This is a genomic window from Kitasatospora sp. MBT63 (assembly GCF_000710465.2).
Taxonomy (GTDB): domain Bacteria; phylum Actinomycetota; class Actinomycetes; order Streptomycetales; family Streptomycetaceae; genus Kitasatospora.
In genome coordinates this window covers 78,600-135,849 of the sequence record NZ_JAIZ01000806.1, presented here as the reverse complement: position 1 = coordinate 135,849, position 57,250 = coordinate 78,600, and the positions used below count along the sequence as shown (strand labels likewise).

General features: G+C 71.1%; 54 protein-coding genes and 2 pseudogenes (1 of these 56 running past the window's edge). 24 read left to right on the top strand and 32 right to left on the bottom strand.

The annotated features are described in order from the left end of the window. Positions 1-128: the end of a hypothetical protein gene (locus AA75_RS42350; protein WP_033825830.1), read on the top strand. The gene continues 136 nt to the left of window position 1, outside the view; 128 of the gene's 264 nt are visible here — the last part of the coding sequence; the start codon falls outside the window, past its left edge; its stop codon occupies positions 126-128. 198 nt (positions 129-326) lie between these two features. Here AA75_RS42350 and AA75_RS42345 read toward each other — a convergent pair whose 3' ends face one another. The 8 genes from AA75_RS42345 to AA75_RS42310 all read right to left on the bottom strand — a co-directional run bounded on the left by AA75_RS42345 (position 327) and on the right by AA75_RS42310 (position 7,445). Then, positions 327-2,060, bottom strand: coding sequence for a relaxase/mobilization nuclease domain-containing protein (locus AA75_RS42345; protein WP_233289444.1), 1,734 nt, complete (start codon positions 2,058-2,060; stop codon positions 327-329). Further along, positions 2,041-2,388: a plasmid mobilization relaxosome protein MobC gene (gene mobC / locus AA75_RS50560; protein WP_149030347.1), complete on the bottom strand. Its 348-nt coding sequence runs from the start codon at positions 2,386-2,388 to the stop codon at positions 2,041-2,043. Before mobC ends, AA75_RS42345 begins: the two co-directional genes overlap by 20 nt. A 339-nt stretch (positions 2,389-2,727) precedes the next feature. Beyond that, the gene (locus tag AA75_RS42335; RefSeq protein WP_033825829.1) at positions 2,728-2,952 is read right to left on the bottom strand and encodes a hypothetical protein; all 225 of its coding nucleotides are present in this window, start codon (positions 2,950-2,952) and stop codon (positions 2,728-2,730) included. Continuing rightward, positions 2,949-4,208, bottom strand: coding sequence for a DUF2637 domain-containing protein (locus AA75_RS53870; protein WP_233289443.1), 1,260 nt, complete (start codon positions 4,206-4,208; stop codon positions 2,949-2,951). Before AA75_RS53870 ends, AA75_RS42335 begins: the two co-directional genes overlap by 4 nt. Beyond that, on the bottom strand, positions 4,205-4,735 hold the full coding sequence (locus tag AA75_RS42325) for a WhiB family transcriptional regulator (protein ID WP_051740789.1): 531 nt from the start codon (positions 4,733-4,735) through the stop codon (positions 4,205-4,207). Before AA75_RS42325 ends, AA75_RS53870 begins: the two co-directional genes overlap by 4 nt. Before the next feature lie 93 nt (positions 4,736-4,828). Further along, complete coding sequence (locus AA75_RS42320) at positions 4,829-5,497, bottom strand: DciA family protein (RefSeq protein WP_051740787.1); 669 nt, start codon at positions 5,495-5,497, stop codon at positions 4,829-4,831. Beyond that, positions 5,494-6,864 carry a helix-turn-helix domain-containing protein gene (locus AA75_RS42315; protein WP_051740785.1) on the bottom strand — a complete coding sequence of 457 codons (1,371 nt, stop codon included), beginning with the start codon at positions 6,862-6,864 and terminating at the stop codon, positions 5,494-5,496. The genes AA75_RS42320 and AA75_RS42315 overlap by 4 nt, the downstream gene beginning before the upstream one ends. A 239-nt stretch (positions 6,865-7,103) precedes the next feature. Continuing rightward, complete coding sequence (locus AA75_RS42310) at positions 7,104-7,445, bottom strand: hypothetical protein (RefSeq protein WP_033825827.1); 342 nt, start codon at positions 7,443-7,445, stop codon at positions 7,104-7,106. 368 nt (positions 7,446-7,813) lie between these two features. Here AA75_RS42310 and AA75_RS42305 point away from each other — a divergent pair, with 368 nt between their 5' ends. The 4 genes from AA75_RS42305 to AA75_RS42290 all read left to right on the top strand — a co-directional run bounded on the left by AA75_RS42305 (position 7,814) and on the right by AA75_RS42290 (position 11,638). Next, positions 7,814-8,236 (top strand): helix-turn-helix domain-containing protein, encoded by a 423-nt coding sequence (locus tag AA75_RS42305; protein WP_033825826.1) that lies wholly within the window; start codon positions 7,814-7,816, stop codon positions 8,234-8,236. 441 nt (positions 8,237-8,677) lie between these two features. After that, a complete protein-coding gene (locus AA75_RS42300; protein ID WP_082527248.1) occupies positions 8,678-9,166 on the top strand; it encodes a hypothetical protein in 489 nt (162 codons plus the stop codon). 25 nt (positions 9,167-9,191) lie between these two features. After that, a complete protein-coding gene (locus tag AA75_RS42295) occupies positions 9,192-10,445 on the top strand; it encodes an MAB_1171c family putative transporter (RefSeq protein ID WP_149038693.1) in 1,254 nt (417 codons plus the stop codon). Between the two features lie 8 nt (positions 10,446-10,453). Then, positions 10,454-11,638, top strand: a complete 1,185-nt coding sequence (locus AA75_RS42290; protein ID WP_033825824.1) for a cytochrome P450 — start codon at positions 10,454-10,456, stop codon at positions 11,636-11,638. Positions 11,639-11,768: 130 nt separating this feature from the next. On the opposite strand, the gene AA75_RS42285 is transcribed toward AA75_RS42290, so the two are convergent. Continuing rightward, positions 11,769-12,683 (bottom strand): hypothetical protein, encoded by a 915-nt coding sequence (locus AA75_RS42285; protein WP_233289442.1) that lies wholly within the window; start codon positions 12,681-12,683, stop codon positions 11,769-11,771. Positions 12,684-13,049: 366 nt separating this feature from the next. Between AA75_RS42285 and AA75_RS42280 the strand changes: the two genes are divergently transcribed. Continuing rightward, on the top strand, positions 13,050-14,222 hold the full coding sequence (locus tag AA75_RS42280; protein WP_033825822.1) for a glycosyltransferase: 1,173 nt from the start codon (positions 13,050-13,052) through the stop codon (positions 14,220-14,222). A 62-nt stretch (positions 14,223-14,284) separates the two neighbouring features. Here AA75_RS42280 and AA75_RS50555 read toward each other — a convergent pair whose 3' ends face one another. Next, complete coding sequence (locus AA75_RS50555; RefSeq protein ID WP_033825821.1) at positions 14,285-14,509, bottom strand: hypothetical protein; 225 nt, start codon at positions 14,507-14,509, stop codon at positions 14,285-14,287. Positions 14,510-14,523: 14 nt separating this feature from the next. Here AA75_RS50555 and AA75_RS46785 point away from each other — a divergent pair, with 14 nt between their 5' ends. Then, the gene (locus tag AA75_RS46785) at positions 14,524-14,922 is read left to right on the top strand and encodes a glycosyltransferase (RefSeq protein WP_082527246.1); all 399 of its coding nucleotides are present in this window, start codon (positions 14,524-14,526) and stop codon (positions 14,920-14,922) included. A gap of 16 nt (positions 14,923-14,938) precedes the next feature. Here the strand turns inward: AA75_RS46785 and AA75_RS42265 are convergent, their stop codons facing one another. From AA75_RS42265 to AA75_RS42245, 5 genes and pseudogenes are all read right to left on the bottom strand, one after another. After that, positions 14,939-15,304: an HIT domain-containing protein gene (locus AA75_RS42265; RefSeq protein ID WP_233289441.1), complete on the bottom strand. Its 366-nt coding sequence runs from the start codon at positions 15,302-15,304 to the stop codon at positions 14,939-14,941. A 234-nt stretch (positions 15,305-15,538) separates the two neighbouring features. Then, positions 15,539-16,258 carry a bifunctional 2-polyprenyl-6-hydroxyphenol methylase/3-demethylubiquinol 3-O-methyltransferase UbiG gene (locus AA75_RS42260; RefSeq protein ID WP_051740781.1) on the bottom strand — a complete coding sequence of 240 codons (720 nt, stop codon included), beginning with the start codon at positions 16,256-16,258 and terminating at the stop codon, positions 15,539-15,541. Positions 16,259-16,310: 52 nt separating this feature from the next. Continuing rightward, positions 16,311-17,133: pseudogene (locus AA75_RS51315) on the bottom strand (hypothetical protein). Between the two features lie 3 nt (positions 17,134-17,136). Beyond that, positions 17,137-17,985, bottom strand: coding sequence for a hypothetical protein (locus AA75_RS42250; RefSeq protein ID WP_033825818.1), 849 nt, complete (start codon positions 17,983-17,985; stop codon positions 17,137-17,139). 76 nt (positions 17,986-18,061) lie between these two features. Then, positions 18,062-18,760 carry an HAD family hydrolase gene (locus AA75_RS42245; protein ID WP_033825817.1) on the bottom strand — a complete coding sequence of 233 codons (699 nt, stop codon included), beginning with the start codon at positions 18,758-18,760 and terminating at the stop codon, positions 18,062-18,064. 95 nt (positions 18,761-18,855) lie between these two features. On the opposite strand from AA75_RS42245, the gene AA75_RS42240 reads away from it, so the two are divergent. After that, on the top strand, positions 18,856-19,632 hold the full coding sequence (locus AA75_RS42240; protein WP_033825816.1) for a transcriptional regulator: 777 nt from the start codon (positions 18,856-18,858) through the stop codon (positions 19,630-19,632). Further along, positions 19,616-20,089 carry an NUDIX hydrolase gene (locus tag AA75_RS42235; protein WP_033825815.1) on the top strand — a complete coding sequence of 158 codons (474 nt, stop codon included), beginning with the start codon at positions 19,616-19,618 and terminating at the stop codon, positions 20,087-20,089. The genes AA75_RS42240 and AA75_RS42235 overlap by 17 nt, the downstream gene beginning before the upstream one ends. On the opposite strand, the gene AA75_RS42230 is transcribed toward AA75_RS42235, so the two are convergent. The 11 genes and pseudogenes from AA75_RS42230 to AA75_RS42185 form a co-directional block, all read right to left on the bottom strand. Continuing rightward, positions 20,077-20,658, bottom strand: coding sequence for an HD domain-containing protein (locus tag AA75_RS42230; protein WP_033825814.1), 582 nt, complete (start codon positions 20,656-20,658; stop codon positions 20,077-20,079). The genes AA75_RS42235 and AA75_RS42230 overlap by 13 nt on opposite strands. After that, on the bottom strand, positions 20,651-21,238 hold the full coding sequence (locus AA75_RS46780) for an HAD-IIIA family hydrolase (RefSeq protein WP_082527244.1): 588 nt from the start codon (positions 21,236-21,238) through the stop codon (positions 20,651-20,653). Before AA75_RS46780 ends, AA75_RS42230 begins: the two co-directional genes overlap by 8 nt. A gap of 12 nt (positions 21,239-21,250) precedes the next feature. Then, entirely contained in the window at positions 21,251-22,198 is a 948-nt protein-coding gene (locus AA75_RS42220) for an NAD(P)-dependent oxidoreductase (RefSeq protein ID WP_033825813.1), read from the bottom strand. A 14-nt stretch (positions 22,199-22,212) separates the two neighbouring features. After that, complete coding sequence (gene rfaE2 / locus AA75_RS42215) at positions 22,213-23,649, bottom strand: D-glycero-beta-D-manno-heptose 1-phosphate adenylyltransferase (RefSeq protein WP_368666639.1); 1,437 nt, start codon at positions 23,647-23,649, stop codon at positions 22,213-22,215. After that, a pseudogene (locus AA75_RS51310) lies at positions 23,623-24,096 on the bottom strand (SIS domain-containing protein); the annotation flags it as partial. The pseudogene AA75_RS51310 and the gene rfaE2, both read right to left, overlap by 27 nt. 166 nt (positions 24,097-24,262) lie before the next feature. Then, positions 24,263-25,639 (bottom strand): GDSL-type esterase/lipase family protein, encoded by a 1,377-nt coding sequence (locus AA75_RS42210; protein ID WP_033825812.1) that lies wholly within the window; start codon positions 25,637-25,639, stop codon positions 24,263-24,265. 84 nt (positions 25,640-25,723) lie between these two features. Beyond that, entirely contained in the window at positions 25,724-27,439 is a 1,716-nt protein-coding gene (locus tag AA75_RS42205) for a carbamoyltransferase C-terminal domain-containing protein (protein ID WP_233289447.1), read from the bottom strand. A 58-nt stretch (positions 27,440-27,497) separates the two neighbouring features. Further along, complete coding sequence (locus tag AA75_RS42200; RefSeq protein ID WP_033825811.1) at positions 27,498-28,673, bottom strand: glycosyltransferase family 9 protein; 1,176 nt, start codon at positions 28,671-28,673, stop codon at positions 27,498-27,500. Then, entirely contained in the window at positions 28,670-29,953 is a 1,284-nt protein-coding gene (locus AA75_RS42195; protein ID WP_051740775.1) for a hypothetical protein, read from the bottom strand. Before AA75_RS42195 ends, AA75_RS42200 begins: the two co-directional genes overlap by 4 nt. Then, complete coding sequence (locus AA75_RS42190) at positions 29,950-31,134, bottom strand: cytochrome P450 (RefSeq protein ID WP_158515665.1); 1,185 nt, start codon at positions 31,132-31,134, stop codon at positions 29,950-29,952. The genes AA75_RS42195 and AA75_RS42190 overlap by 4 nt, the downstream gene beginning before the upstream one ends. Positions 31,135-31,252: 118 nt before the next feature. Continuing rightward, entirely contained in the window at positions 31,253-32,368 is a 1,116-nt protein-coding gene (locus AA75_RS42185) for a hypothetical protein (RefSeq protein ID WP_033825809.1), read from the bottom strand. A 220-nt stretch (positions 32,369-32,588) separates the two neighbouring features. Between AA75_RS42185 and AA75_RS42180 the strand changes: the two genes are divergently transcribed. Further along, positions 32,589-33,446: a hypothetical protein gene (locus tag AA75_RS42180; RefSeq protein WP_033825808.1), complete on the top strand. Its 858-nt coding sequence runs from the start codon at positions 32,589-32,591 to the stop codon at positions 33,444-33,446. Here AA75_RS42180 and AA75_RS42175 read toward each other — a convergent pair. From AA75_RS42175 to AA75_RS51305, 3 genes are all read right to left on the bottom strand, one after another. Next, on the bottom strand, positions 33,434-34,291 hold the full coding sequence (locus AA75_RS42175; RefSeq protein WP_033825807.1) for an aldo/keto reductase: 858 nt from the start codon (positions 34,289-34,291) through the stop codon (positions 33,434-33,436). The two genes, AA75_RS42180 and AA75_RS42175, sit on opposite strands and share 13 nt — an antisense overlap. Next, positions 34,225-35,436, bottom strand: a complete 1,212-nt coding sequence (locus AA75_RS42170; RefSeq protein ID WP_033825806.1) for a cupin domain-containing protein — start codon at positions 35,434-35,436, stop codon at positions 34,225-34,227. Before AA75_RS42170 ends, AA75_RS42175 begins: the two co-directional genes overlap by 67 nt. A 95-nt stretch (positions 35,437-35,531) precedes the next feature. Then, positions 35,532-35,696, bottom strand: coding sequence for a hypothetical protein (locus AA75_RS51305; protein ID WP_199520558.1), 165 nt, complete (start codon positions 35,694-35,696; stop codon positions 35,532-35,534). A gap of 505 nt (positions 35,697-36,201) precedes the next feature. Here AA75_RS51305 and AA75_RS42165 point away from each other — a divergent pair. Continuing rightward, on the top strand, positions 36,202-37,239 hold the full coding sequence (locus AA75_RS42165) for an NAD-dependent epimerase/dehydratase family protein (RefSeq protein WP_033825805.1): 1,038 nt from the start codon (positions 36,202-36,204) through the stop codon (positions 37,237-37,239). A 55-nt stretch (positions 37,240-37,294) separates the two neighbouring features. On the opposite strand, the gene AA75_RS42160 is transcribed toward AA75_RS42165, so the two are convergent. Beyond that, positions 37,295-38,629 carry a hypothetical protein gene (locus AA75_RS42160; RefSeq protein WP_033825804.1) on the bottom strand — a complete coding sequence of 445 codons (1,335 nt, stop codon included), beginning with the start codon at positions 38,627-38,629 and terminating at the stop codon, positions 37,295-37,297. A 511-nt stretch (positions 38,630-39,140) separates the two neighbouring features. Between AA75_RS42160 and AA75_RS42155 the strand changes: the two genes are divergently transcribed. The 9 genes from AA75_RS42155 (at position 39,141) to AA75_RS42115 (ending at position 50,143) form a co-directional block, all read left to right on the top strand. Further along, positions 39,141-40,082: a hypothetical protein gene (locus tag AA75_RS42155; RefSeq protein WP_051740774.1), complete on the top strand. Its 942-nt coding sequence runs from the start codon at positions 39,141-39,143 to the stop codon at positions 40,080-40,082. A 69-nt stretch (positions 40,083-40,151) separates the two neighbouring features. Further along, on the top strand, positions 40,152-41,645 hold the full coding sequence (locus tag AA75_RS42150) for an amino acid permease (RefSeq protein ID WP_051814357.1): 1,494 nt from the start codon (positions 40,152-40,154) through the stop codon (positions 41,643-41,645). Continuing rightward, the gene (locus tag AA75_RS42145; protein ID WP_051740770.1) at positions 41,642-43,054 is read left to right on the top strand and encodes a glutamine synthetase family protein; all 1,413 of its coding nucleotides are present in this window, start codon (positions 41,642-41,644) and stop codon (positions 43,052-43,054) included. Before AA75_RS42150 ends, AA75_RS42145 begins: the two co-directional genes overlap by 4 nt. 87 nt (positions 43,055-43,141) lie before the next feature. Continuing rightward, entirely contained in the window at positions 43,142-44,671 is a 1,530-nt protein-coding gene (locus tag AA75_RS42140) for a Mur ligase domain-containing protein (protein ID WP_033825802.1), read from the top strand. A gap of 32 nt (positions 44,672-44,703) precedes the next feature. Then, positions 44,704-45,222 (top strand): LuxR C-terminal-related transcriptional regulator, encoded by a 519-nt coding sequence (locus tag AA75_RS42135; RefSeq protein ID WP_033825801.1) that lies wholly within the window; start codon positions 44,704-44,706, stop codon positions 45,220-45,222. Further along, positions 45,219-45,461, top strand: coding sequence for a hypothetical protein (locus AA75_RS42130; protein WP_033825800.1), 243 nt, complete (start codon positions 45,219-45,221; stop codon positions 45,459-45,461). The genes AA75_RS42135 and AA75_RS42130 overlap by 4 nt, the downstream gene beginning before the upstream one ends. A gap of 70 nt (positions 45,462-45,531) precedes the next feature. After that, positions 45,532-46,080: a hypothetical protein gene (locus tag AA75_RS42125; RefSeq protein ID WP_033825799.1), complete on the top strand. Its 549-nt coding sequence runs from the start codon at positions 45,532-45,534 to the stop codon at positions 46,078-46,080. Positions 46,081-46,112: 32 nt separating this feature from the next. Continuing rightward, positions 46,113-48,002 carry a glycoside hydrolase family 15 protein gene (locus AA75_RS42120; protein ID WP_063794552.1) on the top strand — a complete coding sequence of 630 codons (1,890 nt, stop codon included), beginning with the start codon at positions 46,113-46,115 and terminating at the stop codon, positions 48,000-48,002. Between the two features lie 14 nt (positions 48,003-48,016). Beyond that, positions 48,017-50,143 (top strand): tetratricopeptide repeat protein, encoded by a 2,127-nt coding sequence (locus tag AA75_RS42115; RefSeq protein WP_158515664.1) that lies wholly within the window; start codon positions 48,017-48,019, stop codon positions 50,141-50,143. Between the two features lie 204 nt (positions 50,144-50,347). On the opposite strand, the gene AA75_RS42110 is transcribed toward AA75_RS42115, so the two are convergent. Both AA75_RS42110 and AA75_RS42105 read right to left on the bottom strand, forming a co-directional pair. Next, on the bottom strand, positions 50,348-51,493 hold the full coding sequence (locus tag AA75_RS42110) for a helix-turn-helix domain-containing protein (protein WP_149030344.1): 1,146 nt from the start codon (positions 51,491-51,493) through the stop codon (positions 50,348-50,350). A 3-nt stretch (positions 51,494-51,496) separates the two neighbouring features. Further along, positions 51,497-51,919 (bottom strand): NUDIX domain-containing protein, encoded by a 423-nt coding sequence (locus tag AA75_RS42105; protein WP_033825797.1) that lies wholly within the window; start codon positions 51,917-51,919, stop codon positions 51,497-51,499. A 177-nt stretch (positions 51,920-52,096) separates the two neighbouring features. Here AA75_RS42105 and AA75_RS42100 point away from each other — a divergent pair, with 177 nt between their 5' ends. The 4 genes from AA75_RS42100 to AA75_RS42090 all read left to right on the top strand — a co-directional run. After that, positions 52,097-52,915 carry a TauD/TfdA family dioxygenase gene (locus AA75_RS42100; protein ID WP_051740768.1) on the top strand — a complete coding sequence of 273 codons (819 nt, stop codon included), beginning with the start codon at positions 52,097-52,099 and terminating at the stop codon, positions 52,913-52,915. A 148-nt stretch (positions 52,916-53,063) separates the two neighbouring features. Next, positions 53,064-53,228: an FxLD family lanthipeptide gene (locus AA75_RS46775; RefSeq protein WP_082527239.1), complete on the top strand. Its 165-nt coding sequence runs from the start codon at positions 53,064-53,066 to the stop codon at positions 53,226-53,228. Positions 53,229-53,361: 133 nt separating this feature from the next. Further along, a complete protein-coding gene (locus AA75_RS42095) occupies positions 53,362-56,322 on the top strand; it encodes a lantibiotic dehydratase (RefSeq protein ID WP_233289440.1) in 2,961 nt (986 codons plus the stop codon). Next, positions 56,319-57,250 (top strand): lanthionine synthetase C family protein (locus AA75_RS42090; protein WP_033825796.1); only part of this gene is annotated, 932 nt, incomplete at its 3' end. The genes AA75_RS42095 and AA75_RS42090, both read left to right, overlap by 4 nt.

The following is a 57,250-nucleotide window of genomic DNA, read 5'->3' as shown; positions in this document are numbered from 1 at the left end:
GCGGCCGGAACGCCGAGGCCATGGAGCACTCTCACTACAGCCCTTCCCGGCCGGGAGAGCCGTGGTACCCGGCGGAGCTGGAGGAGAAGCGCTGCCGCGAGTGTGAGAGGGCGCTGCGGAGTCTGTGATCAGGCGATGCCGGCGGCTTGGGCGAGCACCTTCGCGTGCAACAGGTCTCCCAGGTCGGTCAGCCCACTCGGTGACGACTACGGCGCTCTGGCACATCGGGGAACACCGGAGACGCCACCCGCGAGTGGCGTCCTCGGTGCTGCTTTCTCAGAGCGCGACCACGGGAGCGGGCCGATGCCAGCCGTATCTCCGCTCGGTCAGCGTGATGGCCGGCGGCGTGGTGAAGGCGTCGGGGTGACCGCCCCTTGGTTCCTTGTGCGGTGCCCGAACCTCGAGGGCTCAACTGAGGGCAGGGCCGACAGCTCAGCGATCCGACGCACCCGCCATACCATGACCGCGGCGACAGAGTCGGCGGTGTCGAGTTCGCGACGGTTCCTGGCCTTCCCCAGGAGCGCGGCCGGGTCGTGGCCAGCTGCCTCCGCCTCCGCGAGGGTGGCCGCGAGCGCGTCCCAGTCGCTCCCGCCGTGCTCGCCGGCCACGGCTTCGGGCAACTGCGCCCGGATCACCGCGTACTGGCGCTCGCGGACCGACTGCGGAAGGGAGCGACCTCGCGCGGCCATGGCCGCCATCGGGCGGGCTGCCACCGTGGCGTACGCCGCCCGCAGCTGCTCGGCAGCGGCGCTGGCGGCGGCGGCCTGCTGGGCGTGCGAGCGCGCGGAGTGCCACCGGGCTGAGGCGATGGCCAGCAGGATCAGCGCCGACAGCAGCATCGCGGTCACACCGCCGTCCTCGGACCTGTTCCCGGCGTAGCCGCTGCTGAGCATCTCGCGGGCAGCTGCTCGCACCGCCCGGTTGTCGGCCCGCTCGGCGCGCACATGGGAGCGTGATGCCCGCTCGAACGCCCGCGCTGCAGATAGAAGTTGGGCCCTGGTGTCGGCCGGAGCGCGGACAGCCAGCACGTCAATGATCTCGATCGCGCCGACCAGCTGCCCTGCTGCGTCCTCTTCGCTCCCTTCCTCTATGGTCCGGGTGGCGTCGTCGACCGCGGCTGCGGCGTCCCGGCGGGCGCGGGCGGCCTTGGAGCCGGGCACACGGGCCGTGCCGGTGGCCGGGTCGCCCGGCTCGGCGGTGCTCGCCCCGGCGGCCCGGACGCCGCCGCTCAGCCGCTTGCGGATGCGCGGGAGGGAGAGGTCGGGGGCCAGCTTCGAGCCGGGGAAGTAGACCGGGTCGCCCTTGCCGTTGCGGTCGTCCGGGTCAGCGACCGAGTACCCAAGGGTGTCTCCGGAGGGTCCGATGCGCCGCTGCACCAGCAGGCCAGCGGCGGCGAGGCGGTCGAAGAACTCGGCTTCGCTCGCGCAGCCCGCGACGGCGCGGCGCACCTGGTCCCGCAGCTGGAGGCGGACGGGTTCCGGTCGTCCGAGCCGCTCGGCTTTGTGGGTTTCCGCGCTGGTCGGGCGCTTGGCGGCGGTCTTGTCACCGGGATTGAGCTGCTTGAGGCCGAGGTCCTTCTCGATCTGCCGGCACTCGTCCTGGGCGCGCTGGGCGTCACCGTTGAGGCGGGCTTGGCGCCCGTCGCCGCGTACGACGGTGGCCATGATGTGGATGTGGCGCGGGTCGTGGCGGACCGCGATCCAGCGGCATCCGTCCGGGTCGCCGGGCTCGGCGATGCCGGCGGCGGCGACGACGCGGCGGGCAACCTCGGCCCACTCCTCGTCGGTGAGCAGCCGGTCGTCGGGGTCGGCGCTGACGGGGCAGTGCCAGACGTGCTTCTTCGGTCGCCTCGGTCCGAGCTGGTTGACCCGCAGGTCCAGGACCTGCTCCAGCTGCTTCAGGTTCGCTGCGGGGTCGCGGCCGGGGTCGGGCGCGAAGCCGTCCCAGCTCGCCACCAGGTGTGGGTCGAAGTGTTCGTCGTGCTTGCCGGGGCCGTAGAGGTAGGCCAACAGGCCGTACGTCTTGCTGCCGCGGCTGATATCAGGGACCAATTGGTCCACCGGCGACCAGCTGGGCGGCGGCGTCGTCTACCGCAGCGACCGCGGCGCGGACGGCTCCGAGGGTCGGGGCCAGCTCTGTCGGCTGGACGTAGCCGGCGGCGTTGAGGCCGAAGACCATCTGGTTGAGGTTGTTGCCGACGCGGGCGAGCTGCGCGCGGGAGGCGGCAAGCTCGTCGACGGCGCGGTCGAGGCGGTCTTGGGGGTCGCGGTCAGCGGGTGTTCCGCGGGCGGCGCTGATGGCGCTGGTCGCGAGGAAGCGACCGACGGTGACGGCGCGGGCAGCGGCGGCGGTGTCGATCTCGGTTTTCTCTTCAATGTTCAGACGCACGGTCAGCTTGCACGTGCGGCTCTGGGGGTCGCGGTGGCGACGGCGCGGGCGGCGCGCGGGCGGCGCGTCGGTGGTCGGCTCAGCGGTCGGCTCGGTGGCATCGTTCAGCAGTTCGATCGTCTCCTCCTCCTTCTCCTTCCCGGCACCCCCTGGTGCCGGGAGACCGAGGACGAGTCGAGCGGGGGCGCTCGACTCGTCCTCGGTCTCCCTCGCCCCTCCTGGGGGCGAGGGCAAGTGCGAAAACCGGGCGTAAGCCCGGCTTTCGCGATAGCTTGCTGCGCCGTAGGGGCCAAGCGGTCAGGCACCGAACTGCGCTACTGGGCAAGCACTTTGGCCAGATCAGGCGGCGATGTCCTCCAGGTCGAGCTTGGCATCGAGAAGCACTCCGAGCCCGTAGTCCATGACCTCGACGGGGCCCTCCAGGACGACCTTGGGCCCGTGGGTGGTCCGGCGGACGAGCCAGCTTCCGTCGCTGGCGGCGGTGGCGGTGCGGACGAGACGCTGCTCCAGGAGGAGGCTCATCAGGGCATCGGGCGTGGTCTTCGGCGTGGTGGTGCGGGTCATGGGCGTTTCCTCGGAAGCGAGTTGGGCGTGGGGTGGGGTCGCTGTGCGACGGAGTGCGATGGGCGTGTGGTGCCGGTTGGGGGAGTCGGCGGAGGCTTGGCGTCGGTGTCCTCGATCATCTGCAGCAACTTGCCCATCCGCTCGTTGCTGATGGAGTAGCCCTGCTCGCGGAGCCCGGCGGCCACGACCTCCCGGTTGGTGCGGCCGGCCCGCGCGGCGGCCTGCCTGGCGACAGGGACCAGCACCTCGAGCTTCACCCGCGCCCGTCCGGTTGCCGGTAGCGGACCGGACGAGCCCGACACGGGCACCGGACCAGACAGCAGCACCGGACCGGACGGACCCGACCCCAGCACCGGACCGGCGACCGGACCGGACGAGCCGGGCACGGGTACCGGACCGGGTGCCGGACCGGGTGCCGGACCGGACGGACCGGACGGACCGGACGGACCGGACGGACCGGACGCGGGTACCGGACCGGACGGACCCGACCCCAGCACCGGACCGGCGACCGGACCGGACGGACCCGACCCCAGCACCGGACCGGCGACCGGACCGGACGAACCCGACCCCAGCACCGGACCGGCGACCGGACCGGACGGACCGGACGCGGGTACCGGACCGGACGGACTGCTGATCAGCCGAAGGTGCGGTTGTTCGGCGATGGCCGGAGCGTGATCGAGTTCCTGAACTTCGGGGCGGGTACGGCGGAAGCGGTTTCGCCACCAGGACCGGACCGTGGTCGGCTCGTCAGGGTCACTCTGGTCGGTTCGAGCTGCCCCGTTCTTCTCGGTCTCCGCGTCAGCCGTCTCGTTGGCCTGCGCGGCGGAGGAGGTATGCCGCGACATGACGATGTACAGGTGGGTGGCGCCGCCGAGGACCAGCGGGGCGATGGTGCTGAGCGCGCCGACCGCGGTGTTGTTCAGGTGGAATCCCTGGCCGGTCGTCGTCTCGTTCAGACGGACGGCGTGGGTCCAGTTGGCCCAGACGCTGGTGGCTGTGGCTCCGCCGAACACCGACCAGGTGTAGGCGCGGGCCCGCAGCGGCGCTTCCTTCAGCACAACCAGCGCCCGCACGCCGTACGCGATGAACCCGTCGATCGCGACCGGGAAGAGGTAGCTCAGTTCGGGTCGGACGTGCATGGCGACGGCCATCTGCTGCAGTGCGTCGTAGCTCAGGGTTCCGCCGACCGCGCCCATCACGCCGATCGCGGCCTTGTCCCATCGGGACATCCGACTCGGCTCGCTGGTCTCACTCACGCCGCCACCGCCGTAGCCTCCGGGCTGAACGCGCCGGCGATGCGCTGCTCGCGCCGGAGCAGGAAAGGCTGTGCGTCGAACTGGGCGCGGGCCTCGCGTACTCGGGTCAAGGCGCGCTTGCGGCCGATGCCGAGCACTGGGGCCCAGATCCGCAGGTCGAGGTCGAGGATGGCGGCGACCACGCAGACGCTGTGCTTCTCCTGCCGGGAGAGGTGGACCGGGCGGCCGTTGAGAGCTGCGACGACGCGGTCCTCCTCCCAGCGGCCGACGGTGCTGAGGCGGTGCAGCACGATCCGCTCGCTCTCGACGAGGCCGCCGCGGATCCCGTAGCGGTCGTTGGTCTCCAGTGCTTCGGTGAGGCACTCGTCGCTGACGGGGCAGTTGCCGCACAGGGCCTTGGCGGCCCGGGTCTCCTCGGCCTGGTCGGGCAGGGGGTAAAAGCGGTCAGGGGTGTTGGTGCCGGCGCAGGCGGCGCGCTGCACCCAGGTGTGGTCGCGGCGGGTGGCGATCGAGGTGATGGTGGACACGGGGTTGGGTCTCCGGGTGGGTCCGCGGGCGGGGCGCGGAGGTTCGGGGGCGGGTCGGCGCGACCGGGGGCGGTCGCGCCGGCCTGTCGGTGGCTAGCGCGGGCGGGTGCCGGAGAGACGGGGCGCCATCTCTCTGGCCAGCGTTCTGATCCGCCGGTCGACCGCCGGGCTCGTCCTGGAGTCCGCGGGTGCGCTCGGGCGGCTGGCCTGGAGCTGGGCCAGGGCCCGCAGGTAGCCGGGCGAGGCGTCCTCCCGGGTCTTGATCTTGGGTTCCGGCGCGGGGGCTGCGTTGCGGGCGGTCGGTCGGGTTTCCGCTGCGGCGTGGGCCCGGTGGGTGCCCAGCACTCGGATGCTGCGCAGGATCGTTTCTCCGTTGGCCTGGTTGAGCGTTGCGACGAGCGCAGGGGCGAGGGTGCGGACGTGCGTCGCGTACGCCGGGGACTCGGCGCGGACGTCAAGGCGGCCCGTCTGGTGGTCGAAGCTCACTGCGGTGACGTGGTCGGCGAGTTCGCCGACGGCGGCCGGCCACAGGTCGAGCAGCCCGCCGCCGGCCAGCGGCTCCTGCCAGGCGTGCTGGACCATGAGGTCGGACAGGGCCGCGCCGAGGCCCACCGGGTCGACCCGGCCGCGCCGGGGCCCGGCCGTCGACCCGGCGGTCCGGGTCTTCACCATGCCGTCGGGGCGCTTGGCGGCGTCGGCGCGGGCTCGCCGGAGGGCGAGCCGGGCGAGGTCGATCCCGGTAGCGGGCTGGTGGTCGTTCATCGTGCTGCTCCTGTTCGGAGGTGGCTGGAGGTGGCGCGGAGGCGGAGGACACGCGAGACGAGGTCGGGCCCGTAGATCTGCTCCGCCTGCTCCCGGCCGGCGATGGCCAGGGCGGAGGTGACCAGGGCGGGTCTGCCGCTGAGGTACTGGCGCCACGCCGTGGTGCGGGCTTCGCGGTGTTCCTCGCTGGTGGGCTGCTCGTCGAGGACGGCCAGCGACGGGCGGCCGGTCTCCCGTGCTCTCGCCCAGGCGTTCCGGAAGAGGCTCTGGACCGCGGAGCTGCGCGGCGCCTGCCAGGTGCCGGCCCACTCGGCGTGCCGATCCCGAGCCGCCTGCGGCGAGTCGCGCCACCAGGCGACGATCGCCTCGCGCTTGGCCTCGGTGTCGTACAGCAGCTCGGCTCCGGCCAGGCGGGCGGTGAGGAATCCGACCGGGCGGTGGATCCGGGTAGCCGGGGTCCGCTGAGCGAGTACGGCGATGACCTGGTGGGCGGTCCACCCGGCGTCGGCGAGGTGGCGCACGGCCCAGGCGACCCGCGGCACCGGGCTGCCGCTGAGCCAGGAGACCTGGCGGACGAGTTCGAGTCCGAGCTGGTGGCGGCGACCAACCTGGTTCAGCCGCCGACGGCCCTTCCGTTCCCCCTGGTGCTGCTGGTCGTTCCCGTTCGCGATGTCGTTCTCAGAGGGATTGTTGGTAGGTGCTGCAGGAGAAGACGTGACAGCACCGACCCCCATTGGGGTGCAACGAGGGGAGGTTGACGAGGAGCGGTTGCCGGCCTTTCCGGGGCTGCGCCGCTTGGTTCGGCGAACCGTTCGGCGGGCCTTCTTGCCCAGCTGCGCGAGGGCGTGGCGGCCTTCGTCCGAGGCGACGCCGACGACCTTGCGGATGAAGGTCTCGGACTCGGCGGTCCGCAGGCCGATGGCCTCGTCGAACCGCTGCGGGATGGTGCGGACGAACTCGCTGGCCCGGCCACCCACCTGACGCACGCGGCTGCCCTTGGTGGTGTAGCTGAGCAGGCCGGACTCCCGGAGGATCGACAGGTGGTACTGCACGGTGCGCTCGGAGACCTTCAGCATCCGCACGAGGTAGCCGACGCCGGGTCTGCACGGGGTGAGCTGAGCGAGGAGCTGGGCGATCCGGAGCGTGGTGGGGCCGAACCGCGGGCCGTGGGCGCGGGCCGGGGCGTGCGCCTGGGTGTCGGACGCCCAGTGGACGGCCTGCAGCCAGGTGTAAGTGTCCGGCGCGATGCGGCCGGTGGTGGTCGATATCCACTGGGAAGAATCGGGAACGAGCAGGCCGGAGGCGCTCGTCGTCCTCTCCGTGCTGTGCGCCTCGGCGGCGCGGTCGGGCAGGGGGATGCTGGGCACGGAAGTCCTCGCTGGGCATGGCGGCCAGCGCCCGGGACGGCCGGGGCGCGGCGGCGAGTGCGGGCGGCTGTGCGCGGTGGAGGCTCTCCTGCGGCGTCACCGGCAGGGGCTGTCTCGCTCGGGAGGGGCAGCCGGGGGCTCTCACGGCGCGGGCCGGAGCAGGGTTGATCAGCCGACGTCGCGGCGGCGGTGGGCCTGCGGGTCGGAGACGGTCGGGCTGTGTCGGGGGGACTTCCCGGTCAGGCGGCCACGGCGGCCGTGTCGGTGACGGCCACTGCCGTCAGGCGGCCGGTGACGAGGTCGAGCTCGTGGGCGTGGTCGGGATCCAGGCCGGGGAAGCACTGGACGATCCACCGGGCTGCGGCCTGCCGGTAGGCGAGGGGCTGCGGAACCGCTTGGCCCTCGGCGTCGAACGCGCTGGCGGTGCGGGGGAAGCCGCCGGTACCGGCGTCCAGCCGCACGACGGCGGCGCGCGGCTCGAGGAGGCCGGCGAGGATCTCAACGAAGGCGGCCGGGGCGGTGGCGATCTCGGTGGCGGCCGGTCGCGACGGCGACCCGGCTGTACCCGCAAGGATGGGCATGGGAGACTCCTGGGCGGTGGAGCAGACCGGCCGCGTGGTGGAACAGGCTGGCCGAGCTGCTTCGGACGTGATCCGCGCCCTCGGCGGGTGGCATCAAGGAGCTGCAATCTCCGGACGCCCGCCGAGGACGGCCCGCGGACTCGGTCCCGGCAGCAATCTGCTGCCGGTTCCCCCTGCCGCCCACCTCGTCCAGGGCGAAGCGAAACACCCCCTGACCAGGCAATCGACAGTTAACTGTCCACCGGGTGCGATCAACGTACACCAAAATACCGGCCAGGGGGACAGCTAACTGTCGATCGAGATGTGCACTTGAGCACCATCGGGCACTAAAGTGTCCGCGTGGGACGATCTGACACGAGGGAGCGCCGATGAACGAGGCCGCGAGAGAGGGTGCGACGCGGATCGCCGGCATCTTCAACTACCTGCTGGAGCACCGCCACCCCCGGGAGCGGGGGCCCTACTCGATCCCCGAGGTCGCCAAGGGCACGGGCGTCAGCGAGAGCACCCTCAAGCAGATGAAGTCCGGCTCCAACGACAACCCCAAGATCAACACCCTGGTCATGGTCGCGAGGTTCTTCGACGTGCCGCCGGACATCTGGGTGACCGACAAGCCCCTCGACGAGGTGCTGGTCGACCGCGACCTCCACAACGCCATGCGGGATGCCGGCATCGAGTCGATCGCCCTGCGCAGCAAGGACCTGACCCCGGAGAACCGCAAGCTCGTCGCCGACATGATCACCGTCGCGCGCAAGTCCCAGGGGCTGGACCCCGAGGAGCCCGGCACGCCCTGAGCGTCCGGGCCCGCCGGGTCCTTTATTTTTCAACCTCATCTATGCGCATAGACTCGCCCGGCGAGTCTGTGCGCATTTCGGCTTTCGGGGCACGCCGTCCCGGGGCGCGGACGAAATGGGGGTGGATACGAGACTGAGACGCAGATCACGAGGCCATTTTGACGTGGGCATGTTGACTCACTTTCGGTGATGAACTAACGCCCCGTCACCCAATCCCGCCCCATGGTCTCGCGCATCCCAGGTGGTTGCATCATGCACACCGGCACTTTCTGTCACGACCTGAAACAAAGTCGCAGAGGCCCTCCCGGCCCCCCTCTGTCGCGTGGAGATCATTAACGAGAACGATCTTCATGGATATGCATACGATCGCCTCTGTCACGACCACGGTGCAGGCCGTCGCCATGAGCACGGACTCACCCAAGATCATTCCAGGAGGGGATTGTGCATGCGGCCTGCGAGGACCGCCTCGGCGACCTTCTCCCGCTCCTGCCTCATCGCTTCAGCGAGGAGGAGCTGGTCCAGGCGGTCTCCACGCTGATCGGCCGCCCGATCTACGTCGAAGCGCGTGACATGAAGGGGAATTTCGCCTGCGGCCTCCGTGAGAGGTATTCGGACCGCGAGGTCATCTCCTTCGAGATAAACACGTCACCGCTTCACCGAAGCCAGATCGTCTGCCACGAGCTGGCCCATATCCTCTGCGGGCACAAGGGCTCGATCCGTTATTCCGATATCCCCTCGGATGACGAATTGGCCGACATGATCGACTGGTCGGTTCTCGGCATTTCTGCCCGCACGTCCTACGAGGAGCAGGACGAGCAGGAGGCCGAGCTGATGGCCAGCCTCATCGTCCAGCGGATGTACCGCGCCACCGTGATGCCCGCGAAGCGTCCCACCGCCGCAGACGAGCGGTGGAACGCGATGTTCACCTGACCTGACCCCGAAAGAGCCGCCAGCCATGATCCGCCTCATTACGCTCGGGCTCCCCGCCCTCCTTGTGGCAGCCGCCCTGTTCTGGATTCGCCCGCGCCGAGACGGCCAGGCACGGCCGGCTCATTCCGGCAGCACGATCACGATGCTGCTGGCCTGGGCCGTCGCCATCGTGGGCTTCCACCCCGGCGTGCAGGACGCTGCGGACGACGTCACCCGCGACCTCGCGAAGCTGGTCAGCAACGTATTGATGCTCGTCGCGAGCGTCAGCGTCGTCTCGTGGCTCATGTTCCTCAACCACGAGCAGGCCGAGGCCCGCAGAAGGCTCCGGCCCCGACTTGCCTTCCTCGGTGCGGCGGTCACCGTGATGACTGTCGCCTTCTTCGCGGTCCCCGCAGACCGCCGTTGGAGCAGCGAGTTCACGAACACCCACTGGGGCCAGGCCCCCATCCTTCTCCACGTCTACACCCTCGCCTACGTGCTGGTGACGGGGCACGCCACCTACGACTGCCTCGCCCAGACCTGGCGTCGCAGCAGCCAGTCGCCCTGGCGGGTCCACCGTGCAGGGCTTCGCGGAGCGGCGATCGGCTGCTTCTTCGTCCTGCTCTACCTGGCCTACAAGGTCGTCAACGCCGGCGCGTCCATCGCCGGGGTCGAGCTGTTCCCCGGCGGCCCTCGCTGCACGACGCTCGTCACGCCGTTCCGCTGCAGTTTCAGCTTCACCGCGCCGCTGCTGGGCGTGCTGCTGATCACCGCCGGCCTCACGGTCCCGGCCCTGCTGTGGCCGGCCGCCAAACTGCTGCGCCGTCGGTGGGAGCGAAAGACCGCCCAGGACCTCCTGCCGCTGTGGACGGACGTGACCGCGGTTCGCCCGCAGGTCGTCCTGCGTGCCGTCGTCATCGAGACCGACCCGGACGTCGTTCTGCACCGCAGGGTGGTGGAGGTCTGCGACGGCATCCTCGACCTGGACAACCATCGCTCCCGCGCCATCCAGCGCATGGCCACGGAGGCCGTCGAACGCCGAGGGCAGGCCGGCACCGCGACCGGCGCCGCCATCGTCGAAGCGGCCGTCGTCGCCGCAGCGATCGAGGCGGCCCGCACCGGTGCCCGGGACCAGGACGACCCCGCTCCCCAGGCCACCGGCGAGTCCGCCCGCGCGGGAGACCTCCGCGCCGAGGCCCTCTGGCTACGCTCGGTCTCCCAGCAGTACGCGACCAACGACATCGTCCGCACCGCTGTAGCCGTCCAGCGGCAAGCAGCACCCACTGCGACTGCGGCATAGGAATCGACATGGCCTCCTCGCCCTTCACCGACCCGGCGTTCTACGCCGACCGCTATCCCACCTACACCGCTCTGCGGACGAAGTCCCCGGTCCTGCAGGCGTCGCTGGACGGCGGCGCCTCCACCATGGCCGTCGTCACCGGCTACGACGAGGCCCGGCAGGCGTTCACCGCTCCGCTGTCCAAGGACGCCGGCGCCTACTTCGCGGACAAGCCCTCCGGCCGCTCACTCCACCCGGCCGTCGCCCGCACCATGCTCACCGTCGACCCACCCGAGCACACCCGGCTGCGGCGGCTGGTGACCAAGGCGTTCACCCCAGCCCAGATCGACGGACTCCGCCCCTACATCCGCGCCTTGGCCGAGCAGCTGATCGGGATGTGGGAGCCCGGCACCGAGGTCGACCTCGTCGAGGACCTGGCCGGCCCGCTGCCGGTCACCGTCATCTGCCAGCTCCTCGGTGTGCCGACGGTCGACCGGTCGTTGATCCGCTCCTGGTCGACCGACCTCTTCGCCACCGGCGACCACTCCCGTATCGACGCGGCCTCCCACGCCCTGGCCGGCTACATGGCCGAGCTGATCACCACCAAGCGCGCCCACCCGGACCGCTCGCTGCTCTCCGTCCTGATCGCGGTCCACGACCAGGACGAGGACCGGCTGAGCGAGGACGAGCTGCTCTCGCTCGCCGTGCTGCTCCTGGTCGCCGGCCACGAGACCACCACCGCGGCGATCGGCAACGCCATGCTGGCGCTGCTCCATCACCCCGCCGATCTGGATCACCTGCGCACGAGCCCGCACTGCATCGCCGGTGCCGTCGACGAGCTGCTCCGGTACGACTCCCCGGTCAGCATCGCAACGTGGCGCTGGGCTCCCGACGAGGTGGACCTCGCCGGAACCACGGTGCCCGCCGGCAGCCCGGTCTTCGTCTGCCCGGGCGCGGCCAACCGCGACCCGGCGAAGTTCCCCGACCCCGACCGACTCGACCTCGACCGCCCGAACGCCGCCAGCCACCTCGCCTTCGGCTACGGAATCCACCGCTGCCTCGGCGCACCGCTGGCCAGTGCGGAGGTCGAGATCGTCCTCACGATCCTTCTGCAGCAGTTTCCCGGCCTCCAGCTGGCGGTCCCGACCGACCAGCTCGTCTGGCGGCAGTCCCGGCTGGTCCGCGGCCTCGTCGCCCTGCCGGTGACACTCTAGGCTCGCGCCGTGCGGGGGCGGGAGGATCTCCTCGCCCCCGCACACGTGTCGCACCGGCCCCACACGGGGCCACAAGTATTCACCCAGGTCAGCAAGGGTCACCGGTCTGCTCCGCGCCTGACAACAGGGCCTACGCGGCCTCCCCCGCCCCGGTGGCCATCGCAGCCCGGACCTTGGCCCGCCCCCTGGCCGTCACCCTTGCCCGCGCCTCATCCGGACCGCTCTGGCGGCGAGTTCCCGAGCACGTCGGGCACAGACCCGGCTCCGGCAGCGGATCGCGGCACTCCTCGCACTCAGCAAAGCGTCTGGGTCGCGACGGCGTCGCGCTCAGGCGCTGCGGTGGCGGCATCTTGCGCTCGAGGCGGCTCTGCAGCACCTTGGCCGGCGAGTAGACCACGCTGGGCAGACCGGCCAGCAGCGCCTCGCGCAGCCCCTCCTCGGAGCCGCCTCGGTCCAGCCACGCCCGCACCAGCGGAGCGAGCACCGCCGCCTCGGCCTCGCCGAGCGGCAGTCTGCGCTCGGGTCGGACCGCCCGCAGGAGGACCACAGCCGCCGCCCGGGTGTCCTCGTCGGCCTCCTCCCCGCCGTCGGCGGTCGTTCGGGAGTCGAGTTCGTCCTCCCTCCCTCCCTGCTCCTCCTCGGCCCGCGATCCGCGCGGCTCCTCCGCCTGCGGCTCCTCGGCGACAGGGAGGGAGGGTTCTTTGACCAGGTACTTTCCAAGAAGGGCGTCAGGATCACCGCACTCCGGCTCACCGGACGCCGGTATGTCGGCACCCGGCAGCATCGACCGCTGCGGCACGTCGAAAAGATGGGCCTCGGACCGGAGTCGGCCGTTCGGCAGCCGTACCACATCCACCCGGTAGTACCCCCACGCCCGAAGCTCGTCGAGCGCGTCCTCAACCGACTTCCGGCCCTGCGGGCTGGAGTCCGCCATCTGCCGGCAGGTCTCCCGCCACTCCTCCGGCCGCGAGATCAGGTCGACGAACAGACCCTTCGCGGTGTACGAGATCGCGCGGTTCTGCGCCAGAGCGTTCGGGATGATCACGAAGCGGGACGGGTGCGGGCTGCGGTGGACGCGCAGGGGGACCTCCTCGTTCCTCGGTCGGGACTGTCCCGACCGGAGGGACGACGGACCATAGCCGCGAACCGTCCGCAAGTGAAGCCAACGCCGAGCGACCTTGATCACACAGAACGACAGTGCGCGCAGCCCGCTCCTCCTGCATCTGCTGCCAGCGGTATAGAGGCGGGCGTACGCAGCGTGCTCCGGGTGATGGCGGTGAGGTCGGTGCGGTTCTCGGGCCCGACAGGGTGGTACGCCTTGGAACCGAGCCACAACGGACAGTGTCCGTTCCACCGTAGGCTGAGGGGTCTCAGTCAACATGTGCGACGCGATGGTCGATGGGAGACGGGCATGGGGCTCAACGAGCAGGGCGGACCGCTGCGGTTGGTTGTGACTGGCGGCGGCACGGGCGGGCACACCTACCCGGCGCTGACCGCAGTGCAAACGTTGCAGGGCCGGCTCGCGGCACAGGGTCGAACGGTGGAGGTGCTGTGGATCGGCACCGCTGAGGGGCTGGAGGCCCGAGTCGCTCCGGCGGAGGGCATCCGGTTCGCACCGGTCGCCACCGGCAAGGTCCGGCGCTCCTCGAACCCGTTGAAGATGATCTCCCCGGCGAACGTGCGGGACATGGGCCGGGTGCCGCTGGGCGCGGCGCAGGCCCGGTCGCTGATCACGGAGTTCGGACCGGACGTGGTGTTGGCGACGGGTGGGTACGTGGCGGTGCCGGTCGGGCTGGCGGCGCGCTCGTGCGGGGTGCCGCTGGTGGTGCACGAGCAGACGGTGCGACTCGGGCTTGCGAACAAGGTGCTGGCCCGGGCGGCGACCCGGGTCGCGGTGTCCTCGGAGTCGACGCTGCCGCTGCTGCCGGAGTCCGCGCGCCGCACCGCAGTGATGACCGGGAACCCGGTGCGCCCGGCGGTACTCACCGGGCAGGCCGACAAGGCGGTGACCGCCCTGGGCCTGGACGGCTTCGACCGGTCGCTGCCGACGGTGTACGTCACCGGCGGCGCGCAGGGCTCGGTGCAGATCAACACCCTGGTGTCGGCGGTCCTGCCGTGGCTGCTGGAGCACGCGAATGTCGTCCACCAGTGCGGCCCGGCCAACGAGGCGGCACTGCGCGGCCCGGTTGAGGCGCTGCCGTCGCACCTGGCCGCTCGATACCTGCTGACCGGCTACATGGGGGCGGAGCTGCCGGACGTGCTGGCGCTGGCGGACGTCGTAGTCAGCCGTAGCGGCGCCGGGACGCTCGCGGAGCTGACCGCGCTCGGCAAGGCCGCAGTGTTCATCCCGCTGCCCACCTCGGCGGGCAACGAGCAGGCCCACAATGCCGTCCACCTTCAGGACGCCGGCGCGGCCGTCGCGTTGATCGGCGACGTCACGGCGGAGGGCCTGCGGGAGGCGCTGGACCCGCTGCTCGCCGACCCGGCGCGGCGCGGGGCGATGGCGGCGCGTTCCCGCGAGCACGGCCGCCCGGACGCGGCCCAGCGCCTGGTCGACGTGGTGCTCGACGCCGCCAGCCCCTGAACCGGACCGGCCCCGGTGGCCGACCCCGTTCGAGGTCGGCCACCGGGGCCGGTCGGTGCGGGTCAGCGAAGGTGGAGTACGGCTCCCGCTTCGATGAGCAGGGCGCAGGCGGCGAATTCAGCGGCGGGGCGGCCCATCGGGTCGGGGACGTCGCGGTCGTCGTGGTCGAGGTACATCCGGCTGCCGAGGTCGCAGTCGCCACCACCGCACACCTGGCCGACCGCCTCGGCCTGCCAGCCAGCCCTATCGACCACCCGCGCGCGCTGCGCGGCCTGCTCGCCGACCACGTCATGGAGGGGTCATGACCATGCAGTCGCTGCCCGCATCCGAGTGCCTCGACGCCGACATGGTCGACGCCCTCTGGCTCGCCGACCTCGTCATCGGGCGCGCCGGCGCCACCACACTCGCGGAGCCGGAGGCACTCTCCAAGCCAGCCGTCCTCGTCCCGCTGCCAGCCTCCGTAAGCGGCGGCGACCAGCTCGACAACGCGAAGGCGTACGCACGACGTGCCACCTGCGTTGTCGTCGCGGACGAGGAGATGGCGACGGGAAGCCCCTCCTTCGCGCCTGCGAGCAACTGCTGCCCGCGTTGTGAGGCACCCGACGTCACCCCGACCCCGAAGCCGTCCGCCACACCGCGCGGAACATCGCCACCAGGACGATTGCCCTCTCCCGCCCGCGGCGGCCGTCACGCCCGCTGAGCCACCCGCGGGCGGCCTAGGCCAGGCCCTCCGGAAGGTTGCCGCGGAACAGCACGTGCCAGTGCATGTGCTTCGACTCCTGGTACGCGCCCTCGTTCGTCACGACGCACGCCGCGCCGTACTCCTCGCGCACCCGCGCCACGACCTTCCGGACCACCCGGAGAACGTCGGCGAGATCTTCCTCGGTGCCGTCGCCGAGGTCCGCCAGCGACGGGATGTGCTTCCTCGGGACGACCACGATGTGCACCGGGTAGGACGGCCTGGTGTGCTCGAACGCCAGCACCGTGTCGGTCTCCTCCACCACCTTCACCGGCGTACGGCCGTTCAATGCCTCGTTGCAGTAAAAGTCCGAAACCGTCACCGGGGCCTCTGAAGTCGTCACGGTGCACCTGTCCTTGGTTCTGCGGCGAACCCGGGCAGGAAGTGCTCGCGGCACCGCAGTCATTGAAGTTGACCAACCAGCGACCCAGAGTACAGCCGTGTGCTGACGATCACTCACATCGGTTAATTAGCAGGACAATCATAAGACTCTGGCCGTGGGTTGAGAACGCTGCTGCTGACCTCGCGGCTGCGCTCCTCCGCGGTGCTGGTGACGCGCCAGCAGAGAAGCGCTTACTCAAGCGTTGGCCAGCCATAGACCCTTGTACTGGATCTTGGGGTGACGGTGGTCTCTTGTGGTGGTACCGGCCGGGGTGTAGCCGCAGGACCGCAGCAGGTCCGCCGTTGTGACTTGGTCTCGTTCCTCGTTGTAGACGCCGATGATCAATCGGCCGCCCGGGGCGACGACATAGTCCAGCAGATGGGTCACGTACGCTCCACGCAGGTCCGGTGGCACGTAGTCCACGCCGGTGCGGACGGCATCGAAGCGGTGTGGAGGCTTCCAGCCCATCGCGTTGGCGGTCCAGATTCGACGCGCCCACTTCGGGCAGCGGGTTCGGGCGAGGTCGGCAAGGGCAGTGGAGATCTCTACCCCGTAGGGCTCGATGATGATCCCGGCTTCGGCCGCCCAGTCGGTCAGGCTCTCCATCAGGTGGCCGTTGGCACATCCGATGTCGAGGAACGTCCCACCGTGGGGCGGGAGCAGGTCGACGAGCAGGCTGCGGGCTTCTCGCCAGCGGGTCTCGTCGCCGCTGTGGCCGGACTGGGCCCGCGGGTTGTCGCCGTTGAGGTAGGCCGGTTCGATGACGCCCAAGACGGCGGCGTGCCACTCGGTGGCCGTGATCTCGCCCGCCTGGTACGCGTCGTCGATGGGTGCCAGATCGCTCCAGCCTCGCTCCTTCGCGCTCGCGATGTCCTCGGCGTCGTGGCCGACCGGACGGAGCGTGGTGGGGTCCATGCGTACTCTTTCCCTATTTGCTGACGTTGGCGCCTTGCAGGCAGGGTGACGTTCAGTCCCCTTGAAGAGCGAAGATCAGCCGCGCAGCCTCCCGGTGCGCCGGCCCCATTCGCGGGTCGTTCGGACCGGCGCGTGGTCCGACGATCTTCGCCAGCACGAACAGCTGTATCACCATCCCGTCGCTGCTCTCGAGGTCTGCCTGGCGCTCCCTGCGTACCCGGTCCGCGAGCGCCGGTAGGGCGAGGGAGGCGACGTACAGCGACGCCGAGTCGAGTCCGCGTGGCGCCATTCCCCAGTCTTCCCAGTCGAACATGCAGAACTCACCAGGGCCGGTGACGTTCGCCCATTTCAGGTCGGTGTGAGCAGGACACCAGTGCTTCACCCGAGTTTCGTGCGCTCCGGGGAAGGCGGCCTTGATTGTGTCGTCGACCAGCTGCTGCGTAATCCGTTCGGTGTCCGGGGCCGCCGCCCGAGCCGTTCGCTGAGCGGCCAGCACTGCCAGCGAGGCGTTCAGCGCGCCACCAATCGTCCGGCAGCTCCGGGTCGACGGTCACCACTGCGGCCCCGACCGGGAGCTCAGGCAACAGCGAGGTCTCGTCCACGTGCCAGATCGCCCGGTCGTCCGGGTCCTGCCATGCCGCCGACCCGTACCAGCGTGGCATCGCCACGCTGGCCAACGCCGCTGCGGCTTCGAATCCGCCCCAGCCCTGTTCCCGTGCCCAGGGGCGGCGTTCGACCCGGGTCCAGCTGCCACGGTCGGTGCCGTCTCCGACCGTCCGGCGCTTCCGCACCACGCTGCGCCGGTCCAACCTCATGCCGAGGCGCTGCTCCATCTGGTCCAGGACGTGATCGACGGGCTCCTGCCGGAGGTCCATGGTCTACCGGAGGAGGCCGGCGTCGGTGCCCTGCGGTGGGGTGACACCGGTCAGCTCACGTGCCCGGTCAGCGAGGAGAGGGGCGAGTTCCGGGTAGTACCCGCGGTCAACGGCCTGGAGCATCTCCGCAATTGCGATGAGCTGACCCACGCGTCCGGCAGGGGTGTCGAGGATGTCGACAAACTCCGTGCGGATACGGTCCGCAACCTCGGGCACGAGGAGGCTGCTGACCCACAGGACCGCAGGGTCGTAGCCGACCGGCACCAGGCCCCAGCGTTCCCAGTCGAGGATCTTGAGCGGCCGGGCGGTCAGGTTGGCCCACTGGAGATCACCGTGCCCGGTCGTCCGCTCGAGCTCGGTTGGAGCCGGGATGCCGAGGTACTTCGGGAAGACCTCTTCGACCCACGCCTCGCGCAGAGTGATCTTCGTGCCCGGTGCTTCTGCGATGCCGGTCAGCGCGTTCCGCAGCGAGCCCCACCAGCCATCGTCCAGGCCAGGGTCATCGCGGAGGTCCGGGGTCGAGGAAACCGCGGAACCTACCAGGTCGAAGACGTCGGCCTGGTAGAACCAGGCGGCCTCCGTCCAGTCAACGGTGTCGTGGAGCCTGGGACGCGGGACGGATGCGGGGACGAGCTGTTCAGCGCCGAGAGCGCCCTGGCCGGTCGGCCGCGGCGCCCTGCGGCGACTGCTTCTGGAGACCCGGAGCCAGACGTCCTCGGCCCGGCGGCCGACAGTGGTTCCGGAGGTGCCGAAGACCGGCGGTCCGGTGCACACCAGGCCGAGGAATCCGGCGGCCTTCTCGTGCGCTGCCGTCAGGCCGTGCCGGGTGTCGTCGTCCGGCTGCAAGGACATCGAGCACCTTCCTGAGTCGGCCGACGGGGACCGGGAGAGCGAGAGCTATCGTTTCATAGTCCCAGTAACTGGCTTATCAGCCACGCGCATTGGCGAGGCGCCTGAAGTGGTTTAGGAGGAACTCCGTACCCGTCAGGCTTGCCAGCACGACGTCAGCCCCCGCGTCCTGCAGCTCCTGGCCGGTATGCGCTCCGGTGGCGACCGCGACGATCTCGGCTCCGTTGCTCAGCGCCGCCTCGACGTCCCGGGGAGTGTCACCAACCAGCACCACAGGAGTTCCGGCGGAAACGCCGTACGCCGTACTCACGCGACGCTGGGCTACAGCCACGAGTTCCTTCCGCTCCGGGTCGTCCGCGCCGTACGCCCCGACAGCCAAGTCCACCAGGCCATCGAGGCCGAACGCTGCCAGCTTCGTCCGGGCGTTGGCCGCGATATTGCCGGTCAGCACGGAGGAGATGAACTGGCTCTCCTCAGCCACCGCCGAAAGCGTCTCGCGTGCGCCAGGCAGCACGTGACCCCGACGTCGGATCTCATCCAGACGCTCGCGCCCTGCGGCCTCCAGCGTGGCCTCCACGATGTCCCAGCCGGGCGACGTCCGACCGTGTCGGCGGAACATCTCGCCCATGATCAGGCGATCGGTGCGCCCCTCGGTCACAGCAGGACTGCTGGGTGGATACCCCGCCACCGCCTCGAAGGCAGCAGCGTAGATCTCCTTGCTCACGCCTGCGTTGTCGATGAGCGTGTGGTCGATATCCCACAGAATGATGAGGGGCATTCGGCAAGCGTAGGCATTGCCGGAGCGCTCCGCCGGCTGCCGTGCGTCCCAGGACGTCCTTGCGAGTCCAGTCGTCCTCCGCTTGGATATCGCCTGTGAACGAGCGACTTCGCTCCGTACTCGCTCAGCGCGGCGTCTCCCCTGAGGGGCTCGCCACCGTCTGCGAGGTGGACCCCAAAACCGTGACCCGCTGGTTAGGCGGACGCGTCCCACACGCGCGCCACCGCTGGAACGTTGCGCACCACCTGCGGGTGGACGAGACGTTCCTGTGGCCTGAGCCGCGGGCCAGGGCCGGCCAAGCCACGGAGCCCCGCGGGCCCGGTCTTGTATCCACCTACCCCGATCGTGCGAGTGTCCCTCGGGAGATGTGGCTGTCCCTCCTGCTGGAGTCCGTGAAGCAGATCGACGTCCTGGTGTTCTCGGGGACGTTCTTCGCCCAGTCGAACCCCCGAATCGCCACGATGCTCGCCCAGCGCGCGGCGGACGGAGTTCAGATCCGGCTCTGCTTCGGCGACCCGCGGGGCCAGGCCGTGATGGTCCGAGGTCGCGAGGAAGGCATCGGAGATGCGCTCGCGGCGAAGGTCCGCGCCTCCCTCACCTACTACCGGCCGTTGCTGGCAACGCCGGGCTGCGAAATCCGGCTGCACGACACCACCCTTTACAACTCGCTGTTCCGGTACGACACGGACCTGCTGGTCAACCCCCACATCTGGGGCCAGCCCGCGAGCGCGAACCCCCTGCTGCACCTTCAGAAAGCACCCGAGCCAGGGTGGTTTGACAGCTACGCTCAGAGCTTCGACGCGGTCTGGAACGGCGCACGGCCGTGGACCGACAACGCAGAGGGGGCCCAGTCGTATGGCCGGGAGGACTGAGTACTACGGCGATCCGGCTGCCCCGGCGGCCAACTCACTGGTACCCGCGAGCAACCTGCTGGTCGAGGACGCGGCCGGCGCTATCCTTCTTCAGCGCCGACGCGACACCGGCCAGTGGGCACTGCCGGGCGGGAAGCAGGACATCGGAGAGTCGGCCGCCGACTGCGCGGTGCGCGAGTGCCTCGAGGAGACCGGCATCGTCGCCGAGATCACCGGCCTCCTCGGGGTCTACTCCAACCCCGCGCACATCGTTGTCTACAGCAGCAACGGCGAAGCCCGCCAGCAGTTCGAGGTCACCTACATCGGTCGGCCCGTCGGCGGTGAGCCGACCGTCAACGACGAGGCCGACGGAGTGCGCTGGGTCCATCCCCGCGACCTGGACGACTACGACGTCCACCCGAGCATGCGCCAGCAGATCGGCGACTACCTCAGCGGCAAGTACCCCTACCTGGGCTGAGCCAGGCCCTTCACAACAGCTGCGAGCAGGGCCTCGGTACGGGCGGCCGCGGCGTGGATTTCAGGCTCAGCTAGCCGGATGAACCGGCCCACGATGCTGTCGTCGCCGTATCGGCCGAGGATCTCGGCGAGACGGGCGGCCGGGGTCGTCAGCTCACCGGTTGGGGTCGTCGTCATGTCGCAGTAGACCAGGGCGTCCACCAGCACCCGGTCCTCGGGCACCGGGAACTCCCGCTCTAGATCGCCTCGAAGCCCTCGCTCCTCGGCCTCCAACAGGGCGAACGAGTGGTTTGCCACCAGCCTGGTCAGGTGCTCGTCCGCTCCGTGGCTGTCGCGCAAGAACCGTGCGCCGTCGAGCGGGTGGAAGCCCGTAGCGGCCAACCGAGGCGCGTAGCCGACGTCATGGAGCACTGCGGCTGCGGCCAACAGGTCGGCGGCGCGGCCGAGGGCTGGAGCCAGACGAGATGCTTGCCGCGCTACCCCTTGGGAGTGCGCCCATCTCTGCGGCAGGCTCACGGCAAGCTCCCGGACCGCAATCTCTTCCGCCCATCCGGACAGCAAGTCATTCACAGTGTCCTCGATTCTTCGCGTGCCAGACCTGGTCGAGCACGTCGGCTGTCGTCGCCCCGTACAAGTGTGGTGTGACACCGGCTTGCGGCGCCCCCGCTGCGAGCGCGGTGCGGGTTCCGGCTCGGCGGCCAGCCTCGATGTCACAGGCGGAGTCGCCGACCATCCAGGACTGAGCCAGGTCGAGGTCAAGGTCGTGGGCGGCTTGGGTAATCATCCCTGGGGCGGGCTTTCGACATGCGCAGATCGTACGAAAATGGGCGACTGAGCCCTCCGGGTGGTGGGGGCAGACGTAGATGCCGTCCAGCCGGACGTTCTCGTGGGCCAGGAGCTCGCCGAGGTGTTCGTGCATCGCGGCCAGGTCATCCTCATTGAACAGCCCACGCGCGAGGCCGCTCTGGTTGGTGACGACGAGCAGGGCGACGCCGTCGTCCTGAAGAGCGCGCAGTGGTGGTCCGATGCCGGGCGAGAGAACGAGGTCGTCAGGATGAGAGGGGTAGTGGCGGGGTTCGGTAAGTGTGCCGTCCCGGTCGAGGAATACTGCATGGCGTCGCGCGGGCGGTCCGCCAGTCTCTCGTTTCACGCACGTGCCTTTCTACCGGAAGAGCCGGAACAGCTCGGCCACCCGCACCTCGGTGTCCCGCAGGGAGAGCGTCGGCCGGCTGGGCAATGCCTTGTCGAGTGTGGTCATGTCCGCACAGGTGAAGTACTGGTAGGCGGCCGGGGCCAAGTTCGGTACCAGCTCGGCGAGTAGCGGCTGGCCGGTCGTCTCGCGATGCAGGCGGGCGCACCACTGCGCGACCTCCGCGAAGGACACGGCGAAGCCAGCGCCGAGGTTGTAGACAGCGGCCGGCACCGGCGGCATTGCGGTGGCGAGTTGGACGATGGTGGCGGTGACTGTCTCGACCGGGATGTAGTCGCGGGCGGCGGTCAGGGAGTCGTCGAAGATGCGTATGTGCCCGGTGCAGGCGGCCTGGCGAAGGAGCTGGGACAGGATCGAGGCCATCGGGCCTTTGTCGGTCTCGTCGGGGCCGACCACGTTGGTGTAGCGCAGCCCAACCCACTCCAGGTCGGCGGCGTACCGGATGCGCATCTCCTGGTCGAGGGCGAGCTTGGATGCCGCGTACGGGTTGAGCGGGCCGGAGCAGCGGCCGGTGTCGGTGTCCGCGTCCTCGGTGATCGGGGTGCGGTGGTAGAGGGTGCCGTAGACAGAGTGCGAGGAGGCGTAGATCAGGCGGGTGCCGCCAACGCGACAGGCGTCGGCGAGGCGGAGGGGCCCCGCTGTGTTGGTTTCCTCCAGCTCGGGACCGGCCGGAGCGCGGGTGTCGCTGATGCCGGCCTGGTGCACGACCGTGCCATACCGGCCGGCGGCGATTTCGGCGAGGAGAGCAGGGTCGGCGAAGTCGCCGCGCTGCCATCGGGCCGCGCTGGCGAGATGGCCGGGGGCGGGGCGCAGGTCGATGGCGGTGACCTGGTGACCGGCGCGGTGGAAGGCGGCCACGGTGTGCCGGCCGATGAACCCGGCTGCCCCTGTGACCAGCACGTCGTCTTCTTGGATCACCGGGTGCCTGCCTGCTGGGCAAGCCGGTTGATCCGGGTGGTGGTGGAGTGGCCGTCCAGGTAGGGAACGGTGACGACTTCGCCGCCCCAGCTCTCCACGAGGTCGGCTTCAGCGATCCGCCGGCCCGAGTAGTCGCCGCCCTTGACCCAGATGTCGGGGCGGAGTTCGGCCAGCAGCTTCTCGGGGGTGTCCTCGCCGAAGACGAGCACGCCGTCCACGCAGTCCAGGGCCCTCAGTAGGGCGGCGCGCTCGTGCTCGCCGACGACCGGCCGGTCCTCGCCCTTGAGTCGTCGGACGGAGGTGTCGCTGTTGACGCACACGACCAGGACGTCGCCCAGGCGGCGGGCCTGGGCCAGGAGAGAGAGGTGTCCGGCGTGCAGGAGGTCGAAGCAGCCGCCAGCGCCCACAACCTTCCCGCCCCGTGCCCGTACGCGCGCGGCCAGCTCCAGCGGACCGGGCCAGCCGTGAGACGGCGGGGTGGTCAGACCGGCGGGGCCGCCGGCTCGAACATAGGCCGTTGCGGCGTCGACGGCTGCGGCCACGGCATGGGAGGGCAGCCGTCCGGTGCCGAGCATCACGGCCGTGGTGACCGCCAGTTGGTCGCCGGCCCCGCAGGTGTCCCCGGTGGCTGGGCGAGCCGGGAGAACAAGGGGGTGGGCGTCGGGGTCGGCGACCAGGACCGCGCCGTCGCGGCCTCTAGTGATGGCGACCTGCTTGACCGGCCAAGCGGTCAGCAGGCGTAGGGCCCGCGCGGTGTCGCCGCCGAGGTCATGGGGCTCGTTGCCGCCGGTGAGGAGGAGGGCTTCGTCCGTGTTCGGGACGGCGAGTGCCGTCCCCGGCACTGGTGCGGCGCCCTTGGGGTGTGGGTCCCACAGCAGGGGGCGGCCGGTGGCAACGTTGGTGAGGGCCTGGCGGAGTTCGTCGTGGGAGGTGATGCCGCGCCCGTAGTCACAGACCACCACAGCCGCGGCTTCCTCAAGCCGGGCGCGGACAGTGTCGGGGAGCGGGCCGAGCTGGAGCGGGTCGGCCGGGGTGTCGAAGCGGAGCAGGGTGCGGTCGGCGGCCCGGACACGGGTTTTGACGGGGGTGGTGCCGCTGGTGGCGAGGTCGATGACCTCGACGCCCGCCTCATCCAGAAGTGTGCGGACCCGCGCCCCCGGCGCGTCCTGTCCGAGGCCGCACACGAGGGTGACGTGCCAGCCCGGCTCTCGGGTGGCCAGGACAGCGGCCAGCCCGGCGCCGCCCGGCCGTTCGGTTGAGCGGCTGTCCGCGATGACTGGGACCGGGGCCTCCGGGGAGAGCCTGTCGGCCGTGCCGGTGATGTCGCGGTCCAGCAGCACGTCACCGACCACCACCAAGCGCCGCACGCCCTCAAGCTCACCGCCCCCGGAGGCGGCCGGTTCGGTGAGGTGGGAATCGACGGCGGCGCACAGGACGTGCACGGCCACCAGGTGGCATTCCTGAACGGTGGCGACCTCGGCGGTGTCCACGCACACGGCTCGGTCGGCGGCGGCGGCGAGCGGGTTCGGTGCCGGGCCGGTCAATGTCCAGACGGTGAGATCGAGTTCCCGGCCCGCCTTCGCGGCGGCGAGCACGTTGGGGCTGGTGCCAGAGGTGGAGAGCAGAAGTAGGACGTCGCCGGGCCGACCGTGCGCGCGAACCTGCCGGGCGAACACCTCGTCCGGGCCATAGTCGTTGGCGATGGCGGTCACCGATGAAGAGTCGGCATGCAGCGCGATGGCGGACAACGGAGCCCGCTCGGCGCGGAAGCGGCCCACCAGCTCGGAGGTCAGGTGCTGGGCCTCGGCCGCGCTGCCGCCGTTGCCGGCAACCAGCAGCCGTCGGCCTGCGGGCAGCCGGTCGGCGAGGATCCGGCCCCATTCCTGGAGACGGCCGACATCGAGCAGGGGTAACGCGGCGGCGAGCGCCTGTATGTGCGCGCGGCCCGGCGGGGTCACAGTCAGCTCCTTCGAAGGACAGGGGTGGGAAGGTCAGGATGGCGGCCGGGTGCTGGCGCTGGCTGGCTGGCGCCAGCACCCCGCTGGCTCAGGAATCGTTCGGCCGGCAGCGGGCGAACAGCGGGCCGTACGCCGTCAGGGCCTGATCGCGCTCCAACAGCGGGTAGTCCAAGAGCTTGTTGATGATGCGATGCTCAGCGAGGAGCCGCTCGGTCTGCTGGAGCAGCACGGTGTCACCGAGTTCGGTGAGGTGGACACCGTCGCTCCACACCCCGCCCGTGGCGTCGTCGGTCGGCACGTGGCGGGCAACCGCGGTGAACGGGGTCCACACGTCGAGGAACAGTGTGCCGTGCGCGGCAGCCGCTGTTCGGGCTGCCTCGTTGTAGCGGGCGAGTTCGGCGTTCATCTCCGTCACGGTGCCGGGGGCCTCGACGGGCCCGAACGGGGTCTCGCTGACGACGACGACCTGACGGGAGTAGCCGGTCAGTTGCTCCAGCATCGTGTTGATGTGCTGGGTGTACTCGTCGAGGTCGACGGCCTCGGACAGCCGACCCTGGAAGCGGCGCCAGACGTCGTTGATGCCGCAGCCGAGGAAGGTCAGGTCGTAGTCGGTGCCGGTGGTGGCCCGGTCGGTTTCCACGATGGCGGCGATGTCGCGGCTGGTGGCGCCGCCCTCGCCCAGGTTATGGACGTCGAAGGCGACGTGGGCATGGGCGGCGCGCAGCGACAGAGCGAGACGGTGAACCCAGCCGCGCTGGTGCCAGCCCTCGACGGTGACCTTGGCGCCGATCTCGGGCAGGTTCGCCTGCGTGGTCATCTGCGTGTTGAAGGCTTCCAGATGTTCCATGATCGACGTGCCGAAGAACCCGATGGTCAGGGTGCGCCGGTCCTCGCGCGATGCGGGAGCGCCGTCGAAGTGTCGGCGGACGCTGGCGGGGACGCCTGCGGCGACGGTGTCGGGGGCCATGCTGTGGGAGACAACCGCGTTCGCCCCGATCAGGGAGTTGGCTCCGATGCGGACCCCGGCGGTGACGGTGACTTTGTTGGAGAGGGTCGCGCCGGGCTCGATGATGATCGGGGCGGCCTCGAAGCCGGACGCCCACGGCACGAGCTGTCCGGTGGGCACGTTCGCGGCGGAGCGCTCGCGGTGGTTGTGGTCGTGCAGGTCGACCATGTTCGACAGGGCGCAGCCGTCGCCGAGGCGGATACCGGTCATGGCCGAGATGAAGGTGTGTTCTCCTATGGCGACGTCGTTGCCGATGGCGACGGTGGCGCCGCGGTGAACCTGGATGGTGGAGCCGCGGCGGATCGAGACCCGGTCGCCGATCGTCAGGTGCGCGTCGGTGTCGATCTCGATGATGAGGTCGTCGGGTAGGTCGCAGTCGGCCCCGATGGTGAGCGCCCGGCCGTGCTCGGCGCTCAGCCGTTCGGCGACGGTCAGGTCAGGGGTGGTCGTGCTGGTCATCGCGAGTTGGTCCTTCGCTTGCTGCGGATGAGGGCCAGAGGCCGGGCTTCAACGTACCGGCTGTGAGCGCATGGTGTCGGACAGTTAGCTGGGGCGTTCCTTACGGACGAGGAACGGTCCGATCGCGAGCATGTCCAGGGGGCTGGCGGCGAAGGTGGCGACCGCGTCGCGGGGCGTGCATACGATCGGCTCGGCCTCGTGGTTGAAGCTGGTGTTCAGCAGCGCGGGTGGCCGGCCGGTCTGCTCGGCGAACGAGGCCAGCAGCCGCGCGTACGGATCGGCGTCATCGCGGACTACGGTCTGCGGGCGCAGCGTGCCATCGGTGTGCACGGCGGCCGGGATCAGCTCCCGTGCGGCGTTGGTGGCCTGCCGCGCGACGATCATGAACGGGTGCGGCGTGCTGGTGCCGATCAGGTCGCGCGCGGCCTCCTGGAGGAGGACCGGGGCGAGGGGCCGCCAGGGCTCCCGGTGCTTGACGTGGTCGTTGATGTGGTCGCGGGCCTGGGGGTTGTGCGCGTCGGCGAGGATGCTGCGTCGTCCGAGCGCGCGGGGCCCGGCCTCCATGCGGCCCTGGAACCAGGCGATGGTGCGCCCGAGCGCCAAATGCCCGGCCACCAAGGTCGGCAGGTCGTCGCCGTGGTCGCGGAAGACAAGGCCGTAGTCGTCCAGGACGGTGCGGATGGCACCCGGGGCGAAGGCGGGGCCGAGGGCGGCGGTGGTCATCGCCGGGCCCGGCAGGGCGAGATCGCCGCGGCGCTGCGCGACCTCGAGCGCCGCGCCGATGGCACAGCCGGCGTCCCCGGCGGCCGGCTGGACAAACAGCTCCTCTACCCCGCGAAGTTGGGCGAGGCGGCCGTTGGCGGAGCAGTTCAGCCCCACCCCGCCCGCCACGCACAGCCGGGACGTGCCGGTGAGGGTGAGGGCTTCGCGGGCCAGCTCGGCCAGGCACTGCTCCAGCAGGTGCTGGGCCGAGGCGGCGAGGTCGGCGTGTTCCGGCAGGTAGCCGGTACCGGGCACGACGCGGCCACCGGCGTAGGTGCGGTCGCGACGGTGAGGTGGAATCCCGAGGTCGGTGTAGGCGGCGGCGTACGCCTTCTTCAGGCGCCCGTAGTACCGCAGGTCGGTGTACTGGTCGTCGACCGGCTCGTCGGGGCAGATCCCGTAGCGGGTCAAATCCAGGTGATAGCCCCCGGGCCTGGGGGTGAGAAAGTCCAGGGCGTAGCGGTCTGCGCGGCCATAGCCCGCCAGGCCCATGAGCTTGCCAGAGCTGGTCCAGTCGCCGAGCCCAAGATGCTCGGCGACGGTCTCGTAGAACCAGCCCAGCGACTGGGAGAAGGGGAACTGGCGCAGGAGCTTCAGCCCGTCGGCGGTGCCGTGGGCGAGGGTCGCGGAGATGCCGTCGCCGGAGCCGTCGACCACCAGCACGGCGGCCTCCTCGAACCCGGAGGGATGGAACGCGGACGCGGCATGCGCGAGGTGATGTTCGATCACGATGACCTGGCTGGGCCGGTGATGGCCGAACAGGGAGGGGTCGAGTAGTTCGGCGATCAGCTCGGCGTCCCTGCAGGTCTCGCTCGGAGTGGGCCAGTTGGGGTTGAAGGCGATGGCGATCTCGTCCACCTCGGCCAACGTGATGCCTGCCTCGGACAGGCAGTAGGCCGCTGCCACCGCGCAGGATCGGGAGTCCTTGTGGTGCTTGCGGCGGGAGAATCGCTCCTCCTCGGCGAAGGCGACGATCCGGCCGTCGATGACCAGGCAGGCGGAGGCGTCGTGGTAGTACGGGCCGCCCAGCCCCAGCACGATTCCCAACGTGGTGCTCCTTTCGTGGTCGCTCAACACCGGGCGGTGCGGGGCTGGTTCAGACAGTTCTCAGGTGGCCGAGGGTGGCTTTGAGGACGGTCGGCGGGTCGATGGCGTCCATGCAGCCGCCAACGCCGCCGCACGCGACCTGATGGGCGCATGGCGAGCACCCCAGGGTCGAGCGCAACGCGGTCACGTTCGCGACGTGCTTGGGGATGACCTCGGCGCCATTGCTTGGTCCGAGCAGCAGCACGGTCGGCTTGGCGTGTGCGAGGGCGAGGTGGAAGCCGTAGGAGTCGCCGGTCACCACCGCGTCGACGAGGCCCGGCAGCGCGGCGGCCTCCTCCAGGCTGAGCGGCGCGTACGCGACCCGGGATTCGTCGGCGCCGCGCGTTCGCAGGTGGCGTACCAGGTCCTCGCATGCCTCCCGGTCGGCTGGTCCGCCGAGGACGGCCAGCTGCGCCCCGTGATCCAGCAGGGCGTCGGCGAGTTCGGCCCAGTGCCTTGCTGGCCACAGCTTCGTGGTCAGCGACCCGCCGAGGTTCAGGCACACCCGCGGCCCGGTGCGCTCGCCGAGCAGCCCGGCCGCCCGCCGCCGGGCGGCCTCCGGTACCTGGAGGACGTAGGGCTCGCCGGCGTACTCGTATCCCGCGACGGCGAAGTACAGCTCGGTCCACGTCTGCTGGTTGGTGAGGGTGCGGTAGTCGTTCCAGGTGTTCTGCCGGAAGAACTGCACTGCGGCCTCGCCCATCGAATACAGGGCGTGGTGAGGGCCGCCGAAGGCAAGCCCGGCCTTGTGCCCGGCGTCGATCCGGTCGACCAGCGCCGCCGCCGACGGGGTCCGCTCGAACGCGAACACGGCATCGAAGTAGCGCGAGGGCAGCTGGGCGGCAGCCTGCCAGTCGTGGACGAGTACCTCGTCGACGAACGGGTTCATCCGCGGGATCGGCGCGTTTGCCTCGTCCACCAGCCAGGTGACATGCGCGCCGGGGTGCTCGTCGCGGATCCGCTTCGGCAGCGGGGAGGCGATGAGCATGTCCCCCAGCAGGCCGAGCATCACGATCAGCACCCGGAACTCGACCGGGTCATGGTGCGGGCAGCCATGGCAAGGGCGCCAGTGGCGGCAGGGCATCCCACCGGCGAAGTGTCGGCAGTCCGGGCGGATCTCGAACGTGCCAGTGGTGTGCACGGGCCCGAGGAAGACGCCCTTGCCCGGGACCTGCTCCGGGATCACGCCCCACCCCCGATCCCGATCGCGGCAAGGGCCACGCGCAGGACGTGCTCGTCGGCGCTGTCTGGCCTGTGCGCCTCCACCAGAGCCTGGGCCCGCTCCGCAACGGCGGCCGGGTCCTGGCCGTCGCGCAGCACGGCGGTGACGATCTCGGCCAGCTCGTCGATTCCGGCAGTGCCCATCCCGGCCCAGGTGATCTCCTGCACACCCAGGCGCAGCCCGGCGTCGGCGGTGATGTGTGGCAGCGGGATCGCGTTGACGACGATCCCGGCCGTAAGCAGCCGGCGGGAGGCTTCCTCGGCGTCCATCAACGGCGCGATGTCGATCCACAGCTGATGGCAGTCGGTGAAGCCGCCCTTCTCCCCGCACACCGTGAACCCGCGCTCGGCCAGGCCCGCGCCCAGGCGGCGGGCGTTGATGATGGTGGCCGCCGCGTACGCCGGGCCGCGTTCGTCCATCTCGGCGGCGGCCACGGCCAGGGCGACGACGTCGGCCGGATGGTGGTGGGAGACGAAGTGCGAGGCGTGCTCGTCCAGCCGAGCCGCGATCCCCGGGTCATTGGTGGCCAGCAGGCCCTTGTGCGGGCCGGGGTACGTTTTGTGGGTGGAGCCGCCGAGGCTGTCCGCGCCCTCGGCGAGCGGGTTCTGCCAGGCGCCGCCGGCGATCAGGCCCAGGGTGTGGGAGGCGTCGTAGTGGATCACTGCCTCGGGGCCGACCACCTCGCGCAGCCCCGGCAGGTCCATGGGAAACAGGCACATGAACGCGTCCAGGTACACCAGCTCCGGCCGGGGCCCGGTGCCGAGCCGACGGGCGAGGGCGTCCAGATCGAGTGTGCAGGTGGCCGGGTCGACCGGCAGGTCCTTCATCCGCAGCCCCAGCCGAGTGCCGATGAAGCGGGTCGAGCCGTGGCCGCCGTCCCGCTCCGCCAGGTTGAACGCCGTCGCCCCGGGGCCGGCCAGCGCGGAGAGCGCCACCGTCAACGCCGACACCCCGGAGGTCGGCTTGAGGTTCACGAACTCGGCGCCCAGCTGCTCACCGAGCCGCCCGGCTACGGCCCGCTCGATGCCGACCAGATCCTGCTGGCCCGGCCACGCCCAGTTCTCGCCTCCGCCCTCAGGCCCGGGGAAGGCGTACCGGACCGCAGCCTCCATCAGGTGCGGCACGCGGGCCCCGAGCGACAGCCCGTTCTCACTGGGCACCAGGTGCAGCCGGTGTCGGTCGACCTCGTGGTGGGCTGCGGCCTGCCATAGGACGGCGAGCGCGGCGGGTGGGGTCTGTTTCACGAAGCGGTCTCCTGGTCGTCGAGGACGAACGGCAGCGGGTCGATGGGGGCCTTGGCGGGCCGGTAACGGATCCAGACGGGCGGGCCGCCGGGCAGCCTCGGAAGACCCCGGCCCAGGGCTGACGCCACGACGGTGAGGGCCATCAGCTCGGCGAGCGGCCGGCCCAGGCAGGCGTGCGCGCCTCCGCCGAACGCCCACAGCCGCGCCCCCTGGGCCTGCCCAGCGAGGAACCGCCCCGGCCGGAAGGAGTGGGGCTGGGGGAACACCTCGGGGTCGAAGTGTCCAGCCGACGGGGAGTACGCCACCCGCGTGCCCGCCGGGATCCGGTGGCCGCCCAGCACCACGGGGCAGACCGCTTTCCGCATGGCCAACAGGTTCGGGGAGTGCAGACGCTGTGTCTCGGCGAGCACCGCCCGCAGCACCGGCAGCCGGTCACGCCCGACCAGCAGCTCCGGCCGCGCCGACACCAAGCGGGCCTCCGACGCCGCGAGCGCGGCGTGCTCCGAGTTGCCCGCCAGCTCCACCAGGCACCAGGTGACCAGGCTCGCCGTCGTCTCCCGCGCCGCGATCAGCAGGGCCAACAGGTGATCCTCCAGCGGCCCCACCGCCCCCGGAGCGCCCTCGAACGCGGCCACCAGGCGGACGAGCGCCGATCCCGGACATCCGCCCTGTGCGGCCTCGGCGGCCCGCCGGACGAAAAGGGCATGCAAGCGCCGCCGCGCCACGCGGCCCGCCCAGTACCGGTCGGCCGCGAATCGCCGCAGCCCTGGCGTGGCACCGGTTGCCGCGACGAACCGCTCGAAGTCCGTGGTGAATAGCGCCGCGTCCGGGTCCCCGGGGGCGATGCCCAGCAGCACGCGGGCGCTCATCGCGCCGGTCGCCTCGCGCGCCGCCGCGTACAGATCCCCAGCGCCCTCGTCGGCCCACCGGGCCGCCACCGGTTCCGTCACCTCCAGCAGGGCCGACAGGTAGCCAGGCAGCGCCCGCCCGGACAGCGCGGGACGCAGCAGGTGCCGGGCCTCGCTATGACCGTCCCCGGCAAGGTTGAACAGCGCCCGGCCGAACAAGTCGTGCACCAGCGGAGTGTTGAGCACCTCCAGGCAGCCGCGCTCGGCCGCGAACAGCTCGCCCAGCCCGGCCCATGTACCCACCAGCACGGTGTCGGTTCCGTCAACCGTCATCCGGAACACCGGCCCGTGCCGTCGGTGCCCCTCATCCAGGACGCCCACCGGATCCGCCTCGAAGCCGCGCTCCGAGTGCTGCGGGGGTAACCCGCCAGCCACGGGCACCATGGTCCGCTCAGACACCCGCCTGCTCCAGCACGTTCAGCTGCTGCGCCGCGCGGGCGGCAATGGCCGCGTGGTCGAGACCGGTCACCTCCAGCAACGGCCGGCAGGAGCAGTCGGCGGGCAGGTCGCCCGCCTCGCCGGTCTCCCCGAACCGCATCAGCGCGTCCACCACCCCATCAGCGCACGCCGAGCAGGCGTCGGGGAACACCGACTCGAAATCCGACCCCCTCAGATTCACGCACGCCACCCGCACCGCGAGCTGCCTATGGACCCGGCGGATCGCCTCCACCACCGTCCACAGGTTCGGCGGGGTGTACTGCCCGGCCTGCCACAGCTCCCACGCCACGGTGTTAGGCGATACCCGCGTCGGACACAGCGTCATCCCGCTCACGCCGAGCCCCGTCAGGTAGTCCACCGACTCCACGACGTCGGTCACCGCCTCGCCGTCGGTCAGGAACGGTGGCTTGACCATCAGGTAGATCTTCGGGTCCACTCCCAGGCCAGCCATCACCGCGAGCGCCCGCTCGAAGGACTTCTGGGTGATCCGGGTGTTAACCAGCGTCTCGCGCACCAGAACGTCCGCGGACTGCAGACCGATGCCGATCTCCAGCCGCACCTCGCCCAGCGCCTGGACGAACGGGCGCAGCACCGGCTCGGTGACAAACTGCGGCAGCGACTCCACCACCAGCCGCTTCACCCCGGCTGCCGCGACCAGGTGAGCGATCTCCACCTGGACGTCCCGGGGGATCTCCTTCGGCGCGAAGAAGCTGCCGTCGTTGTAGAGGGAGAGCACCTCGTACGACGGCTCATCCTCGGTCCGCGCCAGAGTAAGCCGAACCTGCTCCAGCAGGCTCTTCGCCGACCTGCCGCCCTCGATACCGTAGTTGTTCAGGTTGGTGAAGGGGCACATCGTGCACGTCGGCACCGAGCAACCGCCGGACATGACGATCACCTTCTTGCGACCGACCACCTCACCGTTCGGCAGTCGGATCTTGTCGAAGTCGACGAACCGCGGCTCGCCCGGCTTCGCCTGCAATCCGGACGTGCGCAGCCGCAGGGACAGATCACCGATCCGGCGCCGGAGGTCCCTCACGGGCATCGGAAGGTCGATCGCGTGCTCAGGCATGAAAAAGCCCCCATTTCACCAGTTGGTCAGCCAAACCTGCCCGCGGACCGGAGGCGCGGCGCAGCCGTCTGTGAGTCCAAAATCTGTTCCAGCAGTGCGCCTTGCCGTCGGCGAAGGGGAAGCGCATCTGACCTCTGGAAGCCAATATTTGGCGATGTGCTCCGGGCCCTAGTCGTTCGCGAGATGGAGCCGAGCCTGGCCCGCTGCTACGGTCGCACGCATGACTCTCCCCATGTCCTCTGCCCGTGCTGTTGACTTGCGGGTTGAGCCGGTTGACGACGTTCTGGACCGCGTTGAGCAGGCTCTCCAGGTTCGCCTGGAGCGGGACACGGTGCTGCGTAAGCGCCGTTCCGTCGGGGCGCGGACGGATCGTGATACCTGGGTCCGGATCGAACGGCGCCGACTCGACAGGATCGATGGCCAGGGCTGGAACGGCACCGAATGCGCGGCGACCCTGACAGCGATCGACAAGCCCACCTGGTGCGCTGGACTGGCCTGGCGGGATACATCGAGCGCGGCGATGTGGCGGGCCGACGAGACAAGCCTCCTGCCGGGAAACCCGGTCGGTACCAGCGTACTTGCAGCCGATCCGGATCTTCCTGAAATCTGGTGGCAAGCGCTGAACTCCTCACTGGACGCGTTGGCTGGGCAACACACGACGCGGATCGCCACCCCCGACACCGTGACCATCACCCAGGCTGTGGTCACCGAGACCATTCGCACCGCCTTTCCCAGCATCTTCGAGACGACCATCACGCAGTGGGCACCTGCCCACGCGGACCTGAACTGGGCGAATGTCACTGGCCCGCGATTCTGCTTGTTCGACTGGGAGGACTGGGGGAACGCGCCGCGAGGTCTGGACTCGGCGTCGTTGTGGGCCAATTCGCTTGCTGTCCCAGCGCTGGCTGACCGCGTACGCCGCGAGCGCCGCGACGAGTTGGAGAGCCGGGACGGCAGGCTGATGACGCTGTTCGCCTGCTCGAAGATCACCGGACCTGACGCCCATCCGGAAGATCCTCGGGTGCAGCCGGCCCGGCACATGGCCGCCCGGATCATGGAGGAACTTCAAGCGGGTTGACGGCTCGCCCGCTCACGCAAGAGATCCCGGTACTCGAGCATCACCTGCTCGTCCGCAGCGCAGTCCAAGGCATCAAGCAGCTCGCGAAGGTGCGCGGGATTGTCCGAGCCGACAGCCAACGTCCCGACCCGTGGGAGGTGGTAGGCGGCCCGGAACGCTGCCTGCGGACGAGACAGTGAACTCCCTTGGTCCCGGAGGAAGATGCGAGGATCGAGCTTGTCCCAGACGGGGTCTGTGGTGTCGCCCCCGAAGGGGCTCATGCCCCACATCGAATCGGCCAGCAAGCCCCAGCTGGCCGCGAGATCGTCGACGGCATCCAGAGTCCGGATTCCGACCAGCAGGCCGGCACGGACCATGAGCACAGTCGGCTTCGGCACCGTCGGGTCGATCAGGTTGGGAAGCGAGGACGGATTCCAGGACGAGATTCCCCAAGACCTGCACAGCCCCTGCGCAGTGGCGGCATTGAGGGCAGCGCATGCCTGGGCCAGCATGTCGCGGGCGTCTGGGGCTTCCCGTAGTGAGCGTTCCGGGTTGTGCAGAAAGACGAGGTCCGGAACTCGCTGAAGGTCCCGATTCGTCTGCTCCAGGGCGAGCCGTAGTCGACCGGGGTCGAGAGAGTGCTCTGCTCTGCCGGTCCCCGGGAAGAACCCGACCTTGGTCGACAGCGTGAAGTGCGGGAGGAGGTCGCCGCCGATCTCCGTCAGCCTCCTGTGCGCCCCGAATTCACGGTAGTTAAAGCTCGTGTCGATCGCCGTGATGCCCAGGTCCAGGGCGTTCGTCAGCAGCCGGCGTTCGTAACGAGACCGGTGTAACCCGAGAACAACTGGGGGGTGAGGCTCGCGCACAGTTCTTCCTCCGTCAGGATCTTCGCTACATCCTCAACTTCGTTGCCCACAAGGAGTGCTGCCTCGTCCAGTCTCACGGGCCGGCCGCTGAGAAGCATGCGCAGAGCGGGCAGGGCCTCGGCGGTGAAGGTGAGCTTCTTCCCGGCCCCGCGAACGTCGACCGTCTCGCCGTTCTCCTCGATCACGGGCGGGAAGTCGGTGATGCACACCGCAGCTTCCAGCGGGCCGAAGATATCCAGGAGCGGCACGTGCCTGGGTGCGATGGCCTCCTGTTCGCGGGCAGCCAGGAAGTCTGCCGAGCTCCGTGAGGCGACGATGCGTGTGGCAGTGGCGGCTAGTTCCCGCTGCTGGTTCTCTCGCTCTTCGGGGGTGCCCCAGCGGTCGAGATCACGGCGGAAGAGTTCGGTCTCGCGGGACCAGTCAGCCAGCCAGGACAGCCAGTTCACTCCAGTCCGCTTGGCAAAGCCGAGCGTCATGTGCATGCTTTGCCCCTGGCCGCAGCCGACGCGGGACGCCTGGTGCCAGTAGCCGCGCGGAATGTGCATGACGTCGCCGGTCTTCATCGCGCCGGCCCAGACGACCTCATCGCTGGGCGTGTTGTTCCGGTCGGCATCGCGGTACAGCGGAGCTTGGCGTGAGGCTCCCCGGACCTCCCAGTCCTTCTCGCCGGCCAATTGGATGATCAGCACATCGTGGTCATCCCAGTGCAGGTCGAAGCCGGCAGCGTCGTTGGTGGTCAGGTAGACATTGACCTGGACGTTCTCCCGGGACCACCACTGCATGGCCCGGCAAGCCACCTCCATCGTGGGGTCGAAGACGTTCGCCTGGTCCAAGACGATCGTCGCCCCCTCGCGCAGGAGGTTGCCCAGCCGCCGCATGTCCGCCATCGGAATGCTCTGGCCCCTGAGTGAGACCTGCGGGCTGAGGTAGGCCTTGGGGTGCAGCTCCTCGCCGCCGCGGAAGCAGCGGAACTGAGGGTTCGCCAGGCTGCGGCGCATCACCATGTCGAGAAGTCCCTGCGGGGTCAGCAGTCGCCCCACCAGCTCGATGTCGCTGAGGCTGCCCCGAGCGAACTGCTTCCCGAGAGGTCCGGGGCCATCCCAACCCAGAGCATCCTCAACGGCCCGTACCAGACGGTGCTTCACGGTCCTTCTCCTCCTTCGAGTTAGTAGCGCGAGAGGGGGGCGGAGGAGCCCGCCGAGTTGGCCTACGGGGTCCTCCGCCCCAGAGCGCTGGCCTGTTAGGCGGGGCTGTTCAGGCCATCGCCCTCGGGCCAGGGGCCGTCACCCGAACTGCCCGTCCCGGGGTCGGACCGGTCGCTGTCGTGCCGGTCGTGGACGCTTGCCAGCACCTCCACGGCGACCAGAAGGCCGCTCCTGGCCGGGGTCGGCGGGTTCTCGGGCACTGTTGTGCTCCTTCCACATCGGGTACTCCCGCCGGGGTTCCAGCGGGAAGTCTTGAGTGAGCGCGCGTCCAACTGCCGTCGGTCGGCTTGGTTCAGAACAGCTCTAGCCGGCCTGGTCCCTGGCGGAGATTCGGATCAGTAACCGTCGGCTGACGGTCCGTTGATGCTGGCGCTCGCCGCTGGGACGGCACGACCCCGTCTTGGGACATCCCGGAGACGTCCCGGGACGATCCAGTCTCAGGAGTGCGAACGCCTCTGACCTTCTGGAGCGACCGAGCGATCTCTCTGTGTGACCGCTCGTTCGGTCCTTTAGGATCCCGGGTGAGGAGATATCGCCGCCAGATCAGCGACGACTCACGTCCTTGGTCAGCCGATCATCCACGTATCGGCGGAGTGTCACTGGCCCTACTCTGCGCCCCGGCGCCTGGGGCACCTGCAGTCATTGCCGCCATGAATGACCGTCATGAGTGGCGGTTCCGCTATCGGATTCGGCAAGATCTGAGCCATGAAGATTCTGATCATTGGCGGGACGTGGTTCCTAGGCAGGGCGGTCGTACAGGACGCCCTCGACCGCGGCTGGGCGGTCACAACGTTCAACCGCGGCCGGTCCGGCCAGGATCTTCCTGATGTGGAGGCAATCCACGGTGATCGAACCGATCCAGTAGACCTGGGTCGCTTGGCGTCCCACGGGCCCTGGGACGCGGTCATCGACACCTCAGCGGGCGAGCAGCCGCCCCGGACCGTTCTGGCCGCCGCGCAGGCGTTGGAGCCTGTGGCCGAGCGGTACGTCTACATCTCGACGGCGTCGGTGTACGCCGGCTGGCCCGACCATCCTCTGAGCGTCGGGGACGAGCTCCTGGATGGGCCGCCGGACGCTGACGAGGACTACGGCCGCAACCCCCCGGGGTGGCTGGGCCCGAACCTTCACTACGGCCGGCAGAAGGCCGGAGCCGAGCGCGCCGTGCTCGCCGCCTTCAGCGAGCACCGAAGCTGGATCGTGAGGCCCGGGGTCATTCTCGGGCCGGGCGAGTACGTCGGCCGACTTCCCTGGTGGCTGAACCGAGCTGGGCGCGGCGGCCGGATCCTTGCACCCGGCAAGCCGACCAAGGGCATCCAACCGGTCGACGTGCGCGACGTGGCCAAGTTCGCCCTCGACCTCGCGAGCCGCCCCGGAGGCGGAGTGCACAATGCGACCGGCCCGATCGGTCGGGACACCATGGGCCGGCTCTTGCAGACATGTCTCGACGTCACTGCGAGCAGCGGGCAGCTCGAATGGGTTGGCGATGAAGTCCTGCTGGAGTACGGCGTGGAGCAGTGGACAGAGCTCCCGCTGTGGCGCACCCATGAAGGGGTGTGGCTGATCGACTCGGGGAGCGCCTACGAGGCCGGGTTGGTCTGCCGGCCCTTGGCCGAGACGGTCGCCGACACCTGGGCCTGGCTTCAATCGGGGCACCTGCCGGTGCCGCACCCGCGGGCCGCTGCGCACGGAATCGACCCTGTGAAGGAGGAGGTGATCCTGTCAGCAGTTTCGCCCAGACCGTGAGGTGAGGGCGCCCGCTCGGCTGCTCTACCTGACGAGCGCGCCCTCCAGCCCGACATCAGCCCCCGAGCGTGAGACGGTTCGCACCCGGGCCGAGCTGCTTGGGCGCGGATGCCCTGACGTACTCCTCCAGGTCCTCTCCGAGCGCTACCGCTGCGGCTGCCGTTCGAAGAGGCTCGGTCGTCAGCAGAGCGCGGACCTGGTGAACGCGCTCCACCAGCCCGGCGATCCGGCGGTCCGGTGGCAGCAGGGCGATCGGCGTGATCATCTCCCGCGCGCCCTCCAGGTCGCCGGCGATGAGCAGAGCCGCCGCGCGGTCCGTTCGGGCCTCGGCCTCGATCCGGGGAGTCCGTCTTCCCGGCGGGAGCGCGGCCTGCAGATCCAGCACACGAGCGGTGTGCTCCTCGGCGCCAACGCCATCGCGCAGGAGGAGGCACGTGGTTCCGTGGGATCGAGCGAGACGGGCGGCGTCGTGGTGGAACTCGCCGCCGATGCCGTCGTGGAGGTCGTCCCTCTCGTCGTTGCAGTCGTCGACGCTTGCGCGAATCGCTCGGGTCGCGCGGGCGGAGTCCCCGAGATGACCGTAGGCCCGTGCCTCGATTGCGAAGAGCCGGGCCCTGGCTGCCGCCCCGAGCCCTGGGTGCAACTGCGCCTGCCTGACGTGCTGCAGGGCCTCGGCAGGGCGGCCGTCCCAATAGGCAAGGATAGCCAGCGTCCCGTCGGCGAATGCCTTGAGCGGCCCGTAGCGGGCGGCTTCGCCGTAGGTCGCCGCCGAGCGAGCGAGCCGCGTCGCAGCGCCCAAGGAGCCGAGGTCGAAGGCCGACATCGCCAGCAGCGCTGACACCTGGCCGGCGATGATCAGCAGCTCTTGGCGCTGGGTGGGGATCTGCGTTCGGTCCAGCATGCTCGCTGCGCCTTCCCGCAGCACTTTGAGATCGCGGAACGCATCGAAGGGAGGCTTCTGGTCGTACGTGCGTGCCAGGGTGACGAGGTCGTCGCGGAGCTGGTCCAGCGACATGCCAGGCAGCGATTGGGACGCCAGGGAGAAGGCGTGGTCGGACGCGTCGCGTGACGTCATCGTGAGATCGCTTTCGAGGTCGTACACGGGTGGTGAGGTGAGACTGCCATCGGTCGCTGGAGCCAGCAGTGCGGCAACGGGGATCTGGAACATGTGCTCTAACACCTGAGCCGAGTGGCCGCTCGGCTTCTCGACCCGCCCAGCTGTCCAGCGGCGAAACGTCGGCTCCGAGACCGTGAGGCTGTCGAACGTCGAGTCCGCCAGCCGCCTCCCCAGTTGCTTAGCTGCAGCCGAGAACGCCCGCTCGAAGTCCGAGTAGCTCCAGTGGCGTTGTTCCGACACGAGAACCCACAGCAGCGTCCTGGTGGCTGTCATTCAGTGACCCCTTCCATTCGTTCGACGCGCTGGGATCCAGTGGCCTGTTCAGAAGAGCCAGTTCGACTCTTCACTGATACAGCCTCATATCAGTTCTGTGTAGCCGTTATCAGCCAAATGACATCGCAGTGATACCCGATGACCTTGACACTTCAGCAGACGATCGCCCCGCGAAGTGGTGGCGATACGGCGGGAAACAGGACAGTAGGTGGCCGACGCTCCGGGCGGCGTCGTCGGGCGCTGCACCAGGCCGGCCAGTCACGACGCCAAATCGTCCCGGGACGTCCCTCAACCGTCCGTCTCCGTAGTGACCCCGTCCATCGCCTGGCCGACAGCATTAACCCGATGTCGCAGGACGGTCCCAAGCTCTTCGCCGCTGCGGTTGCGTCCCACCAACCCCAAACGGCACCGGCAACCGAACGGTGTGCGGATGCTGGGGAGATCACACCGACAGACCACAAAGGGGGATCAGGTCATGCCATCTGCGCCAAGCGCTGGTGCCGATCAGCTCGTGCAGCACCCCGCCGGCCACGACGGCGACCTGCGGGCGGCGGTCGAGGAACTGCGGCACGGCCGGTGGTATTCAGCACGAGCACTTCTCGCCAACTCCTGGGGTGAACCCGGCCTGTGGGCGGCGCGCACCCAGGTGCTCGGTGCGATGGCCGGCCACAACAACGTCCTCCGTCACTGGGGTGACGAGGAGCCCGGCGCGTTCGGCCTGACCACGCTGCACACCCGCGTTGCCGTCGACCAGGCTCTGCTGGTCGGCCAACGGCAGCCGGACTCGCGGGACATGGCGCTCGAAAGCAGCGCCCGGCAGTGGTGCTGGCTGGCAGCTTCGATGCTCGGGGGCGATCCCGTGCCGTGGCTCGGACTGCTCACCCTCGCGCAGCTGGACACCGCACAGGAACGGCCCGAACACAAGGTTCCGGCTCCGGACAAGATGCTCCCGCCCGGTCCGTGGGGGCTGTTCGACCAGGCCCGCCGGACCGACCCGTGGGGTCGGGAAGCGTTCCACCGGATGCTCCGCTTCTGGCTGGCCCGTAATGAGGTTGGCCCGGCGACCGAGTTCCTGGCCACCTACCTGCCCAGCGCACCGGACGGTTCCGCCCTCCACGCCCTGCCGCTGTACCTGTACGTCGACCGCTACCGCCGCGCCGAGCGCAAGGAGGCGATCCAGCTGCAGTGGACGGACGACGAGACGGTCCGCGGCACGGTGCTGCGTGCCTTCGGGCACTGGCGGGCCGCGCTCGGGCGCGGCAGCCGGTGGCCGGTGGCGGACGAGAGCCACCTCGCCCACGCGCTCTGGGCGAGCCGCCAACGCCGGGAGGCTGCCGAGGTCTTCTCCGCGATGGCCCCGTTCATCTCCTTGCAGCCCTGGCAGAGCCTGGCGGACCGACCGGGTGACCTGCTGTGGCAGGCGATGGCCCAGTCCTACGCCGTCGCCAGCTGACCACCACCGACCAATCTTCTGCCCGGCGCCGCGCCGGGCCAGCACCCGACTTCTCCTGGAGGCTTCGCCATGTCCTGGCACCAGCGCACCGCGTCCGGCCCCGAGGACCAGCATCTTCGGTCGCTCGGTTACGAGCCCGAACTCGTCCGCCGGATGGGGTCGTTCGGCAACTTCGCCGTGTCGTTCTCGGTCATCTCGGTGCTCAGTGGCTGCATGACCCTGTTCGGGCTCGGGCTGGTGACCGGCGGCCCGGCGGTGATGATGTGGGGCTGGGTCGCCGTCGGCCTGGCCGTGCTGCTGGTCGGCGCGGCGCTCGCCGAGGTCACCAGCGCCTACCCCACCTCCGGCGGCCTGTACTACATGGCCCAGCGGCTCGGCGGTCCGCGGTGGGGCTGGACGACCGGCTGGTTGAACCTCCTCGGGTTGTTGGGCGGGATCGCCGGCATCGACTACGGCGCGGCCTCGTTCATCGCCGCGTTCGCCGGATTGCAGTGGGGGGTCGCCCCGACGCCGGGCCTGATCCTGACGATCTTCGCGGGCGTCCTGATACTGCACGCCCTGCTGAACGTCGTCGGGGTCCGCGTCGTGAGCCTGCTCAACAGCATCTCGGTGTGGTGGCACCTGCTCGGCGTCGCCCTGATCGTCAGCGTGCTCACCGTCGTCCCCTCCCACCACCAGTCCCTGTCCTGGGTGTTCACGCACTTCGAGAACGGCACCGGCTGGACGAGCCCCATCTACGTCTCGGCGATCGGCCTGCTGCTCGGCGGCTACACGTTCTGCGGCTATGACGCCTCCGCGCACCTGTCAGAGGAAACCAAGGACGCCAGGGTCGCCGCGCCGCGCGGCATCGTCCGCTCGATCTGGGTCTCCCTGCTGGCAGGCACGGTGCTGCTGGCCGGCCTGCTGTTCGCCGTCCAGGACTACACCGGCACGTCTGCCGCCGCCGTGCCGCCCGCACAGATCTTCCAGGACGCGGTCGGGACGACCGGCGCGAAGCTGCTGCTGCTCGTCGTGATCGGGGCCCAGCTGTTCTGCGGCAGCGCGGAGACCACTGCCGCGTCGCGCATGATCTACGCCTTCTCCCGGGATGGTGCACTGCCCGGCTCGGCGACGTGGCGCCGGGTCTCGGCCAACGGCGTGCCGGTGCCCGCGGTGTGGCTGGCGGTCTCGGTCGCCTTCGTCCTGGCCGTACCGTCGCTCTGGTCTCCGGTCGCCTACGGCGCGGTGACGGCCGTGAACGTCATCGGCATGACCCCCTCCTACATCATCCCCGTCTACCTGCGGCTGCGGCAGGGCGACAGGTTCGCCCCCGGGCCGTGGAACCTCGGCCGGTGGAGCAGGCCGATCGGGATCGCCGCCGTGGTGTGGGTGGTGATCCTGGCGGTGCTGGTGTGCCTGCCGCAGCGGGCCCCCGTGACCATCGAGACGTTCAACTACGCGCCCATCACCCTCGCGGCGGTTCTCGTGCTGGCGTGGGCGTGGTGGAAGCTGGCCGGCAACAAGTTCTCCGTGCCGGTGGTGGAGGACCCGCACCTGGCCCGGGTCGAGGCGCAGATCGTATGAAGGCGACGATGCGGGCCGCCCGTTCCCGCGCGGCCAAGACCCAGACGGCGGCACTCTCGCCAACCGGGCCGCTGGAGCAGCTGGTGTCCGCCTTCGGCCTCGACACGGTGCTGCTGGCGACGGTCGACGCGCAGGGCCGGCTCAAGGGCAAGGAGTACGACGCTGCCCAGCTGGTGGAGCGGCTGCGGTCGGGGGCGCTGTCCCCGGAGATGTGCGGGTACGTGCTCGGCACCGACCTGGGCATGACCCCGGCCCGGACTGGTCCGTTCTCCTGGCAGTCCGGGTTCGGTGATGTCGCTCTGCTGCCCGACCTGCAGCGGGCCCGGCTGTTGCCGTGGCTGCCGGGCACTGCGCTGGTGCTTGCCCAGCCGATCGCAGGCGGGTGGCCGCACCCGCTGGCGCCGGGCACGGTGCTGGCCGAGCAGCTGCACCGGCTCGCCGAGCTCGGTGTGGTGCCAGCGGTGGGGATCGAGACGGAGTTCGTACTCTACGAAGGCACCGCCCGGGACGCTGCGGCGGCCGACTGGCGGGGCCTTCGTCCCGCCGTCACGGACAACCGCGACTACGGCCTCGACCAGCCGCCCACGGTGCGGGAGTTCGGCCGCAGGCTCCGCCAGGTCCTGGCCACCGCCGGCCTGCCGGTCGAGGCCGTCAAGGGCGAAGGAGCCCCTGGTCAGATCGAGCTGACCTTCCCGTACGGGGAGGCGGTGGCGGCGTGCGAGCAGCACGTGCTGTTCAAGCACGCCGCCAGGACGGTCGCGGACGAGGCCGGTATGACCGCCTCGTTCATGGCGGCCCCGTCCACCGGGGTCGGCAGCGGCCTGCACCTGCACGTCTCGCTGGCCGACTTCGACGACCGGACGATGCTGGCCGCCGACCCGCAAGACGGGACCGAGCTGTCGGAGCGGGGCGGGCAGGCGGTGGCCGGACTGCTGGCCGTACTGCCCGAGGTCGCCCCGCTCTGGGCGCCGTACGTGAACAGCTACAAGCGGCTCAGCGACCACTCCTTCGCGCCGGCCCGCCTCACGTGGGGCCGGGACAACCGGACGTGCGCGGTGCGGGTGGTCGGCCACGGCCGCAGCCTGCGGCTGGAGGTGCGCCTGCCGGGTGCGGACGCCAACCCGCTGCTCGCCCTGGCGGCGGTGTTCGCCGGAATCCGGCACGGCGTCGAGGCCGGCCTCAAGCCCCCGGAGGCCGTCAGCGGCGACGCCTACGAGCAGCGCGAGGTGCCGCTGCTGCCGCAGTCGCTGGAGGAGGCAGTCGGCGCGTTCGAGGCCAGCACGTTGGCCGGTGAGCTGCTGGAGGAACGGGTGGTCGCGCACCTGGCACGGATCGCCCGCATGGACCTGGACCACCACTCCCGTGTGGTCACCGACGCCGAGGTCGAGCGCGGTCTCGCCCAGGCATGAGCCCCGGGCCGGTCGCGGGTCGAATCCCCCTCCCCGCGCCCGGTCCGGACCCAACCCCCGCACCCCGCTTCCCCGTTGGAGAACATCATGGACACCACCACCCGACCCGAGACCGTGGTCGGCACCGACCCGCGGCCGGCCGTGCCAGGCCTGCTGACGGCCGTGCACCTGGTCGACATCCTCGCCCCCGGCATGGAGGGCCTGGCCCGGTGGCTGGCCGAGGCCGGAGCCGACGTCACCGGCAGCATCCCCGAGGCCACCCAGACCAGCCCCGTCGTCGCCGCGCTCGAAGCGGCGGGCGTGCGGGTCCACGTCGGCTTCGACGCCGGGCACGTGCGCACCGACCGCACGGCGGTGGTCTGGTCGGGCGTCGTCGCCGGATCGCACCCCGAGCTGGACCGCGCCCAGGTGCTGCGGCTGCCGGTCATCGGCCGTGCCGTCGCGCTCAAGGCCCTCTCCGTTCAGGCCGGTGCCGGGGCGGTGGCCGTGGCGGGCAGCCGCAGCACCACGACCGCGGCAGCCGCCCTCGCGCACGTCCTCGACGACGGGCGGACGGGCTGGGTGCTGACCGCCCCGGCCCGCGACGGTGCCGCCGGGCACGCGGGGGACGGCGACCGGGTCGTCGTGGACCTGTGCCCGGACGCCGGCACCCACGAGGCCGCTCCGCCCGGTGCCTGGCAGCACCGCCCCGCCCCGCACTTCCTGACGACCGAGCCCAAGTTCGCCGCCGCGCTGATCCTCGCCACCAGTGCCAATGCCCCGCACTTCGAGGACAACATCGCCGGGCTCAACGCCGCCGAAAGGCTCGCCCGCAACGCGGCCGTGGTCGTCCTGCCGACCTGGGACACCAGCACGGCGAACCTGCGCGAACGCCTCGGCGACCGTCCCGTGCCCGATCAGCGGGTGGTCACCGTCGGCACCGACCCTGCCTCCACCGTCTGGATCATGACACCGCGCTGGACCGGCACGGACTTCCGCGTCGTCCTGCGCTACCAGAAGACGGACCACGCCTTCGTCCTCCCGGTGGCCGGACGCCACCACGCGCTGGCGGTGTGCGCGGCCATCGCCACCGCCCTGGTGCTCGGCGAGGACCCGCAGGCCGTCGCCGAGCGCGCCGCCTCTTTCCGCGGGGTTGAGCGCTCGCTCGCCCCAGTCGGCTCGCAGCGCGGTGTCGCGGTGGTGGACTCCCGGGCCCGGCATCCGCGCGAGGTCGCCCAGGACGTGGAGGCCGCCCGGATGCTCACCGATGGCTCGCTGTTGGTCGTCCTGGAGCCGGACGGCATCGCCCGCACCAGCGAGCACGCGGCCGAACTCGGTGCAGCGCTCAAGGGCGTGGACCACGCACTGCTGCTGCCGGTCAGCACCCCACTGGTCCACCACACGGTGCCCGACCCGCTGGACGCCGTCGAGCAGGCCGCCCGCCGCAAGCTCGGCGACGGCAAGGTCCAGCGTGCCCGCTCCGGCCCGTGCGAGCCCGGCCCCGAGCAGCTCATCGGTGAGCTGGCCGCCGAGGGCGACCTGGTCCTGGTCGTCGGCACCGGGCAGGCCGAGCGGCTTGGGGCCCGTCTGCTGTCTCATCTGGCGGCGCCGGGTGCGCCGATCCCACAGCACCTGTGAACCGTCCGAGCCGCTCTGTTGGAGAAACCGCTGTGCCCACCGAGCCCTTGCCCGCCCTCGCCGCCGCCGAGCGTCGGCTGATTGTCCTGGCCTCCGCCGGAGCCACCTTCGAGCAGATCGCCGCCGACCCCGAGACGCGGCTCCGCCTGGGCGACGTCCGCAGCGCGATCGAGGCGGTGCTCGTCACGAGCGGTACCCGCACCGTGCTCCAGCTCGCGGGCTGGGCCACCGCTCACCGGATCGTCACCGAGCCTGTGCACCCCAGCGGGGCACTGACCATCAAGCCCTCCCTCGCCCCGCGCCTGTCGCAGGTCCTTCGCGGCTGGGCGGGTGGTCGCAGCACCCCGGAGCTGACCGCGGATTTCGGCATCTCCTCGACGACGATGCGCAGTTACACCAAGACCCTCCTCAGCACGTTGAACGTCGACTCCGACACCCAGGCCGTCGTCGTCGGGGTGCTCGCCGAGCTGGTGCTGCTGAGCGACATCGACCCCGCGTGGCCGGCCGAACCGCTCGCCCGCACCGCCGGGACGAGGAGCGCGGCGCCGTGAGCGCCCGGCTGAGACCTGGGCGGACCACGCTCGCCGTGCTGTCCTTCCTGCTCGGCGTGATCGTCGGCGGCTGCGCTGTCTACCTGCTGGCGCACTTCTCAACCCTCGGTCAGCCGGTCTACCTCGGCATCTTCGCCGCAGCCGCCCTGACCACCCTCGGCGTCGCCGACCGCCTGGTCAACCACCGCACGCCGCCCCCGAACGACCCCGGCCGCGCCGGCACCCGCCGGTCCGACTGAGCAGCACGACCCGCACTACCCATGGCGGCCGTTCGGGCCAGGGCCGCACCCCTTCGACCACAGAGACCAGATGACCACACCACCCACCCACCACACCGTCGCCCTGGGGAGCGCCCCCGGCCGCCGCGACGGCGGACCGGAGCGACTGCGCTACATCGAGGCGCCGGAGCCGTTCGAGCCGGACGGCCTGCCGTCGGTGTTCCTCGCCGGGGCGACCGTCGGCTGCCCGGACTGGCAGTCCGAGACGGTCGACCTGCTGGAGGCCGCCGGCTTCGACGGCACCGTCCTCAACCCGCGCCCCTCCCGCGACCCCGCCACCGACCCCTACGCCGCGTGGGCCCCGTTCGGCTGGCAGGACACCAACATCCGCCGGACCAGCGTCGTCCTGTTCTGGAACCCGCTCGGCCACGTGCGCGTGCACGACTGCTACGAGGCCGACCTGTTCTCCCCGTACGGCGGGACGGTGGTCGTCGGCTGCGACCCGGCCGACCCCGTGCAGCAGGCCAACCGCGTCCTGCTGGCCAACCTCATGCCGTGGCTGCCCGTCGCCGACACGCTCGCCGACACCGTCGCCGCCGCCCTCGCCGCGCTCACCACCCGGCCCGCCGTCCGCGGCTGACCACCACTTCTCCCGCCCACGTCAGGACGACCATGCTCCGCGCCCCTGCCCCGTTCCAGATCGAGGACCTCGCCCTCCTCGGCAACACGCGCTCCGCCGCCCTGGTCCGCCCGGACGGCGCCATCAACTTCGCCTGCCTGCCCGACTTCGACTCCCCGGCCGTCTTCGCCTCGATGCTCGGCGACGACGAGCACGGCTTCTGGCGCATCGGCCCGGCCGTCTACGACGGCACGCCGCCGCCCGCCGACCGCCGCCAGTACCTGGGCGACACCATGGTCCTGCGCCAGGAGTGGGACACCGACACCGGCACCCTCGTCGTCACCGACTTCATGCCCGCCCCCGACGTCACCGACGACGCCGAACCGCAGATCATCCGGATCGTCGAGTGCGTCAGCGGCGTGGTGCGCGTCGCCTCCGTCTTCCGCCCCCGTACCGACTACGGCGCCACGCTGCCGACCATCCAGCGCTTCAACCACGGCACCCCGCGCCTGTCCGCGACCACCCACCCGCACACGTACTGGCTCGACGGCCCCTCCCACACCGTCAACCGCGAAGGGGTATGCCGGGCCGACCTCACCCTCCACGCCCACCAGAGCATCGCGCTCTCACTCACCTGGAAGCCCTCCAACAAGCACGCGCCCATCCCGCCGGACGCCTTCGCCGAGCTGGACGCGACCGTGGAGTACTGGGAGCAGTGGGCACGGGGGTGCACCTACCGGGGTCCGTACCGCGAGGCCGTGGTGCGCTCCGCCCTCACCATCAAGGCCATGTGCCACCCGGGCGGTGGCGTGATCGCCGCGCCCACCACCTCCCTGCCCGAGCAGCTCGGCGGCGAACGCCAGTGGGACTACCGGTTCGTGTGGCTGCGCGACAGCGCGCTGGCCATCGCCGCCCTGATCCGGCTCGGACAACTGGAGGAGGCCCGGCGCTGGCGGCGCTGGCTCATCGACACGGTCGCCCCTGAGCGCCTTCAGCCGATCTACCGCATCAACGGCGACACCGACCTGGACGAGGAGGTCTTGGGCCACCTGCCCGGGTACGAGGAGTCCCTGCCCGTGCGCATCGGCAACGGCGCCGCCGGCCAGCTCCAGCTCGACGTGTTCGGTGAACTCGCGGACACACTGCTGCTCGCCGAGGACGCGGGCCTGCCGCCCTCACCACAGGTCGACGCCCTGCTCCTGGCGCTCGTCTCCCAGGTGGAGCTGCGCTGGCGGGAGCCGGACGAGGGCATCTGGGAAATCCGCGGCGAAGCGCGCCACTTCACGCACTCCAAGGTCATGTGCTGGGTCGCCGTGGACCGGACCCTGCGAATGCTGGAGCGCCGCACCACCACCGATCCCACCGTACTGGTCCGCGTCGCCGAGCTGCGCGAGGAGATCCACCACGACGTGTGTACCCACGGCGTCGACGAGCGCGGCGTGTTCACCCAGTACTACGCCGGCCAGGCCCTCGACGCCTCCCTGCTGCTGATCCCCCAGGGCGGCTTCCTACCCGCCGACGACAAGCGCGTCATCGCCACGATCGAGGCCATCCAGCACGAACTCACCGAGCACGGCCTGGTGCTGCGCTACGCCACCCACGAGTCGTCCGGCGCCAACGTGGACGGCCTTGCCGGCCACGAGGGCGCCTTCCTGGCCTGCTCGTTCTGGCTCGCCGAGGGCCTCGCCGCCATCGGCCGCACCGCCGAAGCCCGTCAGCTGTTCGACCGGCTCCTCGGCCTGCGCAGCAACCTCGGCCTGCTCGCCGAGGAGTACGACCCCCTCGCTGGGCGCCAGCTCGGGAACTACCCGCAGGCGTTCTCGCACTGGAGCATGGTCGACGCCGCCGTCCGCCTCGCCCCCAGGCCCCGGTCCTGGCGGGCCGCACCGCCCCGCCGCCGCGTGGCCGTCGAGCAGGCGGCACCGGCCGCCGTGGTCGCGTAGTGGGCGGGGACGAGGTGCGCAACACCGTCGACAGCTCCTCGGTCGCCACTGCCGTCCAGGCCGGGACCATCACCGGCGGCGTGCACCTCGGCCCGGGCCCGACCCCGCTGCCGACACCGGTGCCGCGACAACTCGCCCCCGTCCCTGCCGTGTTCACCGACCGGGAGGAGGCCCTGCAGTCCCTGAACGCCGTCCTCGGCCGGGCCCCGGCGGACGAAACGGCGCCCGTCGTGGTGATCACCGGCCCGGACGGCGTCGGCAAACGCGCCCTCGCCACGAAGCTGGGCCACCAGATCGCAGACCGGTACCCGGACGGCCAGCTGGTGGCCCGGCTTCGCGCGCACTCCCCGGGCGGCCCCGCCACGGCCGCCGAGGTCGCGCGGTCACTGCTGCGCTCACTTGGCCTCGGCGGACACGCCCCGCTGCCCTGGGCCGAACACGAGCTGCTCGGCCTGTGGCGCAGCGAGACCGCCCGTCGGCGCGTACTGGTGGTGCTGGAGGACGCGGCCGACCCCGGGCAGGTGCTGCCGCTGATTCCAGCGGCTTCGGGCTGCCTGGTCGTGGTGACCAGCCGCGACCCGCTGCCGGCGCTGCTGGCCCACGGCGCCGTTCACCAGCGCCTCGAACCGCTGGCGGCCGAGCACGGCCTGCGGCTGCTGTCGCGGATCGTCGGCGAGGACCGTACCGGCCGCGACCCGGACGGGGCCGCGGCCCTCGTCGGGTTCCACGGCGGGATGCCGCTGGCCATCGGGCTTGCCGCCGCCGACCTCGTCCTCCAGCCGGACCTGCCACTGCGCGCCGGCCTACCCGCGCCCTCCCCATCAGGGGCAACCCGATCGGAAAATCCCGTGCGCGACGCCGTCGACACCGCCCTCGACCACCTGTCACTGCGGGAGGCCGGCTTCCTGCAGCGGCTCGCCCTGGTCCCGGCTCCCGATCTCGACCTCGCCTCCAGTGCCGCCGCGACCGGCACCACCCGCGACCAGGCCCGCGTGCTCCTCACCGAACTGGCCGCCCGGGGCTTGCTCGACACCGCCCACCGCGCCGCCGTCCGCGGCGACCTCTACACGCTCCGCCCGGCCGTCCGCAGCGCCGCCACCGGCGTCGGAGCACCGGCCAGGCTGGCCGCCGACGAAGCCTGCACCGGCTACCTCACCCACCTGCTCCAGGCCGCCCGCGCCTGCGCCCAGCTCCTCACCCCGCACCACCGCGCCCTGCCCCGCCCGCTGCTGGGGCCCCCAGTCGAGCCGGTCCGCTTCACCAACCGGCACGAGGCCCTCGCCTGGCTGGAGGCCATCGCCCCCGCCGTCGGCTCCGCCATGATCACCGCTGTCTCCTGCGACGACCCGGCGGTTGCCTGCGCGCTCGCCTCCGACCTGTGGCCCCTCTTCCACTACCACCGCGACGTCCCGATGTGGATCATCGTGTACGAGGCCGGACTGCGTGCCGCACTCCGCTGGGGCGACCCGATGGCGATCCGCGAGATGTCCTCCACCCTCGCCCTCGGCCTGGTCGCCGCCGGACGCCACACGGAGGCCGCCACCCACTACTCACGGGCTGCCGCGCTGGCCCACGTTGCGGGCGACCTCGCCGGCGTCGCCCAGTACACCTCTGGCATCGGGGCAGCCCTCCACGATGCCGGACTGTACGACCAGGCCCAGTCGTTCCTCGGAGAAGCCTTAAGCCTCTACAGCGACCTCGACGACCGCCGGGGCGCGGGACTCGCCGGGATGCTCCTCGCCTCCGCAGCCGCTCGCCAAGGCCACGTCGACTTCGCCCTCCCGATTCTGCGCATGGCCCGTACCGATCTCACCAGCCTCCAGCCACCGGACCCGCTCAACGCCGCGAGGGCACTGGCCTACCTCGGCGAGGGCTACTCCCTCGCCGACCAGCACGATCTCGCCGCCGCCACGCTCGTCCAGGCCCGGCGCGAGTTCGCCGACCTCGGCCACCGCCACTGGATCGCCCGCACCACCGAGTTCCTCGGGCAGGCCGCCGAACGCTCCGGACAGTCGGATGTCGCCCTCGGCTGGTACACCGCAAGCCTCAACCAGTACACGGGGCTAGGCAGCGGCCGGGACACAGCACGCCTGACCACACTCCTGGCTCACCTCGGCCCTGGCACGCCCTGGCAGCCCTGACAGACCGGCATCCCTGCATTACGCCCACCTGTCCCTGACAATCCGGTACCGCGGAGAGACCTGATGATGACCTTCGACACCGCCAGCGAGGTCCGTCGGCGGCATGCCCTGGTGCGCTCCGGCCCGGTGGCCGGCTCGCGATCCGGTGCTGTGGTGTGGCGGGTACGCAGCGACAGGAGCACCACATCTCGAGGTTGCTTCGTGTCAGGCTGCTATGTCCGCCCTCAGCCGGTCGAGGGTGCCCTGTGCCTGTTCGCGGATGTCGGGAAGCCCGCTGCTGGCGCGGATGACGCGCTGGACCTGGTGTGGCAGGCGGTGCAGTTCGGCACCTTGCAGGGCCGCGCGCATCTGTTCCCCGGCCGCGTCCCGGTCGCCGCGGCGCAGCAGGATCTGGGCTGCGGTGATCGCGGAGATGATGCGCCATTGCGGGCTGGTCTGGAAGCCGGGTGCGGGTGCGCGTTCGAGGAGTTCGACGGCGCCGGGAACGCGGCCGGTGGCGGCGAGGCCGCGCAGCTGCACCTCGTGAAGGGTGAACTCGGAGAACAGCGGGGTGACGCTGGCGGTGTCGAGCAGGCGTCGGCTCTCGGCGACGGCGTCGTCGAACACGGTCGTGGCGCCGGCTGTTCCGGCGGCGCGGGCGAGGAGGATGACGGCCGCGGCTCGGTCGTCGGGGGTGCGGGCGAGGTCGCGGGCGCGGCCGAGACGTTCCAGGGCGGCGTGGTGAAGGCCGGCCTTGCGCAGTTCGTTGCCGTGGTGGCGCAGGGCGTGGGCGTGCAGGGCCCGGTCGTCGAGGCGGCGGGCGATGGCGACGCTGCCGGTCCAGCGCGCTGCGGTGGCGAGGCGTTCTTCGGGCAGGACGTGGCCGAGCGCGACACCGAGTCCGGTGCGGGCGCGGGCGAGCAGGCGCAGGACGTCGGTGTCGGTGTGGCCGTCGGCGGCGCGGGCTTCGAGGCGGGCGACGAGGGGCCAGAGTTCGTCGACGGCGGCGGCGGCCTGTCCGGCTTGGCGAGCGATCTCGGCCAGGCGCAGGACGCTCTCACCGAACTGGATCATGGCGTGGTGGTCTCCGTCGGCGTCGTCGGTGATGCCGAAGACGTGGGGTGGCAGGCCGAGGCTCTGGGCGATGTGCCGCAGCGCGCCGATGTCGGTGATGGTGCGGTTTCCGTTCTCCACACGGGAGATGTAGCTGGTGGAGTAGCCGAGGAGGGTGCCGAGTTCCTCCTGCGGGAGCTGGTTGAGCTGCCGGTAGAAGGTGAGGATCTCGGGCAGGCTGCGGCGGCGCAGGATGTCCTGGGCCCGTGGGGTCGTCCAGTGCCAGCGGATGCCGCCGTGCTGGTCGCGGCGTGTCACCGGTCAGGCCCGGCCCTGCAGTTCGTACCAGCGGGCGACGGAGTCCTTGTAGCCCTGGGGCATGACCAGGTGGGGCACCTCGTCGCGGTGGAAGAGCGCGGCTTCCTTGTGCTCGTGGCTGACGACCGGCAGCCGGTGTGCATCGGCGGCGGTGCAGCCGTAGGTGACGATGAAGACCTTCCGGCCGGGGACCGGCTCGTACATCCACACGTCCAGCAATGGGCCGGCGGTGGCAGTCCAGCCACTCTCCTCACGGATCTCGGTCTCCACCCGCTGCTCCGGTGTCTCGGGGCCTTCCAGCTTTCCGCCGGGCAGCTCCCACTCGGCCCGTTCGTTCTTCAGCAGCAGCACTCGCCCGTGCGGGTCGAGGACCACGCCCTTGATCGAGATCGGGAAGGCCGGCGGCACATAGGGCTGTTCAGTCATCTCTACTTCCACGGCGCACGGACGGGCACGGGCCTGTCGAACGTAGCAGCCGGCCGCCGCCGAACGCTCTTACGGCTCAGTGATCGATCTTTGACAATTTGTCACTTCACTCGGGGCGGGTGCGCCCGCCACAGTGTGTCCTCTCCCATCCGCCCGTTCTCACGAGGGGGATCCTCCATGCCGTCTTCCGGTACCGCACTGCCTGCCACGGACGAAGAGTTCACCCTCGGCGCGCTGGGTGGTGACGGGTTGGAACGGGCCGCGGCCGTGCTGCGCGAGCGCGGCCTGGTGCGGCTCTCCCGCCTCGGCGGTCGCAGCAATGTGCTCGACACGGCGGCCCTGCTGATGTCCGCGCGGTGGCGGCACCGCGACGCCGATCCGGACGGATTGACCGTCATTCGCGACACTGGCCGGCACGAGGGCCGGACGGGCTTCGCCGGCCTCGGACGCGGCGACCTCGCGCTGCACACCGAGTGTGCTCAGCTGCCCCAACCGCCGCGGCTGATGCTGCTGGCCTGTGCGCGGGCGGCCGACGAGGGCGGCGAGAGCCTGCTGGTGGACGGCCGGGCTGTCCTCGCCGAACTGGCCGCCTCCCGCCCGACCGCGCTGGAGGCCCTCTCGGCGCCGCGGGCCGCGTACTTCGGCGGATCGGACGGCCGCTTCGCCCCCGTCCTGGAGCGCCTGCCCGACGGGCGATGGCGTCTTCGGCTACGCCAGGACGAGCTGGCCCGGTTCTCGCCCGAGGCCGAGGCCCACCTGCCCGCGTTGCGCCGAGCCGTCGAGCGCCACACCACCCGCCTGCGCCTGGCCTGCGGGCAGGGCGTCGTGCTGGACAACCACCGCATCCTGCACGGCCGCACCCGCTTCACCGGGGAGCGGCTGCTACTGCGGGCACTCGGACAGCCCCACCCCTTTCTTGGCCTGGCCGCCGGATTCCCGGCCCCATGGCCCGCACCCGGTTCGGCCGACACCGCACCCCCGGTGGACTGCGGCTGACGGCGACAGCATCCGGGCTGCCATTCGCTCACAAGTCTTCCGGGCGGGCCCTACGGCCCGTCCCGGACTCACCGACTCCTGGTGATGCGAGGCGCATCCCGCGCCCCGACGCCAGGTCCCGCAAGGGAAATCCCAACAGGAGGAACACATGGCCCAGACGATCACGGCTGAGACCAAGGCGACTGTCGCCGTCGGCGACGAGTTCGACCTCGACGTCCGCACCGTCGAGACCGCCGACGCGGCCAGCCTGCAGGTCCTGACCGACGACGGCTGCGGCGCCACCTGCGGCGCCTGCACCACCGGCGTGCACTGACCCGCCCGGCCGGTGCCCCGGGGGAAGCACACCCCCGGGGCACCGGCCGCCACCCTGTCCCGATCCGCCCCGACCCCGAGGTCCGCCACCCATGCGCCCAACCGCTTCCACGGCTTCCTACCGCGCCGCCGGCGTGGCTCTCGTGCGTGCCGTCGCGCACTCCGCCCCTGCGGTGCCCGCCTGGCCGGGCCTCGACGAGGCGGGCCAGGCCGACCGTCAGCTGCAGTGGCTGCGCGAGGTGTGGGCCGACCCGAGCCTCGCCGAGGCCCTCGAACAGGCCAGCCCTGTCCTCGCCCAGCAGGTCCGGAAGCTCACCGCAGCAGCCAGCCCCGAGCCCCGCAAGGTGCGGCACACGGCACTCTCCACCGCTCGTTACGTGCTGCGAGCCTCGGGCCGCGCCACCCCGTTCGGCTACTTCGCCGGCGTGCAGGGCGCTTCCTTCGCCCCAGTGTCCGCCCTGCGCTGGGGGCGCGGACACCGCGCCACCCGTACAGTCGCGGCGGCCCGGCTCGACGAGGCGATCAAGCAGTTGGAGCGCCTCCCGGGCCTGCTGGACCTCCTCGACGTGGTCGCGAACAACACCGTCCAGGTGCGCGGCGAGCGCCTCGTCGTTCCGCACCGCCCGCTCGCCCGACCCGGCCTCGGCACGGCTGCCGCAGAGACGACCCTGCGCCGCACCCGCCCCGTCGCACTCGCTGTGGCGACCGGCCGCGACCCGGTCCGCTTCCGCGACCTCGCCGAGAAGGTCCGCGCCGAGTTCCCCGCCGCGACCGCCGAGCAGGTCACGAACGTCCTGACCGAGCTGGTCGCCCACCGCGCGCTGATCACCAGCCTGCACGCGCCGACCACCGACCCCGACCCCGTCACTCACCTGCACACCACCGTGCAGGGCGCGGGCGCGGGTGACCTGCCGGGCGTCGCCGAGATCCTGGACAACCTGCGCACCGCCGGCACCGACCCCGCGGGGGCGGCCGTCGACCTGCGACTGGACGCCGACATCGTCCTCCCGCAGGCTGTGGCGGACGAGGCCGCCCGCGCCGCCCTCCTCCTGACCCGGCTCAGCCCGGCCCCCAAGGGAACAGCAGCGTGGCGGGCTTACCATCAGCGCTTCTACGAGCGGTACGGCCGGGGCACGCTGGTGCCGCTGCTCGACGTGGTGGCGGACAGCGGGATCGGCTGGCCCGACGGCTACCCGGGTGCCCGGCCCGCCGACCGCCCGCGGTTCGACGAACGCGACGAGCTGCTCGCCGCCCTCGCCCAGCGCGCGGCGCTCGATGGCGAGCGTGAGGTCGTCCTGGACGAAGCCCTGCTCGCCTCGCTCGACATCGCCGGGGACGAGCCGCGGCTGCGCCCGCACCTGGAGATCATCGCCCGCATCCACGCCCGCACACGGGAGGAACTCGACCGTGGCGCCTTCCGCCTGGAGGCCGTCACGGCGTCCCGCGCGGCCGGTGTCTCGGTCGGCCGCTTCCTCCACCTCCTCGAACCCGCACACCGGGCCGCGTTCACCAACCTGATGACCAGCTTGCCGACGATGGACGAGCACGCCGTCACTGCGCAGCTCTCGTACCCTCCGCTGGACGGGGCGAGTGGGCACGTCGCCCGCAGCATCGCCACCGGCCAGCTGGTGATCGCCCTCGCCGAGCACCGCCCGTCCGCCGACGGCGCTCTCGGTCCCGAGGACCTGACGGTGGGCTGCGACGGGCGGCGCATGTACCTGGCCGCGCCGGCGCTCGGGGTACGAATTGAGGCCGCCGCCACCCACGCCCTGAACCTGCGCACCCACACCCCGCCCCTGGCCCGGCTGATCACCGAGCTCTCCCGCGCACACACCGCGCAGGTCACCCGCTTCTCCTGGGGCGCCCTCGGCGCGCTGCCGTTCCTTCCCCGGCTTCGGCACGGCCGCGTCATCGTCTCAGCCACCTCCTGGCGCCTGAACCGATCCGAACCCCCCGCCACGACCGCCGGGTTCACCGAGTGGGACGAGATGCTCTCGGCGTGGGTGGTGCGGCGCCGCGTCGCCCGGCACGTCACGCTGGCCGCCGACAGCCAGGGCCTGCCCCTGGACCTCGACCACCCCGGTCACCGCGTCCTGCTGCGCGAGCACCTTCGCTCCGCCCCGCACGCCGTCCTCGTCGAGGCCCCCGAGCCGGCCGACCTCGGCTGGGCCGACGGCCGGGCCCACGAGATCGCCATTCCCGTCACGGCCACCCTGGCCCCGGCCTGGCCACGCCTGCCCAAGCCCACACCGGCCAGGATCCTCCGCCGCGGCCACGGCGACGCCCCCGCCACCTCCCCGGTGCTCCTCGCCTCCCTCTACGGCGACCTGGAACGCCAGGACACCGTCCTCGCCCGCCACCTGCCCGACCTGCTGGAACGCCTCGGCAACCCGAGGTGGTGGTTCGTCCGCTTCCGCGACCCACGCCAGCACCTGCGGCTGCGCATAGCACTGCCCACCCCGAACGCCTTCGGCCCCGCCGCCGCTGCCATCAGCACCTGGAGCACCGAACTCCACCACGCCGGGCTGCTGTCCGAGGTCGTGTACCCGACCTCCTACGCGGAGACCGGCCGGTGGGGCGAAGGCCCCGCCTGGGCCGCCGCCGAGAAGGTCTTCCGCGCCGACTCCGCCTCCGCCCTCGCCCAACTGACCCAGATCGCGCTCCCCGGACGCGAGGCCCTGCTGGCCGCCCACGCGGTCGCCATCGCGGCCGGCTTCACCGGATCGGCAACTGCGGGACTGCGCTGGCTGATCGCCAATGTCCCCGCCAAGCCCCCGGCACCCGTCGCCCGGCCGGTGTTCGCCGAGGCGGTCCGCCTCGCGGATCCGGCCGGCGACTGGGCCGTGCTACGCGCCGAGCCTGGAGGCGCCGCGGTCGTCGACGCCTGGGCCGCACGCGATGACGCACTGGACGCCTACCGCCGTCTCTTCCCCGGGCCGTATACCCAAGGTGTGGCGGCGGACGACGTGCTCGGCTCCCTGCTGCACTGCAGCTTCGTCCGGGCGCATCGCATCGACTTCGACAACGAGGCCCAAGTCCTGTACCTGGCCCGCGCCGCCGCCCTCGCTCGCCTCTCCCGGGACGGTGACCTGTGAACGCCCCGCACCCCGCCCTTCGGCTGTCCGACCGGATCGCCGAACTGCTCACCGACCCGGCAGCTGCACCCGTCGCCTGGTCGTCACGCCCGCAGTGGCGCCAGTCCCTCGCCCACGGCGCCCCAGGCATCGCCCTGCTCCACATCGAGCGCGCTGCCACCGGGCTGGGCCCGTGGGAACCGGTGCGTGCCTGGCTGTCGATCGCGGCCGGCCCTGCGGTCACCAGCGGGACGGACAGCTACCTCTACTACGGTGCCCCGGCGCTCGCCCACGCCCTCACCTGCGCCGCCCAAGCCCGCCCCGGCACCTATCAGCGTGCACTCGACCACCTCGACCAGGTCGTGGCCGCCGACGCGTTGCGCCGCTGCGATCAGGCCGAGGCCCGGACCGCACGGGGCGACCTGCCAGCACTCGCCGAGTTCGACACGATTCGGGGGCTTACCGGCATCGGCTCGGTCCTCCTGCGCCGGGCCCCCGACGGGGAGCCGATCCGGCGGATCCTGACCTGCCTGGTCCGCCTGACCGAGGACGTCAAGCACGACGGGGAGGTCCTGCCCGGATGGTGGACCCTCGCCGGTCCCTCCGGCGAGCGGGACGAGCGGTTCCCCGGCGGGCACGCCAACAACGGCCTCGCGCACGGGATCGCCGGGCCGCTCGCGCTCCTCGCCCTCGCGCTTCGGCGTGGCGTCGAGGTCGACGGCCAGCGCGAGGCGCTCCGCACCGTCCTGGCCTGGCTGGAGCGCTGGCGCGACGGCCACGCCTGGCCGTACTGGATCACCCCCGCGCACCTGACCGGCCCGGACCGCAGACCGCTCGCGCCGCAGCGGCCGAGCTGGTGCTACGGCACCGCCGGCATCGCCCGCGCCCAGCAGCTCGCCGCCGCCGCCCTCACCGACCCGCACCTGCGAAACGACGCCGAGAGCGCGCT

Coding starts and splice junctions, on each gene's coding strand:
- AA75_RS42160 (WP_033825804.1), bottom strand. CDS start 38,629: ATGACAGCCACCAGGACGCTGCTGTGGGTTCTCGTGTCGGAACAACGC.
- AA75_RS42280 (WP_033825822.1), top strand. CDS start 13,050: ATGGGGCTCAACGAGCAGGGCGGACCGCTGCGGTTGGTTGTGACTGGC.
- AA75_RS42105 (WP_033825797.1), bottom strand. CDS start 51,919: ATGACTGAACAGCCCTATGTGCCGCCGGCCTTCCCGATCTCGATCAAG.
- AA75_RS46785 (WP_082527246.1), top strand. CDS start 14,524: ATGACCATGCAGTCGCTGCCCGCATCCGAGTGCCTCGACGCCGACATG.
- AA75_RS42100 (WP_051740768.1), top strand. CDS start 52,097: ATGCCGTCTTCCGGTACCGCACTGCCTGCCACGGACGAAGAGTTCACC.
- AA75_RS42245 (WP_033825817.1), bottom strand. CDS start 18,760: ATGCCCCTCATCATTCTGTGGGATATCGACCACACGCTCATCGACAAC.
- AA75_RS42250 (WP_033825818.1), bottom strand. CDS start 17,985: ATGTCCTTGCAGCCGGACGACGACACCCGGCACGGCCTGACGGCAGCG.
- AA75_RS42185 (WP_033825809.1), bottom strand. CDS start 32,368: ATGCCTGAGCACGCGATCGACCTTCCGATGCCCGTGAGGGACCTCCGG.
- AA75_RS42145 (WP_051740770.1), top strand. CDS start 41,642: ATGAAGGCGACGATGCGGGCCGCCCGTTCCCGCGCGGCCAAGACCCAG.
- AA75_RS42320 (WP_051740787.1), bottom strand. CDS start 5,497: ATGAACGACCACCAGCCCGCTACCGGGATCGACCTCGCCCGGCTCGCC.
- AA75_RS42140 (WP_033825802.1), top strand. CDS start 43,142: ATGGACACCACCACCCGACCCGAGACCGTGGTCGGCACCGACCCGCGG.
- AA75_RS42260 (WP_051740781.1), bottom strand. CDS start 16,258: ATGGACCCCACCACGCTCCGTCCGGTCGGCCACGACGCCGAGGACATC.
- AA75_RS42190 (WP_158515665.1), bottom strand. CDS start 31,134: ATGACGGTTGACGGAACCGACACCGTGCTGGTGGGTACATGGGCCGGG.
- AA75_RS42150 (WP_051814357.1), top strand. CDS start 40,152: ATGTCCTGGCACCAGCGCACCGCGTCCGGCCCCGAGGACCAGCATCTT.
- AA75_RS46775 (WP_082527239.1), top strand. CDS start 53,064: ATGGCCCAGACGATCACGGCTGAGACCAAGGCGACTGTCGCCGTCGGC.
- AA75_RS42180 (WP_033825808.1), top strand. CDS start 32,589: ATGACTCTCCCCATGTCCTCTGCCCGTGCTGTTGACTTGCGGGTTGAG.
- AA75_RS42165 (WP_033825805.1), top strand. CDS start 36,202: ATGAAGATTCTGATCATTGGCGGGACGTGGTTCCTAGGCAGGGCGGTC.
- AA75_RS42335 (WP_033825829.1), bottom strand. CDS start 2,952: ATGACCCGCACCACCACGCCGAAGACCACGCCCGATGCCCTGATGAGC.
- AA75_RS42125 (WP_033825799.1), top strand. CDS start 45,532: ATGACCACACCACCCACCCACCACACCGTCGCCCTGGGGAGCGCCCCC.
- AA75_RS42120 (WP_063794552.1), top strand. CDS start 46,113: ATGCTCCGCGCCCCTGCCCCGTTCCAGATCGAGGACCTCGCCCTCCTC.
- AA75_RS42305 (WP_033825826.1), top strand. CDS start 7,814: ATGAACGAGGCCGCGAGAGAGGGTGCGACGCGGATCGCCGGCATCTTC.
- AA75_RS42210 (WP_033825812.1), bottom strand. CDS start 25,639: ATGACCAGCACGACCACCCCTGACCTGACCGTCGCCGAACGGCTGAGC.
- AA75_RS42235 (WP_033825815.1), top strand. CDS start 19,616: ATGGCCGGGAGGACTGAGTACTACGGCGATCCGGCTGCCCCGGCGGCC.
- AA75_RS42290 (WP_033825824.1), top strand. CDS start 10,454: ATGGCCTCCTCGCCCTTCACCGACCCGGCGTTCTACGCCGACCGCTAT.
- AA75_RS42310 (WP_033825827.1), bottom strand. CDS start 7,445: ATGCCCATCCTTGCGGGTACAGCCGGGTCGCCGTCGCGACCGGCCGCC.
- AA75_RS42295 (WP_149038693.1), top strand. CDS start 9,192: ATGATCCGCCTCATTACGCTCGGGCTCCCCGCCCTCCTTGTGGCAGCC.